The organism is Pseudomonas sp. NPDC087690 (assembly GCF_044743175.1).
Lineage (GTDB): Bacteria > Pseudomonadota > Gammaproteobacteria > Pseudomonadales > Pseudomonadaceae > Aquipseudomonas.
Map to the genome: position 1 here is coordinate 7338 of NZ_JBIUVX010000015.1, position 57671 is coordinate 65008.

Below are 57671 nucleotides of genomic sequence, written 5' to 3' on the forward strand. Positions count from 1 at the left end.
ACCGGGTCCATATCGAGATGATTTCTATCATGTCCTCCGCTGCATCTTTCCGCACAGAAAACGACCTGCTTGGCGCCCTCGAAGTACCGGCTCAAGCGTATTACGGCATCCAGACCCTGCGAGCGGTGAACAACTTCCGCCTCTCGGGCGTTCCGATTTCGCATTACCCGAAACTGGTTGTCGGCCTGGCAATGGTCAAACAGGCCGCTGCTGACGCCAACCGCGAGTTGGGTCACCTGAGCGAAGCCAAGCACGCTGCCATCAGCGAAGCCTGTGCCCGATTGATCCGCGGTGATTTCCACGAAGAGTTCGTGGTCGACATGATTCAAGGTGGCGCCGGTACGTCCACCAACATGAACGCCAACGAAGTGATCGCCAACATTGCTCTGGAAGCAATGGGTCACCAGAAAGGCGAGTACCAGTACCTGCACCCGAACGACGACGTCAACATGGCGCAGTCGACCAACGACGCTTACCCAACGGCGATCCGCCTGGGTCTGCTGCTCGGTCACGACACCCTGCTGGCCAGTCTCGACAGCCTGATTCAGGCATTCGCGGCCAAGGGCAAAGAATTCGATCACGTCCTGAAAATGGGCCGTACCCAGCTGCAAGACGCCGTGCCGATGACCCTCGGCCAGGAATTCCGTGCCTTCGCCACCACCATGGGCGAAGACTTGGCCCGTCTGAAGACGCTGGCTCCGGAACTGCTGACTGAAGTGAATCTGGGCGGCACCGCGATCGGTACCGGCATCAACGCCGACCCGCGTTATCAAGCGCTGGCGGTACAGCGTCTGGCCCTGATCAGCGGTCAACCGCTGGTACCGGCGGCCGACCTGATCGAAGCGACTTCCGACATGGGCGCCTTCGTGCTGTTCTCCGGCATGCTCAAGCGTACTGCGGTGAAGCTGTCGAAGATCTGCAACGACTTGCGCCTGCTGTCCAGCGGCCCACGCACCGGCATCAACGAAATCAACCTGCCAGCGCGTCAGCCAGGCAGCTCGATCATGCCTGGCAAGGTCAACCCGGTCATCCCGGAAGCCGTTAACCAAGTAGCGTTCCAAGTGATCGGTAACGATCTGGCGCTGACCATGGCAGCCGAAGGCGGCCAACTGCAGCTGAACGTGATGGAACCGCTGATCGCTTTCAAGATCTTCGACTCGATCCGCCTGCTGCAACGCGCCATGGACATGCTGCGCGAGCACTGCATCGTCGGCATAACCGCCAACGAAGCGCGCTGCCGCGAACTGGTCGAGCACTCGATCGGTCTGGTCACCGCACTGAACCCGTACATCGGCTACAAAAACGCCACCCGTATCGCCGGCCTCGCCCTTGAAAGCGGCCGCGGCGTGCTGGAGCTGGTGCGCGAAGAGGGTCTGCTCGACGAAGCCATGCTCGCCGACATCCTGCGCCCGGAAAACATGATTGCTCCGCGTCTGGTTCCGCTCAAAGGCTGAACCGACACGTTACTTGTAGCACCGCTCACCAGGTCGAGGGACTAGACACCTCTCACCTTTTGAGGGCTTGGGGATTTAGTCCCCAAGCCCTTTTTTTTAACTTTCTGACCCTGAGACCCGTATGTCTGGGGATTGCTTTATGTGGGAGCGAGCCTGCTCGCGAAGACGGCGGCACATTCAAAAACGATGTGTCTGCAATACCGCTTTCGCGAGCAGGCTCGCTCCCACACAGAGCAGTTCCTGCACAAGCCCGGCGCCGGTAACGCCGGGTGTTTCAAAGCTTCGTTTCGTCGCTTGCACCACTACCGTGCAGACGGGCGCGCCACTGATCGGTATAGTGCCGCCCCTCTTCGCGTGAGCGGTCGTCGGTAACGAGGCCATAACCCATGCGAAACCCGAACTAATAACAAACCCGCGAAATGGACCGGGACGAAACCTTCGCCTCACCCGTCGTGCCGCGCGCACACCGGTGTAACACGATGTTTCTTCCATCCAGCATTTGCTTACACAATAAACAGCGAGGAAAAATCCATGCTCGAAGTCATTAACGACTTCCTCTCAGGGAAAGTACTGATCGTGCTCATTGTCGGGCTCGGTAGCTACTTCACGATTCGCTCGCGTTTCGTTCAATTGCGTCATTTCTTCCACATGTTCGCGGTGTTCCGCGACAGCCTCAAAGGCAGCGCCGGGCAACTCAGCTCGTTCCAGGCCCTGATGCTCAGCCTTGCCGGCCGTGTCGGTGCAGGCAACATCGCCGGTGTCGGCATCGCCGTGACCCTCGGTGGTCCAGGTGCAGTGTTCTGGATGTGGGTGACCGCTCTGGTCGGCATGTCCAGCAGCTTCTTTGAGTGCACCCTGGCCCAAGTCTACAAGCGCGCCGATGGCGACGGCTTGTACCGTGGCGGCCCGGCCTACTACATCCAGCACGGCCTTAAGCTCAAAGGCATGGCTGTAGTGTTCTCCGTCCTGCTGCTGGTCACCTACGGCTTCGCCTTCATTGGCCTGCAGTCCTACACCGTGACCCACTCGCTGCAGAACGCCTTTGAGTTCAACCCACAACACACCGGTATCGTTCTGGCAGTGCTGCTGGCCATCACCTTCATCGGCGGCATCAAGCGTATCGCCTCGGTGTCCGACCTGCTGGTACCGGTCAAGACCCTGGCCTATATCGGCGTGACCTTGTACGTGATCGGTACTCAGATCGAACACGTGCCGGCCATGCTGGAAACCATCTTCAAGAGCGCCTTCGGCCTCGACCCGGCCTTTGGTGGCCTGCTCGGCAGCGCCATCGTCATGGGCGTGAAGCGTGGCGTGTTCGCCAACGAAGCGGGTCTGGGCAGTGCGCCGAACGTCGCCGCCGTGGCCGCTGTGAAGCACCCGGGCGCGCAAGGCGTGGTTCAGGCCTTCAGCGTGTTCCTCGATACCTTCGTGATCTGCACCTGCACCGCGCTGCTGATCCTGTTGTCGGGCTTCTACACCCCGGGCTTCGAAGGTGACGGCATCGTCCTGACCCAGAACTCGCTGGCCGCTGTGGTTGGTGACTGGGGCCGTATGTTCGTCAGCGTCGCGCTGTCGCTGTTCGTCTTCACCTGCATCCTCTACAACTACTACCTGGGCGAAAACAGCCTGCAGTTCCTTACCCGCAATCGCGCTGCGCTGATGATTTTCCGCGGTCTGGTGCTGGCGCTGGTGGTATGGGGTTCGATGCAGGACCTGTCGACCGTGTTCGCCTTCGCCGACATCACCATGACCTGCCTGGCCTTCGTCAACCTGGTGGCCCTGGCCATGCTGTTCAAGGTCGGCATGCGCGTGATGCGCGACTACGACGCGCAGCGCCGCGCCGGCGTCAAACAGCCGGTGTTCGACTCGAGCAAATTTGCCGATCTGGATCTGGACCTGAAGGCCTGGCCGACCAACCCGTCTGCCGCTGCCGGCCAGACCGATGCCGAGCCGCAAGGCGTGCCTGCAGCGCAACGCTGACAGGTAAATGACGGGCGCATCCCCTGCGCCCGTCAGTTATTGTGATGCAATAACCTGTAGGAGTGAGCCTGCTCGCGATAGCGGTTCATCATTCAACATTTATGTTGGCTGAAAGACCGCTATCGCGAGCAGGCTCACTCCTACAGGAACTCATCTTTCGGAGAATCCTATGAACCCTTCGACTTATCCCGCCGCCCAACACGTCATGGTGCTCTACACCGGTGGCACCATCGGCATGCAGGCCAGCGCCAACGGTCTGGCCCCGGCGTCCGGTTTCGAAGCGCGGATGCGCGACTACCTGCACAGCCAGCCTGAACTCGTCGTGCCGCAGTGGCGCTTCCGTGAGATGTCGCCGCTGATCGACAGCGCCAACATGACTCCGGCCTACTGGCAGCAACTGCGTGAAGCAGTGGTCGATGCAGTTGATGTGCAAGGCTGCGACAGCGTGCTGATCCTGCATGGCACCGACACGCTGGCGTATAGCGCCGCAGCCATGAGTTTCCAGTTCCTCGGTCTGCACGCGCGCGTATGCTTCACCGGCTCCATGCTGCCGGCTGGCGTGACCGATAGTGATGCCTGGGAAAACCTCGGCGGCGCACTGGTCGCGCTCGGTCAAGGCCTGGCGCCAGGCGTGCATCTGTACTTCCATGGTGAACTGCTGGACCCGACCCGTTGCGCGAAAGTGCGCAGCTTTGGCCGTCATCCGTTCAAGCGGCTGGAGCGTCAGGGCGGCGGCGTGAAAGCCACCTCGATTCCTGCGTCATTGAACTACAACCAGCCGAAACAGCTGGCCAAGGTTGGCGTGCTGCCACTGTTCCCGGGCATAGGCGCCGAGGTTGTCGATGGCCTGCTCGACAGCGGCATTCAAGGTCTGGTGCTGGAGTGCTACGGCAGTGGCACCGGACCGAGTGATAACGCCGAATTTCTCGCCAGCCTCGGCCGCGCGCGCGACAACGGCGTGGTGGTGGTGGCGGTGACGCAGTGCCATGAAGGCGGCGTCGAGCTGGATGTGTATGAAGCCGGCAGTCGGCTGCGTAGCGTCGGCGTGCTGTCGGGCGGCGGCATGACCCGTGAAGCGGCGTTCGGCAAATTGCATGGTTTGCTCGGCGCCGGCCTGGAAAACGCCGAAATACGTCGCCTGATCGAACTCGACCTGTGTGGCGAACTGAGCTGATCGGTCCGACTATCAGGATTAAAACCGCACAGCATATATATCTACCACCATCGCTCGATTGTGCCCCCCTAGCATGAAGCAACCCCGAGGCCTGGCCTCGGGAAGCTCCATCACCAATGCAGGGATGCACGATGATTTCATCCAGCTCAAGCTCCACTCCACAAGCCGTCAGCGACGCCAACCCCATTGAAACGCTGATCACTCAACTCAGTGTCGGACCCAACTTGCGCGATGTGGCGGCCGTCCTGCTGCGCCAGCATTTGCGCGAAATGTATCCCGCGCTGGATCTGGACCCCGGCAGCACAATGGTCGGCAGCCCGGCCTGGGCGCTGAACGACGACCAGATAATGGCCGGACCTACGGCTTATCAGGCACTCACTGAAATTCTCGCCAACCAGGTCGTGCACGGCATCCCGGCCCTGTATATCGAAGGCGAGCACTTCCTTGCGCAACAACCGATCAGCGAACCTGCGGTACATTTGCCAGTGCGAATCGACGAAATCGCCAACCTGCTCAATTTGCTGGCGCCGATAATGCTCACGGCCTTCCAGGAACAGCAGCTGGCGTTCTGGAACAGCACCGGCGACAGCTCCGGGCCACGCTGGCAGGCGTTGTCCGACACCCTGCGCAAGCTCTGGAACGTCAATCAGATAAAAGGCTGGAGTGATGCTGACTGCGCGATGGCACGCGCGCTTTATCAAACACCGGCGCAAGTCGACAGAAAACCCGACGATCTCTACCAGCTCAACGCGTACCTGATCGCCATCAACCTGATCGATGGCGACAACGTCAAGCATCTGAACGAAGTTTCGATGGTCGTGTTGATCGGCAAACAGAAGACCGAGACGGTCATCCTTGCCCATTCATTACTTAACGGTTACCAGAAATTCGACTCTCTGGAAAAGCTCGGAGCAACCTTGCCCGAGCATATCAGTGCCGCCGAAACCTACCGAGATGTGCAATGGCGGTTGCTCGAACCCCCGGGCAGCATTTTCGACTACCAGGCCTGTGCGTTGGTCTCCGTTCAAATCGATGTGATCGGTTCACTGGACTTCTCCGACAGTGTTCCAACTGAGGGCGAGAAACCGTTATCCACGTCGACACCTGAAGTGCATGAGTCCGCGAAGAACAAAAGCCCGGGCCTTGACTGGTTCAGAGACGCCCTTCCCGACTGGCTGAATGACGCTTCCCTGCCGGACCTGAACAACTACTCTCGCCACCTGAAAGATCTGGCCGCGCTTAACAGTCAAAACAAGGGAAAGTCCTATCTGGATGGAATCCTGCCGATCAGCGAATACGCGCTGGCCGAACTGAATGCCCTGCATGCAAAAACCCTGCTCGAGCACGCGGAACAATTGCGCACCGCACCGGAACTGGAAACGGCGCTGGAGTCACTCCAGTTGCAGGTAAAAAGTCCGGTGATCTGGGGCACGTTCACCGTTCCGGGAAAGATCGACACCTACAACTTCAGCGTCGTCGATCTCGCATTGCAGAATCTGATCGCGGTTCCTCCTCTGGGCGACAAGACCCTTGTTTCAACGCGTGGCAAGACACTGCCTGCATGGCTGACCGTGGATTATCTGGAAGGTCTCGTCACCCGCGCGGACATCGGTACGACTTACCCGGCCCTGATCAAAAAACAACTGCTCGACAGCACGCCGGCGTCGGCAGCCCGGCAGGCTCTGTTTGCCCGACACTTGCGCATCCAGCTACCGTTGCTGGCCCTGCAGTGCAAGATCCGCAGTGAGGCGGGCATTGATGCGCGTGGATACCGTTACGTCATGGCCGTGCTGGAACCCGACAGTAAAAAACGTCTAGTCGAGAACCAGACCATCGTCATGCGTCCGCTGGCCTTTATCCCCAAACGCAGGACTGACGGCAGCAAGGACGAGGTCGCCAACATGTTCGTGATCGGCCCCGAGGATCCTAGCGCCGGGCCATGCCTGTTGTACCGCCCGATGCTCGACCAACCCCTGAGCCAATATCCGTCAACCAGCAATTTGCTTTACGCCATCCAGCAATCGTTCAGCCTGCGCGACTCGGTGCTGGCCTGGTTGCCGGACAACGCCCGTAGCGACTACGCCAACTATGTTTTCCCCGGCACCTTGCCGTCGCCCTGGACGGTCACCGAGTTTCTGATCGATTCCAGCAAGTTCACTGTCATGAGCGGACCGATCGGTTTGAGCTCGACAAAGCTCGACGGCGACCTCCCCAACGCGCTGTTCAAAGCCAACGCGCAGGCAATGGTCACCCTTGCCGACCGCCAGTCGGTATCCAACAGCGAAAATCGCTGGGCCAGCTTCAAGCGGGCGGGCTGGATACTGTTCAACGGCATCCTGCCGTTTCTCGGGCGCGTCGCCGGCGCTGCCACGTGGATCTGGCAAATCATGGATCAATTGCAGGCACTGAAAGAGGCCCATGAGCAAGACGACAAACCCGCGCAATGGGCAGCGCTCACCGATACGATGCTCAATCTGGCCATGGCGATCACTCTGCATATCGCCGCCCGCAGTCCAAAAAACCCACGACCCCGCCAGGAACCAGCCACTTCAAAACCGACAATAGATCCGCTGCCTTCAGTGCCGACCCGCACCCTCAAGCAACTCGCCAAGGGCGCCCCTCACGAAGTGACAGACTTGCAGCAAACACTGAACATCAGCGGAGCGGTGAATCACAAACCGACAAGCCTGAGCGTGGTGCTGAACCACTTCAAGATCGAGCGTCCGCAAGGACTGGGGGCCGCCAGTACGGAAGCAGGTCTCTATCTTCATCTCTATCGCCAGGGTAAAAAATACTACGCACCCGTAGGCAAGGACTGGTACGAAGTCACCGTAGACGATAACGGCACCGTGATCATCATCGATGCGCAAACAGCCGCACGCTCAGGTCCGGCGCTTATCAGCAATCTGCGCGGAGACTGGTTCGTCGATACCCGTTTACGCTTGCTTGGCGGCGGTTCAACAAGCCTGACGCGGGCGGCTGAGGCGGAAGGGCAACGGCAGGCAGACAAACTGCGCACCCGTCTGACAGCCTTCGAAAATCGCAAGGCAACTGCGCAACAAGAACTGGAACAAGCCCATCAGGCGATGAGTACGGCCACCACCGAAACGGCGGCGGCTCAGCGCGAGCAATTTCTCAAGACGCTGGAAACACAACGAGCCGCCTATGGCCAGGCCTTGAGTGATCTCCGGGCATTGCATGTGTTTTCGCCAACAGCCGACTATCAGCAAAGATCTCTCGGCTACCTCAAGGCTCAACTTGAACTCACGCATGCCGGTATTCGTGAAGCACTGACCGTGTTCACACCCAAATTGCGCAGCATCCTCGATCATCTCGAGCGTCAGGCCGAAGTCCGCGAGGATCGGCAAATTGCCGAAGCGCAACAGATGGTCGTGCTCAATCAGGACATGATTGCGCGACTCGAGAACATCCAAGCGCGGATGCAAGAACTGAAAACATTCAAAAGGGATGGCTTGCGCCTGATGCAACACACGCGCAGAACACTTCCTGCGTATTCGATCGACGACCTCAAAGCATTGCAGGTGACGCTGGCGCGCAACACGTGCCTGGCCGAGCACTCAGTGAACAGCGCCGCCGATGCCTGGCGTAACCTCGACCATATCGTCGACACCGCCGACATTGCCGTGCAGGCCTTGCGCGACACACTGGGGGAGCGCAGCGTCGCACGGCTCGACGAGCGTATCGACAGCCTCAACGACCTCATCGAGCAATTCAACGTACTCGATGAACGCCTTGCCGACTTGCATACCACCTACGCCGAACAAGTGCTCGAAGCGCCCTTTGCAAGGTTGCGCGGCCAACTCGACCAGTTCAACCGCCACGCCCAACGCAATCTGGTGCTGGTGCTTGAAGAGCGGGACACCTTGAGAACTCAGCCGGTACCACACCCACAACCGCCACGGCCGAAGAAGAAGTTTATCCACACACGCTATAACGGCGTGCTGATCGGCGAGCCACGCCTGACGGAACAGGGGCTGGAAACCGATCTGGTCGACATCAAGTCGCCTCTCACCAACAAGGTGATCGCCACATTCCATCAGAAGCCACCGGGAACCTGGGTTGAACGTTTGAGCAGCGAGTCACCCAAGATCCCGAACCCGGCACTTGAAACCAGTCTGAATAACGGGCAAACCTTGCTCGATACGCTGGCAGCGTTTACTACGCGCATGAATGAGCTCATCAAACAGCCAGGGCGCTCGCCAGTCGGCGTCGAGTTTCTGTTTCATCAACAGGCCCTGCAACTGGAACACATCAGCAGCGCCATTGAGCAGGCACTGACGGACAGCAACGCCACCGAGAGCACCCAGCGTTCGGCTGCAGTTATCAATAAAAAGCTCAGCGATGCCGTCGCAGATCTTTACCAACAGGCCAGCACGGCCTTGCTGAAAATGACCAAGGAGCAACCACCCACGCCAGCGGCTGTTCTCCGACTGCAGGAAAACAACGCGATCAATATCGCGAAGACCGTCAGCCGGCGGCGTCTCAAGGGTAGCAAGACACTCTATCTGGACGAATACACCATCACCGACCGGACTACGCGCAAAGTGCTCTGGTATGCACATTTCCTTTATTCCACCGCATGGGTGCCAAACAAAGCGTTCCTTTATGCGCGCCTCAAGACACCGCAGGAGCAGCAACTGGGGCAGGAAGCCAATAGTATTCGCGGACTGAACGGTGCACAGCGACTGGCCTACTATCGCAGCATGATCGGCCTGGATAAGGCGCAAACGTTGTTTTTCAACAGCGACTGAGTAGCCCGACCAGCCTTGCGAACGCCTGCCAACAAGCGGGCGTCTCGCGCGGCACGCTACTTGCTCGCTTCCTGCAAACCCGAACGGAGGCCCCCATGCTGCACTCCCACCTCACGACTCTCAACGCCGTTTCGCTGATACTCAACACCTTCAAGGCCGAAGGCTTGTCGAGCGACGCGCTACTGGCCGGCAGCGGCATCAGTGCGGCAGATTTGCACCGGGCCGACACACGCATCACCACCAATCAGGAGATGCAGGTCTGCGCCAATGCGGTCGCGCTCAAGCACGATATCGGCCTTGAACTGGGCCGGCGCATGCACGTTTCCTGCTACGGCATTCTCGGTTACGCGCTGCTGACCTGTGCCACCTTCGGTGACGCTTTGCGCCTGGCGATCCGATATCCGGCGTTGCTGGGAACACTTTTCGAACTGAGCCTGGAAGACGATGGCGAGCGCGTCTGGTTCGTCGCGGCGGATTATCGCGAGAGCCCGGCGATGGCGGTGTTCAATGCCGAGTTCTGTCTGGTCTCACTGAAAGTGATTTGCGACGATTTGCTTGGTCATCCCCTGCCGCTACTGGCCACACGATTCGAACACACCGCCCCCGATTACCGCGACAGCTATGCCGAACACTTCGACAGCCCTCTGCACTTCGCGACCAAGGACAACGCGTTCGCCTTCGACCGACGCTGGCTCGATCAGCCGTTGCCGCTGGCCGATGCCATCACTCACCAGGCCATGGAAGAGCGCTGCCGCAAGCAGAATCTGGAGTTCACCGGGCGTCAGGCCTGGCTCGGACGCATCCGTCGGTTACTCAGTGCGCAGTTGAACGCTGCGCCGGGCCTGGAGGGTCTGGCGCAGCAGATGAACTGTTCGCCGCGCACGTTGCGCCGTCACCTCAAGGACATGGGCAGCAGTTACCAGGAACTGCTCGATGAACTGCGCTTTGAACGGGCCAAGCAGATGCTGTGTGAGGATCAACTGCCGATTTACCGTATCGCCGAAACCCTTGGCTTCAGCGAAACCGCGAGTTTTCGCCACGCCTTCGTGCGCTGGAGCGGTGTCGCCCCCAGCCAATTCAGGGCTTGAAAGTCAAAAGATCGCAGCTTTCGGCAGCTCCTACAGGGATCGGTGTAAGAGCTGCCGAAGGCTGCGATCTTTTGATCCTCAGGGGGCGAATTGTGGTCAGAATTTTTGGCCATATCGATCCCATTTTGGCCTTTCCTGCCGTTCTCCGATTCGCTGTGCGCCGCAACACTGGGGGCAACCGAATCAGCCCTGCGGAGAACAACAAATGCTGACGATCTACTCAGACGATCACCACCTGCACCATGGCCGCTGCGAACTCATCGATGGCCAGCTCAAACCGTGCTTCGAAATGCCGTCGCGCGCCGACCACGTCTTGCAGCGCGTACAAAACCAGAACCTCGGCGCGGTCGAGGCGCCGAAGGACTTCGGACTGGAGCCCATCGCGCGCATCCACAGCCGCGACTATCTCGACTTCTTCAAGGGGGCATGGGATCGCTGGACCGAATTCAACACCGACGGTGATCTGCTGCCCTACACCTGGCCGGCACGAACCCTTCGCGCAATCAAACCGACCAGCCTGCATGGCCAGCTCGGCTATTACAGCTTCGATGGCGGCGCACCGATCACCGCCGGCACCTGGCAAGCGGCCTACAGCGCGGCGCAAGTGGCCCTCACCGCCCAGGCGGAAATCCAGCGCGGCGCACGCAGCGCTTTCGCCCTGTGCCGTCCACCGGGACACCACGCCGCCAGCGACTTGATGGGTGGTTATTGCTACCTCAACAACGCCGCCATCGCCGCACAAGCGTTCCTCGATCAGGGCCACAAAAAGGTCGCGATCCTCGACGTCGACTATCACCACGGTAACGGCACGCAGTCGATTTTCTACGAGCGCAGCGACGTGCTGTTCACCTCGATCCACGGTCACCCGGAAGCGGAATTCCCGTTCTTCCTCGGCTATGACGACGAACGCGGAGAAGGCGCCGGTGAAGGCTTCAATTTCAACTACCCGCTGCCGGCCGGTTCTGGCTGGGACGTGTGGAGCGCAGCGCTGGATCAAGCCTGCGAGGAGATCGACCGCTACGGCGCCGACATCATTGTCGTGTCGCTCGGCGTCGACACCTTCAAGGACGATCCAATCTCGCAATTCAAACTCGACAGCCCGGATTATCTGGCGATGGGCAAGCGTATTGCCGCCCTCGGCAAACCGACCCTGTTCGTCATGGAAGGCGGTTACGCCGTGGAAGAAATCGGCATCAACGCGGTAAACGTGCTGGAAGGTTTTGAGCAATGAAAACCCTCACACACCTCATCGCGCCAGCCCTGTGCGCCGCACTCATGAGCACGACCGCCCACGCTGAAGAACGCACGTTGCGCGTCTACAACTGGTTCGACTACATCACGCCCAAGGCGCTCGAAGACTTCAAAGCGCAGAACACCCAGACCAAACTGGTCTACGACATCTTCGACACCAACGAAGCGCTGGAGGCCAAGCTGCTCACCGGCAACTCCGGCTACGACGTGGTGGTACCGTCCAACGTGTTTCTCGCCAAGCAGATCGAGGCCGGGGTATTCCAGCCGCTGGATCGCAGCAAGCTGCCGAACTGGAACCACCTCGATCCGAAACTGATGAAGCTGATCGAAGCCAATGATGCGGGCAACAAATTCGCCGTGCCGTACATGTACGGCACCATCCTGATCGGTTTCAATCCGGCGAAGGTCAAGGCGGCGCTGGGCGACAATGCGCCGGTGGACAGTTGGGACCTGATCTTCAAGGAAGAGAACATCAGCAAGCTCAAGCAGTGCGGCGTCGCCCTGCTCGATTCGCCGTCGGAAATTCTGCCACTGGCCCTGCAACACTTGGGTCTCGATCCGAACAGCAAGAACCCGGCGGATTACGCCAAGGCTGAAGCGCTGTTGATGAAGATCCGTCCGTACGTGACTTATTTCCATTCGTCCAAGTACATGGCCGATATCGCCAACGGCGACATCTGCGTGGCAGTCGGCTATTCCGGCAGCTTCTCGCAAGCCGCCAACCGCGCCAGGGAAGCCAAGAACGGTGTGGTGGTCGATATGCGCCTGCCCAAGGAAGGTGCTCCGATCTGGTTCGACATGCTCGCGATTCCCAAGGGCGCGAAGAACACCGAGGACGCCTACACCTTCATCAACTACCTCCTGCAGCCGGCGGTGATTGCACCGGTCAGCGACTTTGTCGGTTATCCGAACCCGAACAAGGACGCCACGGAACTTGTCGACCCGGCGATCCGCAACAATCCCAACCTGTACCCGACGGATGCGGCGATGGGCACGCTGTACACCCTGCAACCGTTGCCCCGTGATGCCGAGCGGGCACGCACCCGGGCCTGGACCAAAATCAAATCAGGGACTTGAGAGCTCTGCCAGAAAAGACCCGCGCACCTGCGGGTCTTTTTTTGCCTGCGATAACTATGTACCACCTGCCGCCACGGCCACTGACCTAACGTGCTGTCGTCCGGCGCTGCGCATCGCAGCGGCCGCAAACGTCAGCCAAGGATATGGTCATGTCAGAGAAACCGGCGCCCAGCGCCATCGATGTACTCAGCCAACTGGTGAGTGGCCCGTCGCTCAGTGAAGTGGCAGCGAACGCCTTGCTTCCTGCCCTAGTAAAGTTATACCCGCAACAGGTCATCGATCCGACATTGGCCATTGTTGCCACGCCGTCCTGGCACTCCGATGGCCGGCAAATCGTCGCGGGGCCTTACCATTTCGAGTCGCTCACCGATGCACTGGTACGGCTGGCTCTGTCTGGCACCGCGATCACGCTCATTGACGGCGAACATTTTCTTACCGAACAACCGGACGTCATGCCTTGTGTCCAGTTACCCGTAGACATCGAAGCGGTTGGCGCCTTGCTCAACGAACTCGCCCCGCTGCTGCTCACGGCGCTGGAAGAACAGCAGATCGACTACTGGAACGAAACCATCAGCCCTTCCGTGCCGCGCTGGCACCAACTTTCAGAGACCTTGCAGCAGGTCTGGAACGTCAGCGCCGACAACGGTTGGGATGCCGATCAACGGGCAATGGCGCTAGGCGTTTTCAAGAACCCGGACAAAACCGAACGAGCGCTCGAGGACACCTATCAGACTCGTACCTGTCTGATCGATCTTGATCTGGGCGATACCACCGACCGTAGCCATCTCAATGTCCTCGACACGGCTGTTCTGCTCGGCAGCAAAGGCGAACGGACCATCATCCTCACGCATTCGGTTCCTCAGGGATTCCAGTGCTTCGACAGCTTTACCGACCTGGAAAAGTCCTTGCAGTGGCCTCTGCAGCCCGGCGCCGATGCGCTTCAAGTGCAATGGCGGCTATTCGAGCCAACAGGCAATTTTTTCGATCAGCAAGCCTGCGCGCTGATTGCGCTGGAAGCCCAGGCGATCGGCGAGGTCGACTTTTTCAAAAGTCGAAATGACTCGATTGCTCTCGCCCATCTGGGCAGCGGTGCCAGCCCGGCCGCCGAGTCAAACCTGTCCCGTCGCTTCACCCACACCGAACACGCCCTGCCGTCCTGGCTGGACAATGCCTCGCCCGCAGACCAGACCCGGTATAGCCGGCACCTGCTGGATCTGGTGGCCGTGCAGCAGCAGAATTCGGGCAAGAGTTTTCAGAGCGAAATCCCCGATATCCAGGCCTTTACCCTCGACAAGCTGAAAAAGGCGATCGATCGCACACCGACCCAGGACTTCAAGCTGCAAGACGTGGAAATAACCGATACCAGCGTTGTGGTCTGGGGCACGTTTGTCGCACCGGAGCAACCGCAGACCCTGACCTTGTCCCTGGTTGATCTGGCGCTGCAGAATCTCGCCGGCCTGCCACTGGGCGACCTGTCGGTGCGCTACCGCAACAGTTCGACACCGGTGCCGACATGGATGACCGCCACCTACCTGAAAAACCTGGTCACGTCGGTCGATATCGGCAAGACCTATCCGCAGTTGCTCGAGCAGCGCCTGGTCGAAGACAAAACCCAGGCTGCACGCCTGCAGCAGCTCTACAGTCGTCAATTGCCCGTTGAATTGTCGTTGCTGGCGCTGCAACACAAGATCCGCGGCGAAGCAGGTATCGATGAACAAGGTTATCGCTACGTCGTGGCGGCGCTGGCTGTGGAACCAACGGACAGGCGTGTCGATGGCGAGGATATCGTCGTGCGCCCGCTGGCGTTCGTCAAAAGTGATAAGGCCAGCGATAGCGCAGACGAAGTGCTCAACATGTTCGTGATCGGCCCACGCGATGCGGACAAGGGGCCCTGTCTGCTCTATCGTCCACTGTTCGATGTACCGCTGCTGCAATACCCGTCAAGGACAAATCTGCTGTATGCGATCAAGCATTCGACCACACTGCGCCAGTCGGTACTGGCCTGGTTGCCGGACAAGGTACGCTTCGATTATTCGCAATACGTTTTTCCCGGAACCCTGCCTTCGGTGTGGACCATTCCGCAACTGTTGATCGATCCCGGCTCGGCAGATGACCGTGCAAACGTGACTATGTCTGGCCAGGTGATCGAGCCGGAAGTATTGGCAAGCCTGTTCAAAACCAACACCGAGGCACTGATCACTTTGGCCGATCGCGTGTCGGTGTCGAATGTCGAAGCCCGCTGGGCCACACTCAAGCGCGGTGGCTGGGCACTGTTCAATGCGGCGCTGCCGTTTCTGGGGCGTAGCGTCGGTACTGCGGCGTGGATCTGGCAAATAATGGACGACCTGCAAGAGGTCACCGATGCACAAAACCAGCAGCAACCCGTGCCCTGGACCGCGCTGACCGACATCCTGCTGTCGCTGGGCATGGCGCTCGCGCATCGAGCGGCGACACGCAAGCAACCGCAGCGAGCGCCATCCGGCGTTCTCCCCGAGAAAACCCCTCCAGCCAGCAAACCCGCAGCGCCCGCGAGCATTCGCTTCAATCGTCTTGCGGACATCAGTGGCGCTGAACTGCCGGGCAATCACGAGCTGTCGCTGCACGTGCTCGGAGCCCTGGAACAATCGTCTTCGAACCTGGGCACGGTACTCGACAGCCTGAAGGTGAACCGACCGGAACCACTGGCAACAGCCGCGACCGAAGGCCCGTACCGCCATCTTCGCAGCGCCGGGCAAAAGTGGTACGCCAAGGTCGGCGAACGCTGGTTCGAAGTCGGTCTCAATGACAATGAAGATGTGCAGATCATCGACACGCGCCAGCAACCCATGCGCACCGGTCCGCTGTTGCTCGCCAATGCGCGTGGGCAATGGTTTGTCGATTTACGCCTGCGCCTGCGCGCCGGCGGCCTCAACAGTCAACGCCAAAAATTGTTGAAACAGAATGCGAAGAAGTTAGAGCAGAAAAAACGCGACATTGCTGTATTCGACGCCGGCCTGGCTGGCAAGCGCAGCGAGTTGGTCAACGTTCGACGCGCCATGCTGGAGGCCACCGAACAAAATGCTGAAAGTGCCCGGCAGACGTTTCTCGATACGCTCGACGCTCAAGCAAAGGAATACAGCGCTAACATCGACAGCCTGAAAGCGCTGAATCTGCTTGAGGCGATACCCAACTACCGCAGCGCAATGCTCGAACGCCTTTCCCTGCAATTGTTCCTCATGCAAGGCTGGATCGACGAGACCTACACGGCATTTCGCGAAAGCCTTGCGCAGACACTCGTGCTGCTTGACGAGGACGCCAGCGAGGCTGCTGCAGACCGCTCCGAACCTTTCGCAAAGATGGCTGAGCTGACGCAGGGCATCATCGACAAAATAGAATTTGCCCACAGCCGTTTCGCCGAGTTGAACCTGCTCGGCAAAGAAGCCGTCGATGTCGCCCGTCAGTACAAAGCCAGGCTGCCCAGTTTCTCGCTGGAAGATTTGAAGATGCTGCAAATCACGTTGGGCCAGGAACTGTGTCTGTCGGCCGAAGCGGGAGAGTTTCGCGAGGGTGCACGTGCCGCCCTGGAAAGCCTCGTCGAGGATGCCTCTCTGAACATTCAGAGCGTAATCGACCTGAGCGCCGAAGAAAGTTTCAACCAGCTCGGTGAGCGCGTTGAGGCGATGAACAATCTGGTGGAACAGTTCGACGTCATCGATCAGAGGTTCGGCGATCTGGTCAGTGAATATCCACAGTACGTGATCAGCGAACGACTGGAGCAAGTGAAGCGCCACGTCGGCGAATTCCATCAGAATGCCGTACAGCACCTGTCCAATCTGTTGCGCGAGCAACGTTTGGTGGAGCCGGTCGCCGGACCATCGAAATCGTCACAGCCCCCCGCGCGTAAAATCATCAAGACCCGCTACAAAGGCACACTGGTCGGTCAGCCAAGGCGCAGTGACGGCGGGCAGGACGGCGATCTGGTCGATGTGGTGGCGCCATTGACCGGTAAAGTGATTGCCACTTTTCACGAAAAAACCCCGGGCAACTGGGTCGAGAGAGTACCTGCCAAACCGGTCGGATTGCCAAGGCCAGGCCCCGGGCTTTCGAAGAGCCTGCAGAGCGCCAGGGAATTGCTCGACGAACTGCCAGCCTTCAGGCAGCGCACCCAGTCACACATGGCACGGGCGCAACGCAATCCCACGGAGATAGAGGAGATCTATTATCTGCACGCCACGCGCCTGCGCGATGCCATGGACAAGATCGACAAAGCACTTACCTCTGGCAATCACGTCGAAAGCAAAACCGCTTCCGCCACCGAAGTGCGTCAGCAACTCGAAAGCGAAGCCACAGCCCTTTATGCCACGGGTCGAACCGCAAGGATTGAACTTACCAAACAGCAGCCCCCGACTGCGGCGCGAGTCGAATGGTTGTACAGCAAGCAAGAAGTGACGATTACTCGATCCACCGAACGCCGCCGGCTCAAAGGCCCACGCAAAGACTATCTGCTCGAATACCCGATTCTCGACAAGCAGGGCGGTAAAGTCCTGTGGTACGCCCACTTCCACTACGCAAACCTTGACGACCCGTTGCCGTCATTCACCGCCGCGCATTTGAAAACCGTCGAGCAGCGTCGGCTGGGCGGTGCCTATGTCGAGCGTGAGGGCCGCAGTAATCAGGAACTGATCGCCATCCACCGCAGCGTCATAAGCCATGCCCAGGCCGCTTCATTGTTCTTTTCCTGATCACTCAACCGGATCAATTGCCCGCCATGTGCGGGCTTTTTTTTCATCCTATATATATCTACCACCCGTGCTGTTGGACGCCTCGCTAATGTCCGTGGCAGGCGGCATTTGCCGCACCGTCCACCTTCTAACCGGTGTCTACCCAATGAGTGAATCTACCCGAACGATCATCGCCCCGCCGCTGCTCAAAAAAAGCCGACTGGTGGAACAGACCAGCGGCGGACCGACCTTGCAAGAGGCTGCTGTAGAGATGCTGCGCAAAGCCCTGAAGAAAAACTTTGCGCAATTACAGGTCGCTCCGGACGACATCATGTTAATGACTCCTGTCTGGCACCAGCAAGGGCAGAAAATGCTCAGTCACAGCAGCCGATTCGAATCCCTGCCCCACGTATTGGCGCGCTTGGCGTTTACCGGCGAGACTGCCAACTACATAGAAGGTGAACACTTTCTGACGTTGGCGCCCGAGATGGAAGACCCGGTCCATTTACCCGTCGGTATGGATGCGATCAGTGAAATGCTCAACGAAAATGCGCCGGCATTGTTTCTTGCTTTCGCCCAAAACCAGTTGGACTACTGGAACGCCACCGAAGAAGAAATACCGCGCTGGCAACAGCTGGCTGACACCCTGAAAGAAACCCTTGATGTGCAGTCGATCAAAGGCTGGGATACCAACGAATGCAGCCTGGCACGCCATGTCTCGGCATTTCCGGAAAAAGCCTCGCGCGCAACAACCCACGCAGGCCTGTCTGATGTGCGTGCCAGCCTGATCGATCTCGACCTCGCCTTCGAACTCGCGGAGGCCAATCGGACCCGGCATCTGATGGTCGCCGGTGCGCTGGTGTTGACGGCGAAGCTGGGCAGCCGGGAGCTGGTCACGATGTACACCATCGATGAAGGCTTTGAATCGTTCAGCTCGCTGGCGGAGCTGGGCGCCACCCTGCCTGAGCGAATCGACATGGAGCTGAGCGGTCAGACCTTGAAATGGCGACTGTATGAACCCGATGGCAATATCTTTGATGCCTTGGTTCGGGCACTGGTGAGCTGCCAGATCGATTCGATCGATGCGCTTGACCCGATGAGCCGCTCGCCGCTGATCAGGTTCATTTCGCCTCAAGAGCACAGTGGCCGTGAGGAGATAGCCGGCGATGGACGCGTTGGACTTCTCGACGAGGCCATCCCCGACTGGCTGATTGCCGGATCACTGGACGATATCCAGACCTACAGCGGATACCTGACGGAATTGGGCAGGCTCAGAGACGCCGACAGCGATGCATTCGACGTCAACAAGATTGCACTTATCGCCGACTATGCCCAACAGCAGATGCGCGAAGCCATTACTGCCGCCAGGCCCGCCAAAGAAACAGCACTACTGCGTCCGGATCAAGTACGGATCACCGTCACCCAGAGCTTTGAGGCCGGCGGATTGACCCTGCCCGATCCCTTCAGCACTCGCGTGCAGACACTTGGCGAATTCGCTCTGCATAACATCCGGCCCTACCTCGCCAAGATCGCCTACGCTGATGCGACGCCCACACCGGGCTGGCTGACCGTGGATCTGCTGGTGCGTCTGGCAGACAAGGTCAACATCGGCGAAAATTATCCGAAACTGATCAAAACCAGTTTGATCGACGATGCGCCACAGGCGCGTCTTTACCAGACCCGCTACTGCCGGCAGTTACCACTGCTGCTGCCGCTGCTGGCGCTGGAATGCAAACTCAAGCGCCAGGGCGATGTCGACGAGCGGGGTTACCGCCAGGTTCGCCAGTTGGTCAAATCGATTGCCGATAACAGCGCCGTCGCTGACTGGCCTGTGCAGATCCGCCCCTTGGCGTTCATGCCGCGCTTTCGTTTGGGCAGCACCCCCGACACCGTCGCGAACATGTATATCATCGGCCCACCTGCGGGTAAGGACGGCCCTTGCCTGCTCTATCGGCCACTGCTGGATCAACCGTTGCGGCAGTTCCCCTCTGCGCAGAACATGCTGTATGCGCTCTACCAACCCGGCGAACTGCGCGACTCGGTACTGGCCTGGCTGCCCAACCGATCCTTGAGTTTCGACTACGCCCAATACGTTTTTTCGAGCGGCCTGCCCTCGCCGTGGACCATTACCGAGCTGGCTTTCGAACCCTTCATCCACCTCGATCTGACGGCCGCCGTAAACCTCGCGGACACGCCGCTGAGCGCTGACATTTACACAACCCTGTTCACCAGCCACAGCCAGGCGCTGGCTGATCTTGCCGATCGCCAGTCTACCTCCAATGCCGAGCGCCGCTGGGCGATCCTGGCAGACAGCAGTTGGGCGATTTTTAGCGTCGCTGCCAATTTTCTCAGCGGCCCGGCAGGCACCGCTGTCTGGGTCTGGCAAACCATCGCCCAGATCCAGCAGGCGCAGGATGCCCACGAGCAGGGTGATACGTATGCTCAATGGTCATCGATCGGTGATGTTCTGCTGACGCTGGGCATTCTGCTTGGGCAACGCATCGCTGTTCGCCGGCTTCGGCTTTCCAGCCCGCGGAGTGAAAAAACAGCGCTCAAGCATGCGTCGGGCACAGAATTGCCCCCTCCTGCGCCGCTGCTACGCAAGGAACCGAAGATTACGCATGACAACACGCCCATCACGACTCCACTGCCCGAGGCTCATCTTTCCCTGTTGGCGCCGGCGAAACTGACGCGCATCGACTCGCAAAGCGCCTTTTTGAAAACCATCGATCATATGAAGGTGACCAAACCCTCCCTCCCCGAAGGAGCGCGTCCCAACGCCGATCATCTCTATGCATCCGAAGGCAAGCTCTATGCCCAGGTTGGCGAGCGCTGGTTTCAAGTCAGCGCACAAGTCGACGAGCCTGTATTCGCCCTTGATCCCGCCGACCCTGCTCATCCGGGTTTGAGCATCCGTTTCGACACGCAAGCTGCTCGCTGGCACTGGGAACTGAGGTTGCGCTTGCGCGGCGGTGGACCGACCGGGAGGATCGAGGCGCTACGCCGCGAAAAGGCCAAGCGCAAGGCTGACACGTGGCAGGTACTGCATCGGTTCATCGAACAGGAAGCCGGACGCAAGGCCGACCTGAGCGAAGCCTTGGAGCCCCTGAACGAGGCTGACGAGCAAGCACCGCTGTCCGAGGCTGAAATCACGCTCTACATCACCAAGGCCGATGAGCTCGCCAGCTCCTACACCGGGGCGCTGGCGACACTGGAGCAGTGGCGTGAAGCCGGCGGTGCCGGGGTGTTTTATCAATCGCAACTGATGCGCATGACCGTCGAACAGCATCGCTTCCTCAGCGGCTGGATGCGCATGAAGCTGCGCGAATACGCAAAAATCGTCTTGCCACAGATCAACCCGGCAGAGCCAGCGCAAACCCGTTCACGCCAGACCCAGATGACCGCGGGACGCAACGCCATTGCCGTAAGCGACGAAATGGTCGAACGCCTCGATCAACTGCACGCTTCGCTCGAAAGGCTCAACCATCACTCCGGCGCAACCCAGAACGTCGCGGGTGACCTCAGGAGGCTGCTGCCTTCATTCTCGCGTCGAGACCTGCACGCCAATGAAATCGGTATGTCCATCGAGCTGTCATTGCGCGATGCACCGGACAGCACTCTGGATCCGCTACGGCAACTGATTGTGCCGATTTTCGAGGGCGCCGCCGACGCCGGGCATGGTTTGGCCGAGCGCCGCAACAGGGCACAACCTGCCGAGACACAAGCCGTGGCGGTCGTGAGGCTCAGTGCGCTGGTCGACCGTCTGGCCGATGCCAAACGGCGCCTGCAAGAAGTGTTCGACAGCTCCGCCGCGCAACTGCAAACCGAACGCTTCCTGCGGGTTCAGCAGTTGGTGGAAGGGTTTCATGAGATGGCACGTGAGGCCCTGCTCAAGGCATTGCCGGAACCTGAAGAGCTTCCGCTTGCGGCGATGGCCAGACTCGAACCGACCCCCGCGGCTTCGCGCGCGGTCGGGCGGGTCAACCGGGCACGGCCACAGGTCATCGAACCTCGCAGGGCTGCTCCAGAACCCGCGCCGGTAGTCGAGCAAATGCCTATCGTGCGCGCTCCGGCCAGGCGCATGTTACCTGTAACGGCTCTGGGCGACGAACCGCTGGTGGACAACGCCATGTCGATGATCGCCGGACTCGAAGCGTTCATCAAACGCCTGCGCATCGATGCGCAACGACCCTCGCGAATTCCGGCTGACATGAAAGATCTGTTCGATCAACAGGCCACTCGCCTCGATCAGGCGGCGGTGAGTGTCGATGAAATATTTGCGCGCAGAAGTGCCGATTTTCCGATTGCAACTTTGGCTAGCGAACTGCGCACGGCCGCGACACGTTTGCGCGGCGAAGGCATCAGTATCTACGGCAGTATGCTTACCGGCCGCAGGCCGCGAGAAAGCTATCTGCAGTGGTTACACGAGCACAATCTGGTGCAGATCGTCAAAGACGAGCGTGGCCGCATTCGCACGAAACAACGCAAAGATTTTTTTCAGGAATATCGGATCCTCGATATCAGCCGCCAGAACAAAACCCTTTGGGTCGCACACTTCCATTACGACAAACTGGCTGATCCGGATGAGCACTTCACTGCCGCGCACCTGAAGTTTGCCGACAGTTATCTGCAAAATCTGCCGAGCAAATCACGCCAGGAGCTGGAGCACTTCGATGCGGTGGATAATCTGCTGCGCCGGATCGTCACTCCAGCGGTACGGGATCTGTTTCTTCATCCTCAACAGGCGGGCCCCGCCGAAGCGTAAAACCCTGATGCGGTCACTCACACCAGACACTGCGCAAGCGTGCCAGAGCCGCTTCAATTTGCGGCTCCGGCACCGCGGCGAAGCCCAGTACCAACCCGGCGCCCTGCTGCGCCGGTCGAGGCGAGTCGGGTAACCAATAGCTACTCAGGCCATTGACCTCGACACCCACTTGTTCGGCCAGGGCAATCAACTCACCTTCGCGGGCGACGTTCGCCACCGGTACCGTCAGGTGCAAGCCTGCGGCTACCGCCGGCAAGCTGCCAACGTCGGCAATATCTCCCGGCCAATGCGCCAGCAAGCAGTCGCGCCGGCTCAGGGCAGCACGACGCATGCGCCGGATGTGCCGTTGAAAGTGCCCAGCGGCCATGAACTCAGCCATCACCGCCTGAGTGCTCACCTCGGAATGGCGCACATCCACCGCTCGCCGCCTGGCGAAAGCTTCGACCAGCCCAACCGGCAACACCAGATACCCCAGGCGCAATGCCGGAAATGCCACCTTGCCGAATGTCCCGACGTAAATCACACGGCCCTGACGATCCAGCGCCGCCAGCGGGGCCAGTGGTGCGCCGCTGTAACGATACTCGCCGTCGTAGTCGTCTTCGATGATCCAGCCTTGGCTGCGCTCAGCCCAGGCGAGCAGCTCCAGCCTGCGCGCCAGGCTCATCACAACTCCGGTCGGGTACTGGTGGGAGGGGGTGACATAGGCCAGCCGACAATCGGCAACTTCAGCCAATGCGCGACAATTGATGCCCTCTTCATCCACCGGCACGCCATGCAAGCGACCGCCCGCTACCGCAAAGGCGTGACCGGCGGCCCGGTACCCCGGATTTTCGATCCCGACCACATCGCCGGGTTGCACCAGCAGCTGTGCACAAAGGCTAATGCCCTGTTGCGCACCACTGGTGATCAGAATTTGCTCAGCAGAACACTGCATGCCGCGCGAACTGCGCAAATAGGCCGCGATCATGCCGCGCAATCGCGCATCGCCTGCCGGATCGCCGTAACACAGTTGCTGTAAATCCGGTTTACGCCAGAAAGCCGCGTTGAGCTTGGCCCATACCTCAAAAGGAAACAGATCAAACGCGGGCACACCGACGCGAAAAGCACGGGGCGGACCACTCGGAGGCAGGGCCAAATGGTTCTTTTCTATACGTGCGAACGTATCGCTGTGGATAACTTTACTGGATGAAACAACAGGTAAATCCAGCCAATTTGTGGATAAGGCTGTGGGTAAGCCTGTTGAAAACCCTGTGGATACTTTTGTGGATAGTTTTTTCGGCGAGCTTGGCGCTTGGGGTAATTGCGCAACGTAAGTGCCGTCCCCTACTCGCCCCTCGATGAACCCCTCGGCATACAACTGATCGTAGGCGCGCACCACGCTATTGCGAGAGATGGCCAATGCCTTCGCCAGATCGCGACTGGCCGGCAAACGCGTACCGCTGACCAGACGTCCATCCAGCACGCGCAGGCGCAAAGCCTGATAGAGCTGACGACTCAAGCCCTGACGGCGATCGAGCTCGATTCCGGCCGGATTGAATGGCATCGAAAGGGCAGTTTGCTCAGGCATGGCAATGGACCTATGAAATTGGTCATCAATGGCTCTTACAACAGACCAATAGCCTGCCTAGGATGCAGGCATTCGCCAAGGAAAATCTGTCCATGTACACGCCACGCGCCTTTGCCATCGAAGAACTGTCCCAACTGCACGAACTGATCCTCGCCACTCGCCTCGCGATTCTGGTCACCCACGGCGAAAACGGTCTGCAAGCCAGCCATGTGCCGGTGCTGCTGCATTGCGAGCAAGGCGAGTACGGCACGTTGTACGGGCACCTGGCCCGCGCCAACCCACAGTGGAAAGACCTGCGCGACGGCGCCGAAGCCATGCTGATTTTTGCTGGCGCCGACGCCTACATCAGCCCGGGCTTTTACCCGAGCAAGACCGAACACGGCAAAGTCGTGCCGACCTGGAACTACATCGCCGTGCATGCCTATGGCCACGCCGAAACCTTCAGCGATGGCGGGCGTCTGCTCGACATCGTCAGCACCCTCACCGACCGTCACGAGGCCGGCCGCGCCCAGCCGTGGTCAGTCGACGACGCGCCTGCCGATTACATCGACGGCATGCTCAAAGCCATTGTCGGATTCGCCATTCCTATCGACCGTCTCGAGGGCAAGCGCAAACTCAGCCAGAACCGCAGCGCCGAGGACATTGCCGGCGTGCGCGAAGGCCTCGCTGCCAGCCCCGAAATCAACGACCAAACCCTCGCCCGCTTGATGCGCTAAGGAAATCACCATGAGTCAGATCGAGATTCGCCAGGTCAGCGCCGCCGACCGCGCCGCTTGGTTGCCGCTGTGGCAGGCCTACCTGCGTTTCTACAACACCGAACTGCCGGACGCGGTCACCGACAGCACCTGGCAACGCTTTCTCGACCCGAGCGAACCGACCCACGCGGCATTGGCCTGGGCCGATGGCAAAGCCGTGGGCATGGTGCATTACATCTATCATCGCTCGAACTGGAGCATCGAAAACTCCTGCTACCTGCAAGATTTGCTGGTCGCTCCAGAAACTCGAGGCACCGGCGTAGGCCGTCTGCTGATCGAACATGTTTACGCCACCGCCAAGGCTGACGGCTGCGGCAAAGTGCACTGGCTGACCCACGAAACCAACGCTACCGCGATCCAGCTCTACGAGCGTATCGCCGAACGCCCGGGTTTCATCCAGTTTCGCAAAGCCATTTAAGGAGACGCACGCATGAGCATTTCACCGGCCGACTGGAAAGGCGTCCCCGCCCCCACCGCCACCCTGCTTGAAGGACGCTTCATCCGTCTGGAACGACTCGACCCGGCGCGTCACGCCGACGAGCTGTTCGCCGCTCTCGAAGGCCCCGGTGCCGATCCGAAGCTGTGGGATTATTTGCCCTATGGCCCCTTCCCGGAACGTAACGTTTTCAACACTTGGCTCAACAACCACGCGGCTGCCAGCGACCCGTATTTTTTCGCTGTCATCGACCGCGCCAGCGCTCAGGTGCAAGGCATCCTCAGCCTGATGTCGATCGTCCCGGCCCAAGGTCGCATCGAGATCGGCCACGTCACCTTCGGCGCGCCGATGCAGCGCTCGCCGAAAAGCACGGAGGCGGTTTACCTGCTGGCCAAGCACTCCTTCGACCTTGGCTACCGCCGCCTCGAATGGAAATGCAACAACGGCAACGCCCGCTCCAAGTACGCCGCCGAGCGCTTGGGTTTCAGCTTTGAGGGGGTGTTCCGCCAGCACATGGTGGTCAAGGGCCAGAACCGCGATACCGCGTGGTACTCGATTCTGGATGGCGAGTGGCCGGCGATTGCGGCAGGGTTCGAGCAGTGGTTGTCCGACGAAAATCAGACACCCGACGGGCAGGTGAAAGGCTTGGTTGAGTGCCGTTCCTGATTATCTGAAAGCAAAAGATCGTCCGAACGCGGCCCGAGCCTGCGGCAGCTCCTACACGGGATTGACGTTCACCCTGTAGGAGCTGCCGCAGGCTGAGATCTTTTGATCTGTTTTCAGCCCAGCTTTTGTGCGAGCACCGCAATATGTTCCGGCCCGATCCCGCAGCAACCGCCCAAATGGCTGGCACCGCGCTGTTGCCAATCAATCGCCCAGTGCAAGTAACCCGGTGGATCGAGGTCTTCGCGCAACGGATCGAGTCCGTCATTGGCAGTGGCCTCTTCGGGCTGCGGCGGAAATGCATTGGCGTAAGCGCCAATATGAATGTTCACCCCCAGACGCTCGAAGGTTTCACGTGCCGCGTCGATCGCTACGCCAATCACTTCCGGCTGGCTGCAATTGAACAACAACGTCTCGACGCCCAACTCAGTCGCCACCGCCGCCGCTTCGGCGACCGGCTCACCAGAGCGCAGGCGCGGCACTTCATCGGTGTTTTCATCCTTCAAAGTGAACGACAACCAGAACGGTTTGCCATCCTTCGGCAACCCGGCGTGTATGGCTCGCGCCTCGATGATCGAACTCTGGGTTTCCGCCAGCCACAGATCAACATGCGGTGCCAGGCCATTGACCAAGGGCGCCAGCAACTCGGTCACTCGGTCGGCGTTGAACAGATCCGGACGATAGGAGCCAAACAGCGGCGGCAATGAGCCGGCCACCCGCACGGACTCCCCCGAGGCTTGCACCGCACGCCGCGCCAGCTCACCGGCCAACGCTGCCAGCGCCTGCCCTTCAGCGGCGAAACGCTCTTCACCAATATGGAACGGCACCACGGCATAACTGTTGGTGGTAATCACATTGGCGCCACTGGCGATATAAGCCGCGTGTACCGCCTCGACCGCTTGCGGTGCTTCGCTCAATGCCAGCGCCGACCACTCCGGCTGACGAAATGGCGCTCCGGCGCGCTGCAACTCACGGCCCATGCCGCCATCGAGAATAATCGTGCTGCCTGCGCCCATATGCTTTTCACTCATATGCTTATGAAAATAACTCACTATCAGAGTCGTTCTTATAACTATTTAATACGCACCATTCCGTTAAAAACAACCTCTTTTTTACCCAGGGATCGACTGTGAAATTTAAACCGCTACTGGCCCTGGGCCTGACGATTCTGGCCGCTTCCACTCAAGCCTTTGCTGGCGCCACGCTGGATCGTATCGAGCAGAAAAAAGAGCTGGTCGGTGTGCTGATGGAAAGCTATCCACCGTTCTCGTTTCTCAATGACCAGAATCAACTGGATGGCTTCGACGTAGATGTCGCCAAAGCCGTGGCTGACAAGTTAGGTGTCAAGCTGCGACTGGAAACGCCGTCCTGGGACGTCATTGCGGCCGGCCGCTGGAGCGGGCGCTACGACATCTGCATCTGCTCGATGACGCCGAGCAAGGCCCGCGCCGAGGTATTCGACTTCCCGGTCGAGTACTACGCTTCGCCGGCAGTGATCGTGGTCAATGCCAAGGATGAGCGGATCCACGCTGCCAAGGATTTGAGTGGCAAAAAAGTCGGCCTCACCAGCGCGTCCAGTTACGAAAGCTATCTGAACAAGAACCTAGTCATCGAAGGCGCTGAAGACACGCAGTTGCAGTACCCGTTCGACGATGTGCAGATCGCTCCGTACGATACTGACAACGTCGCCTTCCAGGATCTGGGCCTGGGGGCTGGCGTGCGCCTGGATGCCATCCTCACTAACCTCGTCACCGCGCAGCCACGCCTGAACGAAGACAAGCGCTTCAAACTGGCCGGCGCGCCGCTGTATTCGGAGCCGAACTCGGTGGCCATCGAAAAGGGCGATGCGCAATGGGACGCCAAGGTGCGTGAAGTCTTCGCGCAACTGAAACAGGACGGCACCCTGAGCAAGCTGTCGCAAAAATGGATCGGCGCCGATATCAGCCAATGACTTCTTTCCCGACACCGCCACAGCCACCGCAACCGGTGGCTGAGTCACGCCTGCAACGCTTGTTTGGTTTTCGTACGCGGCTGTACCTGACCTGGGCAGCGTTGGTCTGCCTGTTCGCCGGGTTCTTCCTGAGCTTCGACCTGAAGTTCTCGATCATCCTCGACAAGCTGCCCAATCTGGTCGGCTTGCATCTGGCGCCCAACGGCTTTCTGCAGGGTGCGGCGCTGACGCTTTTCCTGTGTCTGTGCTCGATTGTTGCCTCGTCCCTGCTGGGCTTCATCACAGCATTGGCACGCCTGTCGAAAAGCGCGGTGGCGTTCGGCATTGCCAGTTTTTACACCTCGTTCTTTCGCGGTACGCCACTGCTCATCCAGATCCTGCTGATCTACCTGGGTTTGCCGCAATTGGGCATCGTGCCCGGCGCCATCGTCGCCGGCATAATCGCCTTGTCATTGAACTACGGCGCCTATCTCAGTGAAATCTTTCGCGCCGGCATCCTCGGGGTCGACTACGGCCAACGCGAAGCATCGCTGGCATTGGGGATGCGCGAGACGGTGATTTTCTGGCGCATCACCCTGCCGCAAGCCATGCGCACGATCATCCCGCCCACTACCAACCAGTTCATTTCGATGCTCAAGGACTCGTCGCTGATTTCGGTGATGGGCGTCTGGGAAGTGATGTTTCTCGCGCAGTCATACGGGCGCTCAAGCTACCGCTACATCGAAATGCTGACGACGGCGGCGATCATCTACTGGCTGATGTCGATCGGGCTGGAGTTGATTCAGGCGCGAATGGAGCGGCATTACGGCAAGGCTTACGTGCGGCGGAGCTAGGGCGATTGGCACCTTGCGGGCTGCGTCGGGTTTTAATTGGTCTCTCGGCGTACCCGCACCATGCCCATTTTCATCCCAAACAATCGGAATATCGAGTCCAACGACCTCAACGTCTGATTACCCTCAGCGTGCTCTATGTGTATCAACGTGCGGACCGAAATTTTGCACATCTTAGCGAATTGGATTTGATGCAGCCCTGTCACCTCCACTCGTAAACGGCGGACGGCTTCGCTGATTTCCAATGTCCCGTCGGCTAGCGCCTCTTGAATGCTTTCGATGAGCGCCATGCGTTCGAGAACTGTCATTACCATTTTCCTCTCCAATCTTCGAGCGCCGCAAAAGGCTCAATAAACATTAATGGGGTGGGGATTCATTGATGTGAGTGCTTCGGCGTTTGAATCAAAACTTACTGCACCTAATGAGAGGAACAGGCAAAAAAACTGCAACAAAATGCAGAAATTAATATGTTTCAGCGCTGAAGATGCAAAACAATGCAGATCAACCACCGACATCATTCTGTAAAAACCCTTCGCTATACAGGACGGCCCGCTTATAACAAAAAGGCCGTCGACCCATGCCGTTCCCGCCCCAGCGTCTGTCCCTCGCCATTGCCCTGTTGGTCACCGCCACGGCAGCCCACGGCAAAACCGTGCAAATCGACACCGCCACCACGGCAGCGCAAGCACTGGGTGGCAGCGACACGCTAACGATTTCGGCGCCGGGCAGTATCACCAACAGCGGCAAGGCCGTGAGCCTGAAAGACAAGACCAGCGATGCGGGTGTGGTGATCGATAACGCCGGCAAAATCGTTTCCACCGGCGGCCGGGCCATCGACAGCAGCGGCGATCTGAACCAGGCGCGCAATTACACGATTTACAACCGCAGTGGCGGTCAGATTCTCGGCGCCAACGATGCTTTGCGCATCGACAGCAATTTTGTCAGCGGCAGTCTGTTGATCGACAACAGCGGTGTGATTCGCTCCACCACCGGCCAGGGACTGGACCTCGATGCGCTGCGCAGTGACGGCGTGAAGACCACCATTATCAACCGCGTCGGCGGGCTGATTCGCGGCGACGCCAGCGACGGCATGAAGACCGGCGCGAATGCGACGATCAGCAACTATGGCGAGATTTCGACCGGCGATTCGCACAATGCCGACGAGAAATTCGACGGCATCGATATCGATTCCGCGAGCGGCGTCAGTGTGACCAACTACGGGGTGATTTCCGGTGGCCGTCACGGCATCACCACCGACCTCGGCGCGACCCTGGTCAACTATGGGCAGATCACCGGGCGCAACGGCTCCGGTTTCGGCTCCGATGGCGACGGCACGGTGATCAACCACGGCACCATCACCGGGGCTTACTCAGGTTTGCAGGCGAACGGTGACGGCGACGGCGTGGACATCGACAAGATCGCCCACATCGAAAACTACGGCACCATTCAAGGCGTCGGTGCCGGCGGTGTCGACAAGGGCGGTTTCGCCAATGGCAGTGAAGGGATTGCGCTCGGCGGTGGTTACATCCTCAACGCCAGCGGCGCGCTGATCAGCGGCGCCGACAGCGCCATTCTGGTCGATGATGGCAGCGGCGGCTCGGGGCTCGCGGCGACCACACTGGAGAACTTCGGCACCATTCAAGGCCTCAACGGCTTCGGCGTGAAATTCGTCGGTGAGTTCGTCGACAGCGTGATCAACGGCGGCACCATCAGCGGCAGCAACGGCTTGGCGCTGGACCTGGGTGGCGGCAACGACAATCTGACCTTGCGCAATGGCAGCCGCTTCATCGGCGTGGTCGATGGCGGCAGCGGTTACGACCGAGTGGTGATGGACGATGTGGCCGGCGGCAGCTTCGGCGCCAGTCGCAACTTCGAATGGCTGGAGGTCAAGCAAGGTGCGTGGACACTCACAGGCAGTGGTGATTTCAGCGACGGCGGCACGGTGCGCAACGGCGCGACACTGATCAACCAGGGTGGTATTGCCGGCAGCCTGACCATCGACGCGGGCGGCGTATATGCCGGTGGCGGTTCGGTGGGCAGCCTTAACGTCAACGGCACCTTGCGCACGGATACCAGCCTTGGCCGGGCGACCGTCGTTCACGACCTGAACATGAGCAACGCGTCCACCCTCGCCTATGGCGTCAACGCCGATGGCAGTAGCGCGCCTGTGCAGGTCGGCGGCATCGCCAATCTGAACGGTGCGACCCTCGCGGTGAATCCCGGCGCCGGTACTTATCCGTGGCAGAGCCAATACACCGTGTTGCAGGCCGCGCAGGTCAACGGCACGTTCGGCCGGGTGACCAGCGACTATGCGTTTCTCACGCCGACCCTCGCCTACACGCCGACCCAGGTTGATCTGACATACACCCGCAACGACGTCGCCTTCAATCAATTCGCGGTCACCGGCAACGGCAGCAACGCCGCCAACAGCCTCGCCTCCATGGGTAAAAACAATGCGCTGTACAACGCGTTGCTCAACACCACTCAAAGCAGCGCCGGCGCGGCCATCGAGCAACTGGCCGGCGCCAGCAACGCCAGCCTGACCAGCGCCACCCTCGGCGCCAGTAGCCAGGTCGGCAGCAGCATGCTCTCGGCCATGCAACAAATGGGCGGCAGTCCGGGTTTGCTGGTCGGTCTCGATCAACGCGAGACGCCCGTGTTGGCAGCCAATGGCGTGCCCTCGGAAGCGCGCAACCTGAACGACCCGAATGCGCGCGGTCGCCTCTGGCTGCAAGGTATCGGCGGCTACGGCAAGCTCGATGGCGAACACGGCAGCAGCGGTCTCGAACAACGCACCAAGGGCAGTGTGCTCGGTGCTGACTGGGCACTGGATTCGGCATGGCGTCTGGGCGTGCTCGGCGGCTATTCGAAAACCGAGCTCGACGCGACCGGCGTCGATGGCAACGTCGAGAGCTGGCATGCCGGTGTTTACGCACTGCATCACAACGGCCCGATTTCCCTGCGTCTGGGCGCGGCGTACAGCGGCCATCAAGGTGAAAGCAAACGGACCATCGCCTTCAATGGTTTCAGCGACCGACCGAAAGGCGATTACGACGCCGACAGCCAGCAAGCCTTCGCCGAACTGGGTTACGCCATGGGCAGCGGCCGCTTCAGCGCCGAGCCCTTCGCCAGCCTCGGCTACCAGCGCTACCACCGCGACAGCTACCAGGAAAAGGGAGGCGCCGCCGCCCTGCAGGTCGACAGTCAGACGCAAGACAACTTCAGCAGCACCTTCGGCCTGCGACTGGCGCGCCTGAGCAGCCTCGACAATGGTATGAGCGTGACGCCGCGCATGGCCGCCGGATGGAAACACACCTATGGCGATGTCAGCAGTTCGACGCGACAGGCGTTTGTGGTCGGTGGCACGGCGTTCAGTGTCGATGGCAGCTCGCTGGATCGGGACAGTCTGGTGCTCGAGGCTGGACTGGATGTGGGCATTTCCGCGCGGCAGACGCTGGGGGTCGGGTACAGCGGCGAGATTGGCAGCGACAGCCGTAACCACGGCTTGATTGGTAAATGGCAGATGAGTTTCTGATGATGAATAGTCGGCGCTGTCTTGGTTGGTTGTAAGAAAAGTCACCGAGCAAACCATGTAAAAACATCCCTTGCGTTTCTGGTGGGAGATTTCTACAAAACCATCCGAAGCTGCCCGCGGAGCTGCGGGAAGTAGCTGACATCGTTTTTTTTGCCAGGCTCCTAGAGTCGAGTCTTCTGTCTAAAGAGGCTCGACTCGATGTTCGCTCAACATACATTCCGCCCTCACCATCTTGCATTGGCAATTGCACTAACCATGGCATGGACCGAAATTTCCATCGCACAACAGCAAGATACTCAGGTCGTCGAAAGCATTATTGAAGACACACCCAAAAAGCCTCGCAAGAGAACGCCAAAACCTGCCACCGATACATCGGCAGCTCCCACAGTGGTGGAGGCGATCGATCAGAAAACGACACCGGCCAGCCCTCCACCACCCGGCACGCCAACGCCAACGCCGGACCGTGTATCGCTTACAGAAGCGCAGATGAGCCAAACGGGTCAGGCGCTCCTCAACAGCATCGAGCAAAAACATTCACCATTGTCAGAACCTCAACCAGGTCAGAATCCTCAGGCACCTGCCCAACTGGAAAAACCCACTCTTCCTGCCACGCCCTCAAACGCCGCGATCACTGCCCTGCTCGACGCCAACCACGCAACGTCCGGTGTGGCCCTCGAACAACTCGCCGCCGGCAGCAATGCCAACCTCGCCAAAGCCACATTGAGCAGCGTCACCCCGGTGAGCGCGAGCATGCTGTCGGCCATGCGCCAATTGGATAACCGCAACGGCGCCGCTTACAACTACGGCAACTCACCACGCCAGGCCAGCAAAGGTGCGCAAAGCGGACGGGTGTGGATTCAGGCGCTCGGGCATGGCGGCAGTGTCGACCGCGAGTTCGACAGCACCTTGAAACACGCCACCCAAGGTTTGGTGATGGGCGCCGACTGGCGTCTGAACGAGCAATGGCACTTCGGCTTGCTTGGCGGAAAATCCCAGACCCGCCTCGACGCCCGTCAATACGACGGCGACCTCGACAGCTGGCACCTCGGGGCCTACGCCGTACGTCAGGACGGGCCGCTGGCACTGCGCTTCGGCGCCACCTATGGCAGCCACGACGGCAGCAGCAAACGCCGGGTCGCATTCAACGGCTTCAGTGACCGCCTCAAGGGCAGCTACGACGCGAATACCCAACAAGCCTTTGCCGAAATCGGTTTCAACCTCGGTCGCCAGAACCTGACCTTCGAACCCTTCGCCAGTCTTGGGTATCAACGCTATCAACGCGACAGCTACACGGAAAAAGGTGGCGATGCGGCACTGAAAGTATTCGGGCAAACCCGGGACAACCTCAGCACCACGCTGGGCTTTCGCGCAGCGAAAACCGGCCAGTTGAATAACGGCATGAGCCTGACCCCAAGATTCAGTGCGGGCTGGAAACACCTGTACGGCGAGCTCGAGGGTGACACGAGTCAGCAACTGGTCAAAGGTGGCAAGCGCTTCGCGGTGACGGGGGCGGAACTGGATCGCAACAGTCTGGCCGTGGACGCAGGATTGGATCTTGGCCTATCGTCCAACCACACCCTCGGCGTGGGCGTGACCGGTGACTTCGGCACCGAGAGCCGCTCTCACGGCGTGATGGGCCAATGGCGCATGGCGTTCTAACAGACACAACGCTCACTGTAGGAGCTGCCGAAGACTGCGATCTTTTGATGTTGTTTTGGATTAATAAAAACCTAGATCAAGAGATCACAGCCTGCGGCAGCTCCCATAGGGCAAAAATCCAGGCAAAAAAAAGGGGAGCACATGCCCCCCCGAGGTTTAAAGCGTTGGATCGCGGCCGTTATCTCAGCCTTCGATCTCGATCAGAATTTCGCCCGGATTGACTCGATCGCCCTTGGCCACATGAATCGCGGTGACCTTGCCGGCAATCGCCGCCTGGACTTCGGTTTCCATCTTCATCGCTTCGGTGATCAGCACAGCCTGACCGGCCTTGACGGTGTCGCCCTCCTTGACCAGCACATCGACGATGTTGCCGGGCATGGTGGTGCTGACATGGCCCGGTGCCGAAGCTTGCTTGCGCTTGCTGCTGCCACCGCCGACGAATTCGTTGAGCGGTTCGAACACCACTTCTTCCGGCATGCCGTCGATGGACAGGTAGAAGTGACGCTTGCCTTCGGCCTTGACGCCGACACCGGTGATGTCGACGCGGTAGGTTTCGCCGTGCACGTCGATGACGAACTCGGTCGGCACGCCTTCGCCCCCCGCCGACGCAACGCTGCCAGCCTCCGGGATCGGCAGCAGCACTTCCGGCGTGAGGGTGCCGGCGGCACGCTCTTCGAGGAACTTGCGGCCGATGTCCGGGAACATGGCGAAGGTCAGCACGTCTTCTTCCGACTTGGCCAATGCGCCGATATCGGCACGCAGCTTGGTCATTTCCGGCTTGAGCAGGTCGGCCGGACGCACATCGATGACTTCTTCGCTGCCGATTGCCTGACGACGCAGTTTCTCGTTGACCACGCCCGGCGCCTTGCCGTAACCGCCCTGCAGGTACAGCTTCACTTCGTTGGTGATGGTCTTGTAACGCTCGCCGGCCAAGACGTTGAAGAACGCCTGGGTGCCGACGATCTGCGAAGTCGGGGTCACCAGCGGCGGGAAGCCGAGGTCCTCACGCACGCGCGGGATTTCCGCCAGCACTTCGGCCATGCGATTGAGGGCGCCCTGCTCTTTCAACTGGTTGGCAAGGTTGGAAATCATCCCGCCCGGCACCTGGTTGACTTGCACACGGGTATCGACGGCGGTGAATTCGCTTTCAAACTGGTGGTACTTCTTGCGCACGGCGTAGAAGTACAGGCCGATCTCTTGCAGCAGTTCGAGGTTCAGACCGGTGTCGTACTCGGTGCCCTTGAGCGCGGCGACCATCGACTCGGTGCCCGGGTGACTGGTGCCCGAGGCGAAACTGGAGATCGCGGTGTCGATGTGATCAGCGCCGTTTTCGATAGCCTTGAGCTGGCACATGGTCGCCAGACCAGCCGTATCGTGGGAGTGGATGAACACCGGCAGCGATTGCTCGGCTTTCAACGCGCGAACCAGTTCACCGGTAGCGTAAGGGGTCAGCAGACCGGCCATGTCCTTGATCGCCACCGAGTCGCAACCCATGGCTTCCATTTGCTTGGCTTGTGCCACAAACGCATCGATAGTGTGCACCGGGCTGGTGGTGTAAGCGATGGTGCCTTGGGCATGTTTGCCGGCAGCCTTAACCGCTTCGATGGCCACGCGCAGGTTACGCACGTCGTTCATCGCGTCGAAGATACGGAACACGTCGATGCCATTCACCGCAGCCTTGGCGACGAAGGCTTTGACCACGTCGTCGCTGTAGTGGCGGTAGCCGAGCAGGTTCTGCCCGCGCAGGAGCATTTGCAGGCGGGTGTTAGGCAGCGCCGCGCGCAGTTGGCGCAGACGCTCCCACGGGTCTTCTTTCAGAAAGCGTACACAGGCGTCGAAGGTCGCGCCGCCCCAGCATTCCAGCGACCAGTAGCCGACTTTGTCGAGCTTGTCGCAGATCGGCAGCATGTCTTCGGTGCGCATGCGGGTGGCGAGCAGCGATTGGTGAGCGTCGCGCAGGATGGTATCGGTTACGAAGATTTTCTTGGACATTGTTGTATTCCTCACAGGCCTGCGTGGGCGGCGATGGCGGCGGCGATGGCCAGGGCCAGCTCTTCGGGTTTGCGCTTGATCGAGTAGTTGGTCAGTTCCGGGTGGCTCTCAACGAAGCTGGTATTGAACTGGCCGCTACGGAATTCCGGGTTGCGCAGGATTTCCTGGTAATACGCGGCGGTGGTCTTCACGCCTTGCAGACGCATGTCGTCCAGCGCGCGCAGGCCACGGTCCATCGCCTCTTCCCAGGTCAGCGCCCAGACCACCAGTTTCAGGCACATCGAGTCGTAGAACGGCGGAATGGTGTAGCCGGTGTAGATTGCCGTGTCGGTGCGCACGCCCGGGCCACCGGGGGCGTAATAACGGGTGATCTTGCCAAAGCTCGGCAGAAAGTTGTTCTTCGGGTCTTCGGCGTTGATGCGGAACTGCAACGCGAAACCACGGTGCTGAATGTCTTCCTGCTTCACCGACAGCGGCAGGCCGGAGGCGATGCGGATCTGCTCGCGGACGATGTCGATCCCGGTGATTTCTTCGGTGATGGTGTGTTCCACCTGCACCCGGGTGTTCATCTCCATGAAGTACACCTCGCCCTCGGCGAGCAGGAACTCCACGGTACCGGCGTTCTCGTAACCCACCGCCTTGGCCGCACGCACCGACAGGTCGCCGATGTAGGCACGCTGTTCTGGAGTCAGTTGCGGGCTCGGGGCGATTTCGATGAGCTTCTGGTTGCGACGCTGGATCGAGCAGTCGCGCTCGAACAGGTGCACGACGTTGCCGAAGCTGTCGCCGAGAATCTGCGCTTCGATGTGCTTGGGGTTAACGATGCATTTTTCCAGGAACACTTCGGCAGAACCGAAGGCCTTGGTCGCTTCGGAAATCACTCGAGGGAAATTCTGTTCGAGCTCTTCGCGACTGTTGCAGCGACGGATGCCGCGCCCGCCACCACCGGAGGTGGCTTTGAGCATGACCGGGTAACCAATGCGGTCGCCCTCGGCCAAGGCTTCTTCGATGTCGGCGACATTGCCTTCGGTGCCCGGCGTGACCGGCACACCGGCCTTGATCATGCTGCGGCGCGCTTCGGTCTTGTCGCCCATGCGGCGAATGACTTCTGCCGACGGGCCGATGAATTTGATTCCGCGTTCAGCGCAGATGTCTGCCAGTTCGGCGTTCTCCGAGAGGAAACCGTAACCCGGGTGCAGTGCATCACAGCCGGTTTCAACCGCCAGGTTCACCAGCTTGCGCGGGTTCAGGTAACCGGCCAGTGGCTCGGCACCGATGCTGTGGGCCTCGTCCGCACGCTTCACATGCAAGGCATGGCGGTCGGCGTCGGAAAAAATCGCAACCGAGCGAATGCCCATTTCGGCGCAGGCTCGCACGATTCGTACGGCAATCTCACCACGGTTGGCGATCAGGATCTTTGTTATCACTTGGAGGTTCCCTTGAGCCGGTGGCACCACGACCTGCTAGACCCAGGTCGACGCGTGACCAAATGTTTCAATTTAGTCGCAGGTCCACACTAGCGCTCATGAGGGATTAACAAAAATGAATAAAAATTGGGTCATGCATAAGTAAAGACTTATAGTTGAAACATTCGCCAGCCGTCAGAGCCGATAAAAAATGCGTAAGTCCTTGATGCGTATGACATTGCGTCAATTGCAGATCTTCAATGAAGTGTGTGATTTACGCTCTTACAGCCGCGCAGCCGAGGAAATGTCCCTCACGCAACCTGCCGTGAGCCTGCAGATTCGTCAGCTGGAAGAGCTGATCGGCCAGCCATTATTCGATTATGTCGGCAAAAAACTCTACATGACCGAAGCCGCTGAAGCACTTCAGCGCGCAAGCCGGGACATTTTCGGGCGCCTGGAAAACCTCGATATGCAGCTCTCGGACATGCAGGGATCGCTGCAAGGTCAGCTGAAACTGGCGGTGGAGTCCAGCGCCAAATATTTCGTCCCGCACCTGTTCGCCGCGTTCAAACGCCAGCATCCGGAAGTGAATCTGCAACTGACCGTGGTCAACCGTGGCCAAGTGATCCGCCGACTTTCCGATAACCGCGATGACTTGGTAATCATGTCGATGGTGCCCCAGGACATGGGCCTGGAATTCCTGCCGTTTCTCAACAATCCGATTGTTGCCGTGGCGCGCCCGGATCACCCGTTGGCGCACATGGGCCCGCTGCGCTTGCAGGATCTTGAGCCTTACACGCTGCTGATCCGCGAACCCGGCTCGGGCACACGCCTGGCCTGCGAAGAGTATTTCAAAGAGAAGCGCGTGCACTTCACTCAGACTCAGGAAGTCGCCTCGGCCGAAGCACAGCGCGAATGCGTGCAGGCGGGTCTGGGCTTGGCGCTATTGACGCGCCACGCCCTGAACCTGGAGCTGGCGACCGGCGGACTCGTCGAGTTGCCGGTCGAGGAACTGCCGCTGCTGCGTAGCTGGTGCCTGGTGCAAGCGAAAGCCAAACGCTTGTCACCGGTGGCGCACGCCTTCCTGGCGTTCATCCGCAGCGAACGCGTGCAGATCAGCGCGCTGGTTGAGCGCTTCGACGGGAAGCTGCGGGTGCTGCCTGCCAGTGAGTGATGTCGGGAAAGTCGCCGATTTCAGCTTGAAGCTGGCGCAGCTCGAAGCGATCTTCGATAGCGCGGCGAAATTCCATGCGGCGCTGGTCTTCCTGCTGACGACGGGTTTTCGCGGCGCTGTTGCGTTCTTCGTAAGGCTGAGCCATTTCGAGTCTCCCAAGGCGATTACGGGAGTTTCACGATAGGCGGGAGGGATGACGGTTTGATGAAAGCTGCCGTCAAAAAAGCAAAAGATCGCAGCCTCCGGCAGCTCCTACATTGATCCGTGTAGGAGCTGCCGAAGGCTGCGATCTTTTGATCTTAATCATCCAGGGCTTTGGCGGCTTTTGGCGACAAGCGCAGGCTGCGCAGACTGCGCTTGACGCTCTTGAGGTGATTGACCAGGCTCGGCCCGCGCGCCATGGCCACGCCCATCGCCAGCACATCGATCACCACCAGGTGGGCGATACGCGAAGTCAGCGGCGTATAGATTTCGGTGTCTTCATGCACATCGATCGCCAGATTGACGGTCGACAATTCGGCCAACGGCGTCTGGCTCGGGCACAGGGTGATCAGCGACGCACCGCTCTCACGAACAAGGTTGGCGGTGATCAGCAAATCCTTGGAACGCCCGGACTGCGAAATACAAATCGCCACATCGGTCGGCTTCAGCGTCACCGCCGACATCGCCTGCATGTGCGGATCGGAATACGCCGCTGCGGTCAGCAGCAATCGGAAAAACTTGTGCTGCGCATCCGCCGCTACTGCGCCGGAAGCACCAAAGCCGTAGAACTCGACCCGCTGCGCCTGCGACATCAGCGTCACCGCGCGCTGCAACTCAATCGGATCGAGCTTCTCGCGAACCTCCATCAAGGTGTGCAACGTGGTGTCGAAAATCTTCAGGCTGTAATCGGCGACCGAATCGTCTTCGTGGATCGCGAACTGGCCGAAGCTGGCACCGGCGGCCAGGCTTTGCGCCAGTTTGAGTTTCAGATCCTGGAAGCCGGAGCAACCGATGGCGCGACAGAAGCGCACAATGGTCGGCTCACTGATGCCGACGCTGTGGGCCAGGTCGGCCATGGAACTGTGCATCACCGCCGCAGGGTCAAGCAGCACGTGGTCGGCGACCTTGAGCTCCGACTTGCGTAACAGGTGACGTGACTGGGCAATGTGTTGCAGCAGATTCAAGGGGCTGGACTCTTCTTATGGGCAAGGATGTAGCACGCTTGTAGTTATACTACATGAATTGGCTTTTTGCCTGCTCAATGCGTAACTCCATGTCCCCATATCAGGCGCGATGAGCTGCATGTAGCCCTTAAAACGGTTTTTCCTGCTCGCGCAAAAGCCCGGCCAGCGCGGCAGCCTCCACCGGATGGCTGATCAGATAGCCTTGTACTTCATCGCAACGCTCGACGCGTAAAAACTCCAGCTGATCCTGGCGCTCGACACCTTCCGCCACCACCTTCAGCGACAAGCCATGGGCCATGGCGATGATCGCCCGGGTAATCGCCGCATCCTCGCTGCCCTCGCCCAATCCACGAATGAACGCCTGATCGATCTTCACGTAATCCACCGGAATGCGCTTGAGGTAACTCAGCGACGAATAACCGGTGCCGAAGTCGTCGATCGCCAGTTTCACCCCCAGATCACGCAGTTGCTGGAACGTGGCGATGATGTGTTCAACGCTGTCGAGCAACTGGCTTTCGGTCAGTTCCAGCTCGAGGTAGTGCGGCGCCAGCCCGGTTTCCTCCAACACCTGGCGCACCAGACTGACCAGTTTGCCCTGACGCAGCTGATGCACCGACAGATTCACCGAAACGCGGATCGGCGCAAGCCCCTGACGTTGCCATTCGCACGCCTGCCAACACGCCTGGCGCAGGACAAACTCGCCGATCGGCCCGATCAGTCCGGTTTCCTCGGCCAGCCCGATGAAATCTCCCGGTGGTACTCGGCCCATGGTCGGATGATCCCAACGCACCAGCGCTTCGGCGGCATTCAGCCGTCCCGATTCCAGACACAGCTTGGGCTGATAGAACACCTTCAGCTGCTTTTCCTCGATGGCTTTGCGCAACTGATTTTCCAGCTGCAAGCGCTCAAGGGTGCTGGCCTGCAAGCTGTCGGTGTAAAACTGGAAGTTGTTACCGCCCAAGTGTTTGGCGTGTTGCATGGCCATGTTCGACTGGCTGACCAGCGCGGAAATTTCTCGGGCATTGTCCGGCAGCATGCTGATGCCCATTGAGGCGCTGACCACCAACTCATGCCCTTCGACCGTCAGTGGCAGGCGCAACTTGCTCGACAACCGCGTGGCGACCCGGGCCAGACTCGACAGGTTGCCGTAAGCATCAAACAACACTGCGAACTCATCACCAGACAGCCGGGCAATGGTGTCGGCTTCCGGTAAAGCGTTGACCAGCCGTCGCGCCATTTTCTGCAGCAACTGGTCGGCAATCTCATGGCCGAGGCTGTCGTTGAGCAGTTTGAAGCGATCCAGATTGATGTGCAGCAGCGCCAGACTGCGGCGGCCCTGACGCGAACGCTGATGCGCTTCATGCAAGCGTTCGCGGAACAGTGAGCGGTTGGCCAGACCGGTGAGTTCGTCGTAATGGGTCAGATAGCGCATGCGCTCTTCGGATTCGCGTCGTGCCGACAGATCGGCGAAGAAGCCAACGATATGACTGACATTTCCCCGACCATCACGCACCGCGTTCAACTGCAGCAATTGCGGATACAGTTCGCCGTTCTTGCGCGTTTCCACCAACTCGCCCTGCCAACTGCCGTGCTGCTCCAAGGCATGACGGATTGCCACGTAATGGCGGCGGGCATCGCGACTGCACGGCAATTCGACGACGTTGCGCCCGAGCATGTCTTCGATGTCATAACCGGTGACACGACTGAAGGCCTGGTTGATCGCGATCAGCGCATAGTTCGGATCGAGGATCACGATGCCTTCGCTGGCCGCCTCGAACACCGTCGCCGCCAGGCGCTGCTGTTCTTCCAGGCTTTTGTTGGCGCTGATGTCGCGCCGGGTACCAACCATGCGGATCACTCGACCGCTGTCGCTGCGCTCAACCGCACGGCCACGGTCTTCGATCCACACCCAATGGCCATCGCTGTGACGCACACGGTATTCGATCTGATAGTCCTCGGTACGCCCTTTCAAATGTTCTATCAGCGCGTATTTCAGCGTCGGCACATCGTCCGGATGCAGACGTGGCTTGAGGTCGCGCAACAGCGCCGTGACGTATTCCGGAGCGAGGCCGAACAGTTCCTGAATCTGCGTGTGGTGGACTTCGTCGGTTTGCAGGTTCCAGTCCCACAGCCCCAACTCACTGGCCTTCAACGCCAGCGCCAGCCGCGCTTCGCTTTTACTCAGGGCCTGATTGGCTGCGTCCAGTTCACGGCTGCGCTGGGCGACGCGGTCTTCGAGCTCTACCTGAGCTTCACGCAGCTTGCCCTCGGCACAGCGTCGATGTTCGATTTCCCTGGCGAGTTCCTGGTTGAGTTGCTCGCTGCGTGACTGGGTCTGCTGCAAGTGTTCGATCAGGTGCTGGTTCTGGAAACGTCGCAGTAAACCGCGATCGATCAGCCGATTGACCTGCCATGCGACCACGCTCAGCGAGCCGAGCAGGATCAAGCCGAGCCAGCCCCAACCGCGTGCCTGTTCGTCGCCACCCCAGAACAGGTAGCCGATCGCCGGCAACAGACAGGGCAAGGTAAAGGAGAGAAACGCTGGCAGGCTCACCGCGTAGGCAACGCTGGCCGACAGGGTTGCGGCGCCAATCAGGCCGAACACCCAAGCCTGTTGGATGAAGTTGTCGGCCGGCACCAAGGCGATGCCGGCACCGGCCAGGGTCAGGCCGGTCATGGTCGAACCCAGCAGAAACATCCGCCGCCAGATCGGTTGTGCCTGCCGGTCAGGGATTGCCGAGTCGAATGCCGCCACCTGAATCACCCGCAACGCCACCAGCGACAGCAACCACACCAGCCAGACGCTGACCACGAAGTAGCGCTGCGGGCTCCAGAGCAAAGCGGCGCAGACCAGACCATTGATCAACATGAACAGAGTGGGCAACAACGAGCCTTGATACAGCAGGCGCGTGCGCTCGACCGCGATTTCGACGGCATAGTGCTTGCGGATAACCCGGGGTTCCACAGAGGGGCCCGACAGTTCGGCGCTGAGGGTCATGGGCAACGTTCTTGTTCTTATAAGGAGGGCGTGCGCCCGAAACGTGGACGGAGCATACACAAGCCGATCCCGTTGCCAAACTGCTCCTGATCATAATTTCAGCGAAACTTTTCCGCCCTTTACCACCTGCGAAACCCTTGGAGCTCGGCGGGCCGATGCCTGTAGGCAGTGACCGACCGGTCGTCATCGACAGGAGTTTCATCGGCTAATGCAAAGCTCGGTTTGCCCGGGCCTGCGGCGCACCCTAGAATGCCCCGATGCGCGATGATCTCTCCCTTCTGCTGAACTCCCTCAACGATGCCCAACGCCAGGCCGTAGCGGCCCCCGTTGGCCGTCAGTTGGTCCTGGCCGGTGCTGGCTCCGGTAAAACCCGAGTGCTGGTGCACCGTATCGCCTGGTTGATCCAGGTCGAAAACGCCTCGCCCCACTCCATCCTGTCGGTGACCTTCACCAACAAGGCCGCTGCCGAGATGCGTCACCGCATCGAGCAGTTGCTGGGTATCAACCCGGCCGGCATGTGGGTCGGCACCTTCCACGGCCTCGCGCACCGCTTGTTGCGGGCACACTGGCAGGAAGCGGGCCTGAGCCAGACTTTCCAGATTCTCGACAGCGACGACCAGCAACGGCTGGTCAAGCGGGTGATCCGCGAACTGGGCCTGGACGAGCAACGCTGGCCAGCCCGTCAGGCACAGTGGTTCATCAACGGCCAGAAAGACGAAGGCCTGCGTCCACAACACATTCAAGCCAGCGGTGATTTGTACCTGGCGACCATGCGCGGCATTTACGAAGCCTACGAGGCAGCGTGTCTGCGTGCCGGCGTGATCGATTTCTCCGAACTGCTGCTGCGCGCCCTCGACTTGTGGCGCGACCATCCGGGCCTGTTGGCGCACTACCAGAAGCGCTTCCGCCATATTCTGGTGGATGAGTTCCAGGACACCAACGCCGTGCAGTACGCCTGGTTGCGCCTGCTCGGCAAGGGCGGCGACAGTCTGATGGTGGTGGGCGACGACGACCAGTCGATTTACGGCTGGCGTGGCGCGAAGATCGAAAACATTCATCAGTATTCTTCCGACTTCGCCGATTCGGTGACCATTCGTCTGGAGCAGAATTACCGCTCCACCGCTGGCATCCTCAAGGCTGCCAACGCCCTGATTGCCAACAACACCGGCCGCCTCGGTAAAGAGCTGTGGACCGACGGCGGCGACGGCGAAGCAATCAATCTGTACGCCGCGTTCAACGAACACGACGAAGCACGCTACGTTGTCGAAACCATCGAAAGCGCGCTGAAAACCGGCTTGGCGCGCAGCGATATCGCGATCCTGTACCGATCCAACGCCCAATCACGCGTTCTGGAAGAAGCGTTGCTGCGTGAGCGTATTCCGTATCGAATCTATGGTGGTCAGCGCTTCTTCGAGCGTGCGGAAATCAAGAACGCCATGGCCTACCTGCGTTTGCTCGAAGGTCGCGGCAACGATGCAGCGCTGGAACGGGTGATCAACGTGCCGGCCCGTGGCATCGGCGAGAAAACTGTCGAAGCGATCCGCGATCACGCCCGCCACAGCGATGTGTCGATGTGGGAAGCGATGCGCCAACTGGTCGCCAACAAAGGCCTGACCGGTCGCGCGGCCGGTGCGTTGGGTGCGTTTATCGAACTGATCGAAAACCTCGCCGCCAAGTGCATGGAAATGCCGCTGCATTTGATGACGCAAACCGTCATCGAGCAGTCGGGCCTCATTGCCTACCATGAAGCGGAAAAAGGCGAGAAAGGCCAGGCCCGGGTGGAAAACCTTGAGGAACTGGTCAGCGCCGCGCGCAACTTCGAGAACACCGAAGAAGACGAAGAGCTGACGCCACTGGCGGCGTTCCTCGGCCACGCTTCGCTGGAGGCTGGTGACACTCAGGCCGACGAGCACGAAGACAGCATTCAGCTGATGACCCTGCACAGCGCCAAAGGCCTGGAATTCCCTTACGTGTTCCTTGTGGGCATGGAAGAAGGCCTGTTCCCGCACAAGATGAGCCTGGAAGAACCGGGGCGTCTTGAGGAAGAACGCCGTCTGGCTTACGTCGGCATCACCCGGGCGATGCAGAATCTGGTGATGACCTATGCGGAAACCCGTCGCCTTTATGGCAGCGAAACCTACAACAAGGTCTCGCGTTTCGTACGCGAGGTGCCGAAAGGCCTGATTCAGGAAGTGCGTTTGTCGAACAGCGTCAGCCGTCCGTTCGGCGGTAACCAGTCGATGAGCGGCAGCAACCTGTTCAGCGGCAGCGAAATTCCGGAAACGGGTTTCAGTCTTGGTCAGGCGGTACGCCATTCGATCTTTGGTGATGGCGTGATCCTCAACTTCGAGGGTGCCGGTGCGCAGGCGCGGGTGCAGGTGAACTTCAGCGAAGGCAGCAAGTGGCTGATGCTCGGCTACGCCAAGCTGGAAGCGATCTAAAGCCGATTCAGCTTTTCTGTGGGAGCGAGCCTGCTCGCGAATGAAGTCACCGCGGTTGATCTGCCAGACCGCGATGGGGCTTTCGCGAGCAGGCTCGCTCCCACAGGGTTCGGTGCTCTGAGCCAATAATCCCGCTGAACCAATCCCCTTTTCCTACAGACAAAAGTACATAGGCTGATTGCCTCGCGAAGCTGAACGCAACCTGTCAGGCAAAAGCCCGAAACACTCTCTCGCTAGCCAGTAACACTTCAGCTGTGCAACATGGCGCGCGTGTCTCCACAAACGGGAATTCCCTTTATGAAACGTTTTCTTAGCATCGCCATGGCGTTGTGCATCGGCCTGACGATGAGCCTCGACGCCAACGCCAAGCGCTTTGGTGGTGGCAAAAGCGCCGGCGCTGCGCCGACGCACCAGACCAGCCAGATGGCTCCTTCTTCTCCAGGCGTGGGCGGCGCCGCTGCAACCGCGGGTGCTGCCGGTGCCGCAGGCGCTGCAGCCAAGGCCGGCGGTGCTTCGAAATGGCTCGGCCCTCTGGCCGGTATCGCTGCGGGTGGCCTGCTCGCATCCATGTTCATGGGTGGCGGCTTCCAGGGCATGCAGATCTTCGACATCCTGATCATGGCTGTGATCGCGTTCGTGATCTTCCGTTTCATTGCCGCACGTCGACGCAAGCAGCAGGAGCAGTTCGCTCCGGCCGGCGCGCCGATGCAGCGTGAAGTGTTCGAGCAGAAGCCTGCTGCCATGGGTTCGATCTTCGGTGGTTCGGCTGCGCCTGCTGCCGCTCGTCCGGTGATCAACGCGCCGGCCTGGTTCAACGAGCAGAGCTTCCTTGAAGCTGCGCGTAGCCACTTCCAGTCGCTGCAGCAGCACTGGGACGCCAACGAAATGGACAAGATCGCCGAGTTCGTGACCCCGCAAATGCTCGAGTTCCTCAAGCGTGAACGTGCGGATCTGGGCGACGCGTTCCAGTCGACCTACATCGACAACCTCCAGGTGCAACTGGATGGCGTGGATGACCGTGCCGACAAGACCATCGCCACCCTGACCTTCAACGGTGTGTCGAAGTCTTCGCGCTTCGACCAGGGCGAAGTGTTCAGCGAAAGCTGGAACATGGAACGTCCGCAGGGCGAGAACCAGCCTTGGCTGGTCGCCGGTATCCGCCAGAACGGCTGATCCCCTCGCACGCTTTACTTGCTGTCATAAAAAACCCCAGCTTCGGCTGGGGTTTTCTATTTCGCGGTTGCATCTATAGCGAGCTACTGTATAAACCGGCCCATATAAACCGCGCCATTCAAGCAAGAGGATCCCGGACGTGGAAGAAATCATCGAACAACTGCGTGAAGCCAACGAACCCGTGCCGGTTCCTTTGGAACTGCCTGACGAAGACCAATTGGTGGAAGTCGAAGAAGAACTCTTCATCAACATTCCCTTCGTCTTCAAAGAGTTTTTGCTGACTGTCAGCGACGTGGTGTACGGCAGCCTGGAGCCGGTGACCGTCACCGACCCGCAATCGCACACCTATCTGCCGGACGTTGCGGCCAATGCGTGGGACATCGGCGTACCGCGTGACCTGATCCCGATCTGCCAGGACGGTGAAAACTACTACTGCGTCGAAGAAGACGGCACCGTGGTGCTGTGGTCCGGCGAAGAAGAGCTGATCACCGAAGAATCCTGGGAATCGGTATGGCACTGGGCGCGGGACGTCTGGCTGGAAAGCTGATCGGCCAAACGCCCCGGCGGGTCAATGCCCCGACGACTCCTTGTGGTTGTCGAGGGTTTCCAGCAGCGCCACCTGCATCCGCGTGTGCACGCGGATGAACCAGCGCCAGAGCAGCGCCGCCACGGCGGCCGCCACCACGGCGATCAGCATCAGCAACTTGTTGGTCGGCAAGATACTGGCCGACAGGGCTGCCAACAGCAGGAAAATCACCAGCAGCGAGAGAATCGGGATCACTTCGGAGATCACCCGGCGCACTCGCTGCGTGTGCCGCCCCGCCATCTCCGGCTTTACGCCCATCTCTGCCAGAAGCATCGACAGCGCCTTGAGCTTGCGATATGCCGCTATCAAAAACGGCAACGACAGCAGCAACGCTCCGCCCCAGATCAACGCCTTCTGCCAGCTCGGATCGCTGATCCAGTCCTGCAGCCACAGTGAAATGCGCTCGGCGAAATACGCCCCGGCGAAGAAGATCGCAATCACCAGCGCCAGATTCACCCCGACCTGCAGCAGGATCTTGCGGATAATCGACGCCAGCATCGCGCCCTCACCTTGCGGCTGGATGCTGCGCAGCCATTCGCCGTACATGCCGAGGACTCGACCGAGAGGCTTGGGCACTGCCGCCGACAGCTTGATCGACAGCGGATCCGCCGCACGGATCAGGTACGGCGTCAGCAGCGTGGTAATTACCGAAACCGCCACGGCCACGGGATAAAGGAAGTTACTGGTGACCTGCAAAGTCATGCCCAGCGCGGCGATGATGAAGGAAAATTCGCCAATCTGAGACAGTCCCATCCCGACGCGCAGTGAGGTACGTCCGTCATTGCCGGCGATAAACGCCCCAAGGCCGCAGGACAACATCTTGCCGAGTACCACGGCGACGGTGATCACCGCGATCGGCCACGCGTATTCGAGCAGAATCATCGGGTCGAGCATCAGGCCGATAGCAACGAAGAAGATCGCGCTGAACAAGTCGCGAACCGGCTCGATCAGACGTTCGATCTTCAGCAGTTGCCGCGACTCGGCCATGATTGCACCGATCAGGAACGCGCCGAGCACCATGCTGTATTCAAGCTTGACCACCAGCAGGCAGAAGCCGAAACACAGGCCCAGCACAGTGATCAGCAGCATCTCGTTGCTTTCGAATTTGGCCACGTAAGCCAGCAGACGCGGCACCAGCAGGATGCCGATGACCAACGCAACGATCATGAACAGAGACAGCTTGCCGACCGTGGAGAACACCTCGCCGGAGCTGACCGTACCGCTGACGGCGATGCTTGAGAGCAGCGCGATGATGCCGATGCCGAGGATGTCTTCAACGATCAACACACCGAAGATCAACTGCGCGAAGCGCTCGTTCTTCATCTTCAAATCATTGAGTGCCTTGACGATGATGGTGGTCGAGGAAATCGCCAGAATCGCGCCGAGGAACAGCGAGTCCATGGTGTTCCAGTCGAACCAGCGCCCGATTTCGTAGCCGATCCAGATCATCAGGACGATCTCGAGGAACGCCGCGATAAACGCCGTCGCGCCGACCTTGAACAGCTTGCGCAGGCTGAACTCAAGCCCAAGACAGAACATCAGGAAAATCACCCCCAACTCGGCGAGGGTCTTGATGGTTTCTTCGTCGTGGATCAGGCCGAACGGCGGCGTGTGCGGACCGATAATGAAACCGGCGACGATATAGCCAAGCACCACCGGCTGTTTGAAGCGGTGGAACAACACGGTCACCACACCCGCGACCAACATGATCACTGCCAGATCCTGAATAAAACTGATGGCATGCATGGCGTGGGCTCCTTGAATGACGAGGCTCGCAGTCAGACGTCAGAAAAGTCTGAGCGAGCGAAGTAAAAATCCGCTTTTCGTGTGGGAATTGCCCTTGAGAGGGGCTTTTGCAGGTTAACACCGCGACTTCCGCCTGGAAGGCGGTGCAATATATGGAAACAGATCGATTCCGGCGTGACGGCGGCCAGTCGCCCGGCGTCCCGATAACGGTGCTTTCGAAAAGCGACCAGGCACCCGTAGAGGTGCTTCCAGAAATCAGCCTTGATCCGTGAGAACGTTATGGAACCCGGAAACGCCCAGCTGTCGATGACGGTACTGATGACCCCCGACATGGCCAACTTCTCTGGCAATGTCCACGGCGGCACCCTGCTCAAATACCTCGACGAAGTGGCCTACGCCTGTGCGAGCCGTTACGCCGGCCGCTATGTGGTGACCCTGTCGGTGGATCAGGTGATTTTCCGCGAGCCGATTCATGTCGGCGAACTGGTGACCTTCCTCGCTTCGGTCAACTACACCGGCAACACGTCGATGGAAGTCGGCATCAAAGTGGTGACCGAGAACATCCGTGAGCGCTCGGTGCGCCACACCAACAGCTGCTTCTTCACCATGGTCGCGGTGGATGACCAGCGCAAGCCGGCCCCCGTACCGCCGCTGCAACCGCAGAACAGCGAAGACAAGCGTCGTTATATGCAGGCGCAGCAGCGTCGGCAGATTCGTCAGGAGCTGGAGAAGCGGTATCAGGAGATCAAGGGCGACGCCTGAGATTTGTAGCGTTAAGAAATCGCAATCGCGAGCAGGCTCACTCCTACATTGGAATGCGTTTCCCTGTAGGAGTGAGCCTGCTCGCGATTGGATTCAACGCGGTATTACAAACTGATTGCAGTAGCTTCGAACTTCACCCGCGGATGCGCAATCCGATCCTGCGCTCGCACCAGCTGCAGCTCATAACTGGCACACGCCTGAGTCTCCAGCAACACCTCGTGCACCGCCGCCGCCGTGAATTCGAACGCCGCCACCAGACTGTCGCCCAGCAGCACCCGCGCCAGAAACAGGCCCGAGGTCAGATCGCCTACACCCACCGGCTGACGCGGAAAAGCCAGCAGCGGACGGCGCAGATGCCAGCTGCCTTCAGCCGTTACCAACAACATCTCGAAACCATCTGCCGGTTTGCCCGGGTAATCCAGATGCTTGACCAGCACCGCTTTCGGCCCACGCGCCAGCAGCGCCCGCGCCATCGCCAGGCAATCGAACAGCGACTGCGGTTTGCGCCCGGAGAAGCTGTCCAGCTCCAACTGGTTCGGGCACATGATGTCCGCCACGGCCGCCGCTTCTTCCAGCAGGAAATCACTGACTTCGGTCGGTACGCTGCAGCCTTTCTCCGGGTGGCCCATCACCGGATCGCACAGATAAAGTGCTTTGGGATTGACCGACTTGATGCGCTGCACGCCACTGAGAATCGCCCGGCCCTGCGCCGCGCTGCCGAGGTAACCGGACAGCACCGCATCGCAGTTGCCCAGCTCGCCAATTGCCGCGATGCCTTCGACCAGTTCGGGAATCTGCTGCGGTGCCAGAACTTCGCCAGCCCACTGGCCGTATTGGGTGTGGTTGGAAAACTGCACGGTATTGAGCGGCCAGACATTGACCCCGACCCGCTGCATCGGAAAAACCGCCGCGCTGTTGCCGGCGTGGCCGAACACGACGTGGGACTGAATGGCGAGCAGATGAGGCGTACGTTTCATTCGGGGCATTCCGTAAAACGATTGAAATTCAAGCCGCGCAGTATGCGACGAAACGCAGCCTGTACGACAGACCGGCGACGCAGTTAAGCTGACGTTATCTTTTGGAGTTTGATGTTGATGCTGACCCTCGAAAACATCTTTGTGCTGATGCTGTTCGCCGCTGCCGGCGCGTGGCTATGGCACAACCACGGCTTGCGCGAGCGGGCGCTGGAGCGGGTCAAACAGCATTGTCTGAATGTGCGCGTGGAGTTGCTCGACGGCAACGTTGCACTGAAGAAGATCGGTTTCATCAAGGACGCCAATGGCCGCCGGCGACTGGCGCGGGTGTACAACTTCGAATTCACCGTGACCGGCGAAACCCGACATAACGGCACCATCACCCAGTTTGGCGCGCACAGTGCGCAGATCGAACTGGCGCCCTACCCGGCTCCGTTTGACGATACGCCGCCGGTGGTTGAAGTGCACAAGCCGCGCGCCGAAGTCATTGAGCTGAGTCAGTGGCGGCAGGAACATACCAAGTGGAAGCCTTGAAGGATCAAAAGATCGCAGGCTGCGATCTTTTGCTCTAACTTTCCCGACACCCCGACAAACCCGGCTGCAGCTCATCGATGTTTTGCGGATCGACGAAGATAAGCTCAATCCGCGAATCCTTTCGCCATTCGCTCGCCTGCCAACTCAACTCGGCATTATCCAGGGCATTCGCAGACACCCAGCCCTTCGCGCTGTGGATAACCAGTTTCGCCCGCTGCCAATTGAGGCTGGTCAGCCAGTCAGCAATGCATTGCTTGTCGAATATCTGCTCCGGATGCCAACGCCAACCAATGCTCCAGCCACCCTCCTGCACCTGACTCAGGCAGATCGGCAACGTCGGATCGCTCCAGACAGCGGGCATTTGTCCTAAGCCCCTGGGCACGGCCAGGTTATCCACACCGCTGACCGCTTTTGCGGCGAGGCCCGGCAGTTCGCTGAGCGATAGCTGTGCCTGTTGCGTCCAGATCAGCGGGACTGCCGGCAACAGGCTGGCGATTCTTGCCCGGGCCGTGTCATCCAGGTTTTCAGCCTTGTTCAACAGCAACAGGCCTGCGCCTTCCAACGCTTCCCGCTGTGCTGCCGGCAGCGCTTTCCCCGCCTGAAGCGCCTGAGCATCCAGCACCAGCACACACGGCTGCACTGCCAGTACACCCAGCCATGGCGCCTCATTCAACTGTTTGAGCAATTGCGCCGGATGCCCCAGTCCGGACGGTTCGATGAACAGCCGATCGGGTCTCGCCTTGCGCAGCAAACGCCCAAGGCCGATCTGAAACGGCGCGCCATTGACGCAACACAAGCAGCCCCCGGCCACTTCGCCCAGTGCGATACCATCGGCGTCACTGGTCAGCAGCGCGGCGTCGAGGCCGATCTGGCCGAATTCATTGATCAGCACCGCCCAGCGCTCACCTTCTGGCCGCTGGGCCATGAGCTGGCGAATCAGGCTGGTCTTGCCGGCGCCCAAAGGGCCAGCAATGACATGGGTAGGAATGTTCTGCAACATGGCCGGGAGCTTTCTTGGGAGATTCGAAGATGCGTTGGATGGGATGGTCGTTGCTGTTGACGCTGCTGTCGAGTGAAGCGTGGGCACAGGCTTGCGTGGTGCACAGTCAGGGCGAGCGGCTCGACGTCAAAGTCTGTCAGCAGAACCGCAATATTCCGCAGAAACTGTTCAACGACGGCTTCTGCCAGCCAACGCTGGCCGGGCAGAAAGTCGAGGTGCAATACGTCGATAAGTGCCCCAGCGGTGCGTTTGGCGTGTGCAGCAACGCGCAAGTCGCCAATATGCCTTATCGCCAGGACATCCACTACTACGGCGTCGCCACCGATGCGGCGTATTTGCAGCCGTATTGTGAAGGCCAGAGTCAGGGTTCGTGGCTCAAGCCTTGAGACGCTAGCCAAGCCAGTCGAGGGTCAGTATCAAACGACGTTGGCCCGCGGCCGGTTGTGGCGAACGGTGGATCAGACCGAAACCCTCATTTCCGTGCCATTTTTCGCCTTTCAACAGCGCGACATCGCCACTGCCGAGTTGCTGAATTTGCGCGTGGGGCTCAGCGTTGGCCTGCCCCAGTTGCTGGCGATCCATCACGCCTTCCTTGAGCCATTGGCTGCCGACGCCGGCGTACGTGGTGATCAGCCGAACGGGCACGTGATCGACATGGAAACGCGGACACATGGCTTTATCGAGCACCCGCAGGCGCAGGCCGATCCGCTTGGCTCCCAGCAAACAGGCAAAGGCGCTGACCAGCCATTTCAGGTCGGCAATAAAGCCTTCATAGCCTTCCAGATCACGGAAGCCTGAAGCCAACCCGGTCAGGTCCGGTTCGGCGTCCTCGCTCACCAACTCCAGGCATAACGATTCCGCCAAGGGTTCGTTGAGCGACAGCAATAACTGAGCGAATTCGCTGATGTGCAACGGCAGTTGCCGCTGCCACACGGCAAGGTTGGTGTCGTCGTCCAGAATTCGCGTCAACGTCTTTGGCGTCGGCCCTTGGTGCTGATAACGCGTGCGGTTTTGCAGCAGTTTGAGGGCTAGCATCAGGCAGCCTCTTCATGCCAAGGGCCGAACGGATCCACCAGCAATCGCCAACCCTCTACGCCGAGCGCCATTTCTTCATCGGTGAGCAGGCAGTCATCCAGTTCGTCGGAGAGCTGTAGGAAATCGATGTTTTGCCCGATGAAAATCAGCTCCTGGCGGCAGTCTCCTACGCTCGGCGTCCAGTTTTCCATGATCGCAGCAGTGCTTTCCTGATCCTGAGGCCACTGGTTCTTCGGCACGAAACGCCACCAGCGCCCTGCAAAACCGTGGCGCATCAAGCCGCCGGCCTGCGACCAGCTACCGGCATCTGTGGGCTTGCTCGCGAGCCAGAAGAAACCTTTGGAGCGCAGCAGCTTGCCGTTCAGCCATGGGCGATCGATGAAGTTGAAGAAACGTTGCGGATGAAACGGGCGGCGCGCACGGTAGGCCGTCGAGGCGATGCCGTATTCGTCGGTTTCCGGTACGTGCTCACCGCGCAACTCCTGCAGCCAGCCCGGTGCTTGCGCGGCTTTCTCGAAGTTGAAACGACCGGTATTGAGGATCTTCTCCAGCGGCACCTCGCCCATTACCATCGGAATGATTTCGGCTTGAGCGTTGAGGCGTTTGAGGATGGCGATCAACTCTTCACGCTCGGGCTGGCTGATCAGGTCGATCTTGCTGATCAACAGCACGTCGGCGAACTCGATCTGTTCGATCAACAGGTCGGTGATGGAGCGCTCGTCTTCCTCGCCAAGCATCTCGCCTCGGGAGGCGAGGCTTTCCGCCGCCTGGTAGTCCGGCAGGAAGTTCACACCGTCGACTACAGTAACCATGGTGTCGAGACGTGCGATGTCAGAGAGGCTTTGGCCGTGTTCATCGCGGAAGGTAAAGGTTTCTGCAACGGGCAGCGGTTCGGAAATCCCGGTGGATTCGATGAGCAAATAGTCGAAACGACCTTCACGGGCGAGTTTGCTGACTTCTTCGAGTAAGTCCTCACGTAACGTACAGCAGATACAGCCGTTGCTCATCTCGACGATTTTTTCGTCTGCGCGGTTCAAGCTGACATCGCGCTGAACTTCGCGGCTATCGATGTTGATCTCACTCATATCATTAACGATGACCGCTACACGAAGACCTTGGCGATTACGTAGTACGTAATTCAAAAGTGTACTTTTTCCGGCGCCCAAAAATCCTGAAAGTACGGTCACAGGCAATTCGGCTGACATTGGATAATCCTCTTGGAAAGGCAGCCGATTGGCGCTTTTACTAGCGCTTGGCGTTTATGCGCTTCTCACGAGGCTTCGCTGAAGGAAAACGCTGAAAATCGGCCCGCTCAGGCTTGGTTAAGTTTTATGTTATAGTATAACAGTATAAATAAACCAGCCCTTCCCTTGTCCTGAGCGACAAACCGCAGGAGGCTGAGCCAACTCCACCTCGGAAATCGTGATGAAAACTGCGCTGAAATGCTCCCTGCTGGGCCTCGGCATGTTGATGTTCGGCAATGCATGGGCGCAGCTACCGCCACTCGCGACCTGCACCCGCAGCGCCAACCTGCTCGCGTGTGTGGATGCCGATGGCAATGCATACAGCGTCAACACCGTCGGCACCACCCTTTACCTGCGTGGATTTGAAAAGAATGGTCAGCGTTATTGGGCGCAAACCAACAGCCGTTTCGGTCAACTGACGTTTTTCACGGGCATCGCTTCGGACGGTGAAGCCTGGGTTGGCTATACCCGACGCGTCGGCTGGACAACCATCAACCGCTTTTCGAGCTCGGGCGGCAGCAGCGCGAAGTTCACTTGTAGTCGCCTGACCGGATGCTAGACCCGCGCCATCTGCTGCTCCTGCTGCCAAGCCAGATAGCTGTCGATCGGTGGATTTTTTTCGAAATACCGCTGCAGACCTTCGAATAAGCCGTTTGCCACGGCTTGTTGATGTCGAGCAGTAACTAGTCGCTGACTGTCGCGCACGTTGGAAATGAAGCCGGTTTCCACCAGAATCGACGGTACGTCTGGCGACTTCAACACTGCAAATCCAGCTTGTTCCACGCGTTTCTGGTGCAGGGTGGTGATGCCAGCCAGACTTCCCAATACCGTGTTACCAAGCTGCAAACTCGCAGCAATTGTCGCGCTCATCGACATATCGAGGATCACCCCGGCAAGCATCGGATCCTTATCCTTGAGATTGAGCAGACTGGTAGCACCGAGCAGATCCGCGCCGTTTTCTCGTTGAGCCATAAAACGCGCCGTGGCCGATGTCGCGCCACCTTCAGACAGGCAATACACCGAGGCTCCCGAAGCTGTCAGCCGTGGCGCCGCGTCGGCATGCACCGAGATGAACATGTCCGCCTTGTGCTGACGGGCAATCTCCACACGCTTGCGCAGAGGGACAAAAAAGTCGTCATTGCGCACCAGTTTCACATCGAATCCTTTCTCTTTTTTCAGGCGCTTGGCGAGAAGCTGAGCGATGGCGAGCACCACATCCTTTTCTCGTTCGCCCTTGGCGCCGACTGCGCCAGGATCCTTTCCTCCATGCCCTGGGTCGACGACAACGATGATGTCGCGCTTCGGATGAATGCCGATTGTGGGTGTTTCACGTGGAACCATTGGCGCAGTCGTTGATGATTTTTCGTTGACCAGATCCAGAACCAAACGATGACTTTGGCCATCCTGCGGCGCCAAAAGGAAGCTGTTCGGCAGTACCGGATTGCTCAGATCGAGCACAATCCGCGTATCTCCTTGACCAAAGGGCCCGGATCGAATTGAACGAATGACTGTGCCATTAAGCGCCAAGTGACTGAAATCACCGTTCAAGCTTGCACCTGACACATCAATGATCAGCCGCTCTGGAGCACTGAGGGTGAAGATTTTGTAGTGCACGGGCCCAGTCAAATCGAAGACCAGTCGTAGCTTTTTATCTGAGCGCCAAAGTCGTGCGCTGCGAATTTGCGTGGCGCAAGCACTGAAGGGAAGAGCAAAAGCCGCGCTGGCCAGAATCAGGTTGAGCAAATGACGTCTGTGCATATGAAAGCCCGTTCATGAAAAAGGCATCGTGGTTTGAATTGTTATAATGTAACATCCAATTCAATTAACACGATGGTCCTGAACATGAATTCGCTGACACTCCCGGATATCGCCACGCAGTCCGCTCGCCAAGCCCTACCACTCGAATGGGTGGGCATGCATGGCATTGCATTGCCTGTTTTGTTGGAAGGCCAACGTTTGACTGCCAAGGCTGATGCGGGGGTTAGTCTTGATAACGGTGAGGCACGGGGCATTCATATGTCGCGACTTTATCTGGCATTGGAAGCGCTTGAACAACAGAGCCTTTCCCCTGCTCTACTGCACCAGGTCCTCAAGCGTTTTCTGGACAGCCATGAAGATCTATCCAACTGTGCCTATCTGAATATTCACACCGATCTGCTGCTCAAGAGACCTGCATTGATCAGTCCATTGGCGGGTTGGAAGTCCTACCCCGCGACCATTTCGGCCAGCCTGAAAAACAAGATGTTCCACGTGGAACTCAAAATCGAAGTGCCCTATTCCTCAACTTGCCCCTGCTCCGCTGCCTTGGCGCGACAGTTGATCCAGCAACAATTCATCGACGACTTCGCCAATAAAGACCTTCAACATGCGGCCGTTCTCGCTTGGCTCGGCTCCACTCAAGGCATCGTCGCTACGCCTCACAGCCAACGCAGCACCGCTGAGCTGCATCTACACCTCGACGAGTTCGTCGACGAATTACCACTGAGCGTAATCATCAATGACGCCGAAGCGGCACTCGGCACCGCCGTTCAAACCGCCGTGAAACGTGCGGATGAGCAAGCCTTCGCCCTCGTCAACGGGCAAAACCTGATGTTCTGCGAAGATGCCGCCCGCCGGTTAAATCTCGCACTTCGCCGCACACCCGGAGTTAATCAATTCCACCTGCGAGTGATCCACGCCGAAAGTCTGCACGCCCACGACGCCGTCGCCGAAAGCCATTGGCAGCGTGAGCAAGCATGATCCGCTGCCAATCCCTGAGCTGGGGCGCCCCGGGCCAACCGCTCACTGCCACCCTGAATCTTGAGTTAGAAAGCGGCAGCCTCACGGCCATCATCGGCGCGAACGGCTGCGGCAAGAGCAGTCTTTTGAAAGTCATTGCAGGGCTGCAAAAACCTTTGGCGGGCAGAGTCAGTCTGAGTGTTCCGCGCCAAAGCGGATTGTCATTCCTCCCCCAGCAACAGCATCTCGACCGCCAATTCCCCATCAGCCTTGAAGAGTTGATCGCTGCCGGTTTCTGGGGACGCCGACTCTCAACCCAACTGCGCGCACAACGCCTCAAAGACGCACTGGATAATTGGCACCTGAGCGGTCTCGAACGACGCCCACTCATGGCCATCTCAGGCGGCGAGTTACAACGCGCCCTGCTCGCTCGCTTGAGTCTGACCGACGCCCCCGTCCTGCTTCTCGACGAACCCCACGCCGCCCTCGACGAACTTGGCCAGCAACTGCTCTGGCAACACCTCCACGCCTGGCACAACGAAGGCCGAACACTCGTCGTCGTCTGCCACGACCTCGCTGCCGTGCGCCAACACATTCCACAAACCTTGCTGATCAAAAACCGCGAATGCGTGTACGGCGCCAGCGTTGAATTGATCCAGCAAACCTCACACACAAAGGTCGCCTGATGCTCGCCGCCGTCCACTTATGGCAACCGTTCAACGAGTTCGTGTTCATGCGCCGCGCCCTGCTGGGTGGTTTAGTATTGGCCTGCAGCACGGCGCCATTGGGTGTGTTTTTGATCCTGCGGCGGATGAGCCTGATTGGAGACGCAGTGGCCCACGGCATCCTCCCGGGCGCCGCATTGGGATTCTGGTTTGCTGGTCTGAGTCTCCCCGCACTGACATTCGGCGGTCTCGGCGCCGGCCTGAGCATGGCTGGTCTTGCTGCCTGGATTACCCGCCGCACCGGTCTGCGCGAAGACGCCAGCCTCGCTGCGATCTACCCGATCTCCCTCGCCAGCGGCGTGCTGATTCTGGGTATCGCCGGCAAACGCCTCGACCTTCT

41 protein-coding genes (1 of these 41 only partly in view) are annotated in these 57671 nt (G+C 59.4%); 27 read left to right on the forward strand and 14 right to left on the reverse strand.

What is annotated here, in order from left to right; genetic code table 11:
• Positions 1 to 29 precede the first annotated feature (29 nt).
• The 9 genes from aspA (at position 30) to ACIPIZ_RS16335 (ending at position 22261) form a co-directional block, all read left to right on the forward strand.
• Positions 30 to 1454 carry an aspartate ammonia-lyase gene (gene aspA, locus ACIPIZ_RS16295; RefSeq protein WP_064389610.1) on the forward strand — a complete coding sequence of 475 codons (1425 nt, stop codon included), beginning with the start codon at positions 30 to 32 and terminating at the stop codon, positions 1452 to 1454.
• Between the two features lie 531 nt (positions 1455 to 1985).
• A complete protein-coding gene (locus ACIPIZ_RS16300) occupies positions 1986 to 3434 on the forward strand; it encodes a sodium:alanine symporter family protein (RefSeq protein WP_064389611.1) in 1449 nt (482 codons plus the stop codon).
• A 169-nt stretch (positions 3435 to 3603) separates the two neighbouring features.
• Positions 3604 to 4608 carry an asparaginase gene (locus ACIPIZ_RS16305; RefSeq protein WP_122660265.1) on the forward strand — a complete coding sequence of 335 codons (1005 nt, stop codon included), beginning with the start codon at positions 3604 to 3606 and terminating at the stop codon, positions 4606 to 4608.
• Positions 4609 to 4739: 131 nt separating this feature from the next.
• Positions 4740 to 9380, forward strand: coding sequence for a hypothetical protein (locus ACIPIZ_RS16310; RefSeq protein ID WP_401166079.1), 4641 nt, complete (start codon positions 4740 to 4742; stop codon positions 9378 to 9380).
• Positions 9381 to 9475: 95 nt separating this feature from the next.
• On the forward strand, positions 9476 to 10468 hold the full coding sequence (locus ACIPIZ_RS16315; RefSeq protein WP_064389613.1) for an AraC family transcriptional regulator: 993 nt from the start codon (positions 9476 to 9478) through the stop codon (positions 10466 to 10468).
• A 205-nt stretch (positions 10469 to 10673) separates the two neighbouring features.
• Positions 10674 to 11699 carry a histone deacetylase family protein gene (locus tag ACIPIZ_RS16320; RefSeq protein WP_064389614.1) on the forward strand — a complete coding sequence of 342 codons (1026 nt, stop codon included), beginning with the start codon at positions 10674 to 10676 and terminating at the stop codon, positions 11697 to 11699.
• The gene (locus tag ACIPIZ_RS16325; protein WP_105704698.1) at positions 11696 to 12796 is read left to right on the forward strand and encodes a polyamine ABC transporter substrate-binding protein; all 1101 of its coding nucleotides are present in this window, start codon (positions 11696 to 11698) and stop codon (positions 12794 to 12796) included. The genes ACIPIZ_RS16320 and ACIPIZ_RS16325 overlap by 4 nt, the downstream gene beginning before the upstream one ends.
• Before the next feature lie 149 nt (positions 12797 to 12945).
• Complete coding sequence (locus ACIPIZ_RS16330) at positions 12946 to 17517, forward strand: dermonecrotic toxin domain-containing protein (RefSeq protein ID WP_401166082.1); 4572 nt, start codon at positions 12946 to 12948, stop codon at positions 17515 to 17517.
• A gap of 145 nt (positions 17518 to 17662) precedes the next feature.
• Positions 17663 to 22261, forward strand: coding sequence for a hypothetical protein (locus ACIPIZ_RS16335; RefSeq protein ID WP_401166083.1), 4599 nt, complete (start codon positions 17663 to 17665; stop codon positions 22259 to 22261).
• 13 nt (positions 22262 to 22274) lie between these two features.
• On the opposite strand, the gene ACIPIZ_RS16340 is transcribed toward ACIPIZ_RS16335, so the two are convergent.
• On the reverse strand, positions 22275 to 23828 hold the full coding sequence (locus tag ACIPIZ_RS16340; RefSeq protein ID WP_105704701.1) for a PLP-dependent aminotransferase family protein: 1554 nt from the start codon (positions 23826 to 23828) through the stop codon (positions 22275 to 22277).
• 92 nt (positions 23829 to 23920) lie between these two features.
• Between ACIPIZ_RS16340 and ACIPIZ_RS16345 the strand changes: the two genes are divergently transcribed.
• From ACIPIZ_RS16345 to ACIPIZ_RS16355, 3 genes are read left to right on the forward strand one after another with little or no spacing between them, the layout of a single operon-like run.
• A complete protein-coding gene (locus tag ACIPIZ_RS16345; protein ID WP_401166084.1) occupies positions 23921 to 24544 on the forward strand; it encodes an FMN-binding negative transcriptional regulator in 624 nt (207 codons plus the stop codon).
• Positions 24545 to 24554: 10 nt separating this feature from the next.
• Positions 24555 to 25001, forward strand: a complete 447-nt coding sequence (locus ACIPIZ_RS16350) for a GNAT family N-acetyltransferase (protein WP_064389620.1) — start codon at positions 24555 to 24557, stop codon at positions 24999 to 25001.
• 12 nt (positions 25002 to 25013) lie between these two features.
• Positions 25014 to 25685, forward strand: coding sequence for a GNAT family N-acetyltransferase (locus ACIPIZ_RS16355; protein WP_401166087.1), 672 nt, complete (start codon positions 25014 to 25016; stop codon positions 25683 to 25685).
• Positions 25686 to 25798: 113 nt separating this feature from the next.
• Here the strand turns inward: ACIPIZ_RS16355 and ACIPIZ_RS16360 are convergent, their stop codons facing one another.
• The gene (locus tag ACIPIZ_RS16360) at positions 25799 to 26698 is read right to left on the reverse strand and encodes a homocysteine S-methyltransferase family protein (RefSeq protein WP_401166089.1); all 900 of its coding nucleotides are present in this window, start codon (positions 26696 to 26698) and stop codon (positions 25799 to 25801) included.
• 113 nt (positions 26699 to 26811) lie between these two features.
• On the opposite strand from ACIPIZ_RS16360, the gene ACIPIZ_RS16365 reads away from it, so the two are divergent.
• Positions 26812 to 27633, forward strand: coding sequence for an ABC transporter substrate-binding protein (locus tag ACIPIZ_RS16365; protein WP_401166091.1), 822 nt, complete (start codon positions 26812 to 26814; stop codon positions 27631 to 27633).
• A complete protein-coding gene (locus ACIPIZ_RS16370; RefSeq protein ID WP_105704705.1) occupies positions 27630 to 28466 on the forward strand; it encodes an amino acid ABC transporter permease in 837 nt (278 codons plus the stop codon). Before ACIPIZ_RS16365 ends, ACIPIZ_RS16370 begins: the two co-directional genes overlap by 4 nt.
• 32 nt (positions 28467 to 28498) lie before the next feature.
• On the opposite strand, the gene ACIPIZ_RS16375 is transcribed toward ACIPIZ_RS16370, so the two are convergent.
• A complete protein-coding gene (locus ACIPIZ_RS16375) occupies positions 28499 to 28777 on the reverse strand; it encodes a helix-turn-helix transcriptional regulator (protein ID WP_105704706.1) in 279 nt (92 codons plus the stop codon).
• Between the two features lie 263 nt (positions 28778 to 29040).
• Here ACIPIZ_RS16375 and ACIPIZ_RS16380 point away from each other — a divergent pair, with 263 nt between their 5' ends.
• Positions 29041 to 31998: an autotransporter domain-containing protein gene (locus ACIPIZ_RS16380; RefSeq protein ID WP_401166093.1), complete on the forward strand. Its 2958-nt coding sequence runs from the start codon at positions 29041 to 29043 to the stop codon at positions 31996 to 31998.
• A gap of 486 nt (positions 31999 to 32484) precedes the next feature.
• Positions 32485 to 33657 carry an autotransporter domain-containing protein gene (locus ACIPIZ_RS16385; protein ID WP_401166095.1) on the forward strand — a complete coding sequence of 391 codons (1173 nt, stop codon included), beginning with the start codon at positions 32485 to 32487 and terminating at the stop codon, positions 33655 to 33657.
• A 183-nt stretch (positions 33658 to 33840) separates the two neighbouring features.
• Here the strand turns inward: ACIPIZ_RS16385 and oadA are convergent, their stop codons facing one another.
• A complete protein-coding gene (gene oadA / locus ACIPIZ_RS16390; RefSeq protein WP_105704709.1) occupies positions 33841 to 35649 on the reverse strand; it encodes a sodium-extruding oxaloacetate decarboxylase subunit alpha in 1809 nt (602 codons plus the stop codon).
• Positions 35650 to 35660: 11 nt separating this feature from the next.
• On the reverse strand, positions 35661 to 37076 hold the full coding sequence (locus tag ACIPIZ_RS16395) for an acetyl-CoA carboxylase biotin carboxylase subunit (protein ID WP_025112637.1): 1416 nt from the start codon (positions 37074 to 37076) through the stop codon (positions 35661 to 35663).
• A gap of 190 nt (positions 37077 to 37266) precedes the next feature.
• Between ACIPIZ_RS16395 and ACIPIZ_RS16400 the strand changes: the two genes are divergently transcribed.
• A complete protein-coding gene (locus ACIPIZ_RS16400) occupies positions 37267 to 38229 on the forward strand; it encodes a LysR family transcriptional regulator (RefSeq protein WP_016984010.1) in 963 nt (320 codons plus the stop codon).
• On the opposite strand, the gene ACIPIZ_RS16405 is transcribed toward ACIPIZ_RS16400, so the two are convergent.
• The 3 genes from ACIPIZ_RS16405 to ACIPIZ_RS16415 form a co-directional block, all read right to left on the reverse strand.
• Entirely contained in the window at positions 38171 to 38374 is a 204-nt protein-coding gene (locus ACIPIZ_RS16405; protein WP_077575111.1) for a PA3496 family putative envelope integrity protein, read from the reverse strand. The two genes, ACIPIZ_RS16400 and ACIPIZ_RS16405, sit on opposite strands and share 59 nt — an antisense overlap.
• Positions 38375 to 38528: 154 nt before the next feature.
• A complete protein-coding gene (gene hexR / locus ACIPIZ_RS16410) occupies positions 38529 to 39395 on the reverse strand; it encodes a transcriptional regulator HexR (protein ID WP_008078846.1) in 867 nt (288 codons plus the stop codon).
• A gap of 127 nt (positions 39396 to 39522) precedes the next feature.
• Positions 39523 to 42393, reverse strand: a complete 2871-nt coding sequence (locus ACIPIZ_RS16415; protein WP_401166099.1) for a putative bifunctional diguanylate cyclase/phosphodiesterase — start codon at positions 42391 to 42393, stop codon at positions 39523 to 39525.
• A 257-nt stretch (positions 42394 to 42650) separates the two neighbouring features.
• Here ACIPIZ_RS16415 and uvrD point away from each other — a divergent pair, with 257 nt between their 5' ends.
• From uvrD to ACIPIZ_RS16430, 3 genes are all read left to right on the forward strand, one after another.
• A complete protein-coding gene (uvrD, locus tag ACIPIZ_RS16420; RefSeq protein ID WP_064389631.1) occupies positions 42651 to 44834 on the forward strand; it encodes a DNA helicase II in 2184 nt (727 codons plus the stop codon).
• Positions 44835 to 45131: 297 nt separating this feature from the next.
• Positions 45132 to 46007 (forward strand): Tim44 domain-containing protein, encoded by an 876-nt coding sequence (locus ACIPIZ_RS16425; RefSeq protein WP_064389632.1) that lies wholly within the window; start codon positions 45132 to 45134, stop codon positions 46005 to 46007.
• Between the two features lie 139 nt (positions 46008 to 46146).
• Positions 46147 to 46554, forward strand: coding sequence for an SMI1/KNR4 family protein (locus tag ACIPIZ_RS16430; protein WP_008078852.1), 408 nt, complete (start codon positions 46147 to 46149; stop codon positions 46552 to 46554).
• Positions 46555 to 46575: 21 nt separating this feature from the next.
• Here the strand turns inward: ACIPIZ_RS16430 and ACIPIZ_RS16435 are convergent, their stop codons facing one another.
• The gene (locus ACIPIZ_RS16435; RefSeq protein WP_064389633.1) at positions 46576 to 48339 is read right to left on the reverse strand and encodes a cation:proton antiporter; all 1764 of its coding nucleotides are present in this window, start codon (positions 48337 to 48339) and stop codon (positions 46576 to 46578) included.
• 279 nt (positions 48340 to 48618) lie between these two features.
• Here ACIPIZ_RS16435 and ACIPIZ_RS16440 point away from each other — a divergent pair, with 279 nt between their 5' ends.
• Positions 48619 to 49101, forward strand: a complete 483-nt coding sequence (locus ACIPIZ_RS16440) for an acyl-CoA thioesterase (protein ID WP_041073853.1) — start codon at positions 48619 to 48621, stop codon at positions 49099 to 49101.
• Positions 49102 to 49205: 104 nt separating this feature from the next.
• On the opposite strand, the gene pdxY is transcribed toward ACIPIZ_RS16440, so the two are convergent.
• Complete coding sequence (pdxY, locus tag ACIPIZ_RS16445) at positions 49206 to 50078, reverse strand: pyridoxal kinase PdxY (RefSeq protein WP_064389634.1); 873 nt, start codon at positions 50076 to 50078, stop codon at positions 49206 to 49208.
• A 117-nt stretch (positions 50079 to 50195) separates the two neighbouring features.
• Here pdxY and ACIPIZ_RS16450 point away from each other — a divergent pair, with 117 nt between their 5' ends.
• Entirely contained in the window at positions 50196 to 50609 is a 414-nt protein-coding gene (locus tag ACIPIZ_RS16450; protein ID WP_064389782.1) for a DUF3301 domain-containing protein, read from the forward strand.
• Positions 50610 to 50643: 34 nt separating this feature from the next.
• Here ACIPIZ_RS16450 and ACIPIZ_RS16455 read toward each other — a convergent pair whose 3' ends face one another.
• A complete protein-coding gene (locus tag ACIPIZ_RS16455; protein ID WP_401166102.1) occupies positions 50644 to 51609 on the reverse strand; it encodes a CobW family GTP-binding protein in 966 nt (321 codons plus the stop codon).
• A 29-nt stretch (positions 51610 to 51638) separates the two neighbouring features.
• Here ACIPIZ_RS16455 and ACIPIZ_RS16460 point away from each other — a divergent pair, with 29 nt between their 5' ends.
• Positions 51639 to 51995 carry a hypothetical protein gene (locus ACIPIZ_RS16460; RefSeq protein ID WP_064389636.1) on the forward strand — a complete coding sequence of 119 codons (357 nt, stop codon included), beginning with the start codon at positions 51639 to 51641 and terminating at the stop codon, positions 51993 to 51995.
• Between the two features lie 4 nt (positions 51996 to 51999).
• Here the strand turns inward: ACIPIZ_RS16460 and ACIPIZ_RS16465 are convergent, their stop codons facing one another.
• Both ACIPIZ_RS16465 and zigA read right to left on the reverse strand, forming a co-directional pair.
• Entirely contained in the window at positions 52000 to 52644 is a 645-nt protein-coding gene (locus ACIPIZ_RS16465; protein ID WP_401166104.1) for a DUF1826 domain-containing protein, read from the reverse strand.
• Positions 52644 to 53849, reverse strand: a complete 1206-nt coding sequence (zigA, locus tag ACIPIZ_RS16470) for a zinc metallochaperone GTPase ZigA (RefSeq protein ID WP_401166106.1) — start codon at positions 53847 to 53849, stop codon at positions 52644 to 52646. Before zigA ends, ACIPIZ_RS16465 begins: the two co-directional genes overlap by 1 nt.
• Before the next feature lie 220 nt (positions 53850 to 54069).
• Here zigA and ACIPIZ_RS16475 point away from each other — a divergent pair, with 220 nt between their 5' ends.
• On the forward strand, positions 54070 to 54447 hold the full coding sequence (locus tag ACIPIZ_RS16475; RefSeq protein WP_122660281.1) for a glutamine synthetase: 378 nt from the start codon (positions 54070 to 54072) through the stop codon (positions 54445 to 54447).
• Here the strand turns inward: ACIPIZ_RS16475 and ACIPIZ_RS16480 are convergent.
• The gene (locus tag ACIPIZ_RS16480) at positions 54444 to 55646 is read right to left on the reverse strand and encodes an N-acetylmuramoyl-L-alanine amidase (protein ID WP_150647498.1); all 1203 of its coding nucleotides are present in this window, start codon (positions 55644 to 55646) and stop codon (positions 54444 to 54446) included. The genes ACIPIZ_RS16475 and ACIPIZ_RS16480 overlap by 4 nt on opposite strands.
• 84 nt (positions 55647 to 55730) lie before the next feature.
• Here ACIPIZ_RS16480 and folE2 point away from each other — a divergent pair, with 84 nt between their 5' ends.
• The 3 genes in view from folE2 to ACIPIZ_RS16495 are tightly spaced (each overlapping or abutting the next) and all read left to right on the forward strand, a layout consistent with a single transcriptional unit that may run on beyond the window.
• The gene (folE2, locus tag ACIPIZ_RS16485; protein WP_401166109.1) at positions 55731 to 56627 is read left to right on the forward strand and encodes a GTP cyclohydrolase FolE2; all 897 of its coding nucleotides are present in this window, start codon (positions 55731 to 55733) and stop codon (positions 56625 to 56627) included.
• Positions 56624 to 57292: a metal ABC transporter ATP-binding protein gene (locus ACIPIZ_RS16490; RefSeq protein WP_401166111.1), complete on the forward strand. Its 669-nt coding sequence runs from the start codon at positions 56624 to 56626 to the stop codon at positions 57290 to 57292. Before folE2 ends, ACIPIZ_RS16490 begins: the two co-directional genes overlap by 4 nt.
• Positions 57292 to 57671, forward strand: partial view of a metal ABC transporter permease gene (locus ACIPIZ_RS16495; RefSeq protein WP_064389643.1) — the 5' portion only. It continues 487 nt past the right edge of the window; only the first 380 of its 867 coding nucleotides appear in the window; the start codon lies at positions 57292 to 57294; the stop codon falls past the right edge of the window. Before ACIPIZ_RS16490 ends, ACIPIZ_RS16495 begins: the two co-directional genes overlap by 1 nt.

Excerpts from the sequence above, each read along its gene's own strand:
- aspA (WP_064389610.1), top strand. The coding sequence starts at position 30 with ATGTCCTCCGCTGCATCTTTCCGCACAGAAAACGACCTGCTTGGCGCC.
- ACIPIZ_RS16300 (WP_064389611.1), top strand. The coding sequence starts at position 1,986 with ATGCTCGAAGTCATTAACGACTTCCTCTCAGGGAAAGTACTGATCGTG.
- ACIPIZ_RS16305 (WP_122660265.1), top strand. The coding sequence starts at position 3,604 with ATGAACCCTTCGACTTATCCCGCCGCCCAACACGTCATGGTGCTCTAC.
- ACIPIZ_RS16310 (WP_401166079.1), top strand. The coding sequence starts at position 4,740 with ATGATTTCATCCAGCTCAAGCTCCACTCCACAAGCCGTCAGCGACGCC.
- ACIPIZ_RS16315 (WP_064389613.1), top strand. The coding sequence starts at position 9,476 with ATGCTGCACTCCCACCTCACGACTCTCAACGCCGTTTCGCTGATACTC.
- ACIPIZ_RS16320 (WP_064389614.1), top strand. The coding sequence starts at position 10,674 with ATGCTGACGATCTACTCAGACGATCACCACCTGCACCATGGCCGCTGC.
- ACIPIZ_RS16325 (WP_105704698.1), top strand. The coding sequence starts at position 11,696 with ATGAAAACCCTCACACACCTCATCGCGCCAGCCCTGTGCGCCGCACTC.
- ACIPIZ_RS16330 (WP_401166082.1), top strand. The coding sequence starts at position 12,946 with ATGTCAGAGAAACCGGCGCCCAGCGCCATCGATGTACTCAGCCAACTG.
- ACIPIZ_RS16335 (WP_401166083.1), top strand. The coding sequence starts at position 17,663 with ATGAGTGAATCTACCCGAACGATCATCGCCCCGCCGCTGCTCAAAAAA.
- ACIPIZ_RS16340 (WP_105704701.1), bottom strand. The coding sequence starts at position 23,828 with ATGCCTGAGCAAACTGCCCTTTCGATGCCATTCAATCCGGCCGGAATC.
- ACIPIZ_RS16345 (WP_401166084.1), top strand. The coding sequence starts at position 23,921 with ATGTACACGCCACGCGCCTTTGCCATCGAAGAACTGTCCCAACTGCAC.
- ACIPIZ_RS16350 (WP_064389620.1), top strand. The coding sequence starts at position 24,555 with ATGAGTCAGATCGAGATTCGCCAGGTCAGCGCCGCCGACCGCGCCGCT.
- ACIPIZ_RS16355 (WP_401166087.1), top strand. The coding sequence starts at position 25,014 with ATGAGCATTTCACCGGCCGACTGGAAAGGCGTCCCCGCCCCCACCGCC.
- ACIPIZ_RS16360 (WP_401166089.1), bottom strand. The coding sequence starts at position 26,698 with ATGGGCGCAGGCAGCACGATTATTCTCGATGGCGGCATGGGCCGTGAG.
- ACIPIZ_RS16370 (WP_105704705.1), top strand. The coding sequence starts at position 27,630 with ATGACTTCTTTCCCGACACCGCCACAGCCACCGCAACCGGTGGCTGAG.
- ACIPIZ_RS16375 (WP_105704706.1), bottom strand. The coding sequence starts at position 28,777 with ATGGTAATGACAGTTCTCGAACGCATGGCGCTCATCGAAAGCATTCAA.
- ACIPIZ_RS16380 (WP_401166093.1), top strand. The coding sequence starts at position 29,041 with ATGCCGTTCCCGCCCCAGCGTCTGTCCCTCGCCATTGCCCTGTTGGTC.
- ACIPIZ_RS16385 (WP_401166095.1), top strand. The coding sequence starts at position 32,485 with ATGAGCCAAACGGGTCAGGCGCTCCTCAACAGCATCGAGCAAAAACAT.
- oadA (WP_105704709.1), bottom strand. The coding sequence starts at position 35,649 with ATGTCCAAGAAAATCTTCGTAACCGATACCATCCTGCGCGACGCTCAC.
- ACIPIZ_RS16400 (WP_016984010.1), top strand. The coding sequence starts at position 37,267 with ATGCGTAAGTCCTTGATGCGTATGACATTGCGTCAATTGCAGATCTTC.
- ACIPIZ_RS16405 (WP_077575111.1), bottom strand. The coding sequence starts at position 38,374 with ATGGCTCAGCCTTACGAAGAACGCAACAGCGCCGCGAAAACCCGTCGT.
- ACIPIZ_RS16415 (WP_401166099.1), bottom strand. The coding sequence starts at position 42,393 with ATGACCCTCAGCGCCGAACTGTCGGGCCCCTCTGTGGAACCCCGGGTT.
- uvrD (WP_064389631.1), top strand. The coding sequence starts at position 42,651 with ATGCGCGATGATCTCTCCCTTCTGCTGAACTCCCTCAACGATGCCCAA.
- ACIPIZ_RS16425 (WP_064389632.1), top strand. The coding sequence starts at position 45,132 with ATGAAACGTTTTCTTAGCATCGCCATGGCGTTGTGCATCGGCCTGACG.
- ACIPIZ_RS16435 (WP_064389633.1), bottom strand. The coding sequence starts at position 48,339 with ATGCATGCCATCAGTTTTATTCAGGATCTGGCAGTGATCATGTTGGTC.
- ACIPIZ_RS16440 (WP_041073853.1), top strand. The coding sequence starts at position 48,619 with ATGGAACCCGGAAACGCCCAGCTGTCGATGACGGTACTGATGACCCCC.
- pdxY (WP_064389634.1), bottom strand. The coding sequence starts at position 50,078 with ATGAAACGTACGCCTCATCTGCTCGCCATTCAGTCCCACGTCGTGTTC.
- ACIPIZ_RS16450 (WP_064389782.1), top strand. The coding sequence starts at position 50,196 with ATGCTGACCCTCGAAAACATCTTTGTGCTGATGCTGTTCGCCGCTGCC.
- ACIPIZ_RS16455 (WP_401166102.1), bottom strand. The coding sequence starts at position 51,609 with ATGTTGCAGAACATTCCTACCCATGTCATTGCTGGCCCTTTGGGCGCC.
- ACIPIZ_RS16460 (WP_064389636.1), top strand. The coding sequence starts at position 51,639 with ATGCGTTGGATGGGATGGTCGTTGCTGTTGACGCTGCTGTCGAGTGAA.
- ACIPIZ_RS16465 (WP_401166104.1), bottom strand. The coding sequence starts at position 52,644 with ATGCTAGCCCTCAAACTGCTGCAAAACCGCACGCGTTATCAGCACCAA.
- zigA (WP_401166106.1), bottom strand. The coding sequence starts at position 53,849 with ATGTCAGCCGAATTGCCTGTGACCGTACTTTCAGGATTTTTGGGCGCC.
- ACIPIZ_RS16475 (WP_122660281.1), top strand. The coding sequence starts at position 54,070 with ATGAAAACTGCGCTGAAATGCTCCCTGCTGGGCCTCGGCATGTTGATG.
- ACIPIZ_RS16480 (WP_150647498.1), bottom strand. The coding sequence starts at position 55,646 with ATGCACAGACGTCATTTGCTCAACCTGATTCTGGCCAGCGCGGCTTTT.
- folE2 (WP_401166109.1), top strand. The coding sequence starts at position 55,731 with ATGAATTCGCTGACACTCCCGGATATCGCCACGCAGTCCGCTCGCCAA.
- ACIPIZ_RS16490 (WP_401166111.1), top strand. The coding sequence starts at position 56,624 with ATGATCCGCTGCCAATCCCTGAGCTGGGGCGCCCCGGGCCAACCGCTC.